Source organism: Paenibacillus sp. 2KB_22 (genome assembly GCF_052115745.1).
GTDB lineage: Bacteria > Bacillota > Bacilli > Paenibacillales > Paenibacillaceae > Paenibacillus.
Window position 1 is genome coordinate 1 of the sequence record NZ_JBFRHG010000005.1, and the last position, 57,671, is coordinate 57,671.

The 57,671-nt window shown below is 48.0% G+C and carries 54 protein-coding genes and 1 riboswitch (1 of these 55 running past the window's edge); of the genes, 11 read left to right on the forward strand and 43 right to left on the reverse strand.

Annotation, left to right across the window (positions count from 1 at the left end; genetic code table 11):
• Positions 1-582: 582 nt before the first annotated feature.
• The 6 genes from AB4111_RS24000 to AB4111_RS24025 all read right to left on the reverse strand — a co-directional run bounded on the left by AB4111_RS24000 (position 583) and on the right by AB4111_RS24025 (position 6,611).
• Positions 583-1,803, reverse strand: a complete 1,221-nt coding sequence (locus tag AB4111_RS24000; RefSeq protein WP_442033505.1) for a TraB/GumN family protein — start codon at positions 1,801-1,803, stop codon at positions 583-585.
• A 492-nt stretch (positions 1,804-2,295) separates the two neighbouring features.
• Positions 2,296-3,591, reverse strand: a complete 1,296-nt coding sequence (locus AB4111_RS24005) for an ABC transporter permease (RefSeq protein WP_442033506.1) — start codon at positions 3,589-3,591, stop codon at positions 2,296-2,298.
• A complete protein-coding gene (locus AB4111_RS24010) occupies positions 3,584-4,486 on the reverse strand; it encodes an ABC transporter ATP-binding protein (RefSeq protein ID WP_442033703.1) in 903 nt (300 codons plus the stop codon). Before AB4111_RS24010 ends, AB4111_RS24005 begins: the two co-directional genes overlap by 8 nt.
• Positions 4,487-4,506: 20 nt before the next feature.
• A complete protein-coding gene (locus AB4111_RS24015) occupies positions 4,507-5,403 on the reverse strand; it encodes an ATP-binding cassette domain-containing protein (RefSeq protein WP_442033507.1) in 897 nt (298 codons plus the stop codon).
• A 15-nt stretch (positions 5,404-5,418) separates the two neighbouring features.
• On the reverse strand, positions 5,419-5,808 hold the full coding sequence (locus tag AB4111_RS24020; RefSeq protein WP_442033704.1) for a GntR family transcriptional regulator: 390 nt from the start codon (positions 5,806-5,808) through the stop codon (positions 5,419-5,421).
• Positions 5,809-5,897: 89 nt separating this feature from the next.
• Positions 5,898-6,611 carry a hypothetical protein gene (locus AB4111_RS24025; protein ID WP_442033508.1) on the reverse strand — a complete coding sequence of 238 codons (714 nt, stop codon included), beginning with the start codon at positions 6,609-6,611 and terminating at the stop codon, positions 5,898-5,900.
• A gap of 201 nt (positions 6,612-6,812) precedes the next feature.
• On the opposite strand from AB4111_RS24025, the gene AB4111_RS24030 reads away from it, so the two are divergent.
• The gene (locus AB4111_RS24030) at positions 6,813-7,139 is read left to right on the forward strand and encodes a hypothetical protein (RefSeq protein ID WP_442033509.1); all 327 of its coding nucleotides are present in this window, start codon (positions 6,813-6,815) and stop codon (positions 7,137-7,139) included.
• A 116-nt stretch (positions 7,140-7,255) separates the two neighbouring features.
• Here the strand turns inward: AB4111_RS24030 and AB4111_RS24035 are convergent, their stop codons facing one another.
• From AB4111_RS24035 to AB4111_RS24075, 9 genes are all read right to left on the reverse strand, one after another.
• On the reverse strand, positions 7,256-7,627 hold the full coding sequence (locus tag AB4111_RS24035) for a hypothetical protein (RefSeq protein WP_253429731.1): 372 nt from the start codon (positions 7,625-7,627) through the stop codon (positions 7,256-7,258).
• A gap of 141 nt (positions 7,628-7,768) precedes the next feature.
• The gene (locus AB4111_RS24040; RefSeq protein ID WP_307540121.1) at positions 7,769-8,233 is read right to left on the reverse strand and encodes a DUF420 domain-containing protein; all 465 of its coding nucleotides are present in this window, start codon (positions 8,231-8,233) and stop codon (positions 7,769-7,771) included.
• Between the two features lie 35 nt (positions 8,234-8,268).
• A complete protein-coding gene (ctaG, locus tag AB4111_RS24045) occupies positions 8,269-9,192 on the reverse strand; it encodes a cytochrome c oxidase assembly factor CtaG (RefSeq protein ID WP_442033510.1) in 924 nt (307 codons plus the stop codon).
• Between the two features lie 108 nt (positions 9,193-9,300).
• Positions 9,301-9,621, reverse strand: a complete 321-nt coding sequence (locus AB4111_RS24050) for a cytochrome C oxidase subunit IV family protein (RefSeq protein WP_421893030.1) — start codon at positions 9,619-9,621, stop codon at positions 9,301-9,303.
• Positions 9,622-9,624: 3 nt separating this feature from the next.
• Positions 9,625-10,251 carry a cytochrome c oxidase subunit 3 gene (locus AB4111_RS24055; protein WP_047840264.1) on the reverse strand — a complete coding sequence of 209 codons (627 nt, stop codon included), beginning with the start codon at positions 10,249-10,251 and terminating at the stop codon, positions 9,625-9,627.
• A complete protein-coding gene (ctaD, locus tag AB4111_RS24060) occupies positions 10,248-12,098 on the reverse strand; it encodes a cytochrome c oxidase subunit I (protein WP_442033705.1) in 1,851 nt (616 codons plus the stop codon). Before ctaD ends, AB4111_RS24055 begins: the two co-directional genes overlap by 4 nt.
• 71 nt (positions 12,099-12,169) lie before the next feature.
• Entirely contained in the window at positions 12,170-13,222 is a 1,053-nt protein-coding gene (gene coxB, locus AB4111_RS24065) for a cytochrome c oxidase subunit II (protein WP_339304342.1), read from the reverse strand.
• A 567-nt stretch (positions 13,223-13,789) separates the two neighbouring features.
• Positions 13,790-14,551 carry a type I methionyl aminopeptidase gene (map, locus tag AB4111_RS24070; protein ID WP_442033511.1) on the reverse strand — a complete coding sequence of 254 codons (762 nt, stop codon included), beginning with the start codon at positions 14,549-14,551 and terminating at the stop codon, positions 13,790-13,792.
• A 133-nt stretch (positions 14,552-14,684) separates the two neighbouring features.
• Complete coding sequence (locus AB4111_RS24075) at positions 14,685-14,873, reverse strand: hypothetical protein (protein WP_017690840.1); 189 nt, start codon at positions 14,871-14,873, stop codon at positions 14,685-14,687.
• A 400-nt stretch (positions 14,874-15,273) separates the two neighbouring features.
• Here AB4111_RS24075 and AB4111_RS24080 point away from each other — a divergent pair, with 400 nt between their 5' ends.
• Complete coding sequence (locus tag AB4111_RS24080) at positions 15,274-15,552, forward strand: transposase (RefSeq protein WP_091018633.1); 279 nt, start codon at positions 15,274-15,276, stop codon at positions 15,550-15,552.
• Positions 15,553-15,646: 94 nt separating this feature from the next.
• Complete coding sequence (locus AB4111_RS24085; RefSeq protein ID WP_442033512.1) at positions 15,647-15,985, forward strand: DUF4870 domain-containing protein; 339 nt, start codon at positions 15,647-15,649, stop codon at positions 15,983-15,985.
• Between the two features lie 279 nt (positions 15,986-16,264).
• Here AB4111_RS24085 and AB4111_RS24090 read toward each other — a convergent pair whose 3' ends face one another.
• Positions 16,265-17,626, reverse strand: a complete 1,362-nt coding sequence (locus tag AB4111_RS24090; protein ID WP_253429709.1) for a nucleobase:cation symporter-2 family protein — start codon at positions 17,624-17,626, stop codon at positions 16,265-16,267.
• A 1-nt stretch (position 17,627) separates the two neighbouring features.
• Positions 17,628-18,215, reverse strand: coding sequence for a xanthine phosphoribosyltransferase (locus AB4111_RS24095; RefSeq protein ID WP_036613196.1), 588 nt, complete (start codon positions 18,213-18,215; stop codon positions 17,628-17,630).
• Positions 18,216-18,515: 300 nt separating this feature from the next.
• A riboswitch (purine riboswitch) is annotated at positions 18,516-18,615 on the reverse strand.
• Between the two features lie 271 nt (positions 18,616-18,886).
• On the opposite strand from AB4111_RS24095, the gene mscL reads away from it, so the two are divergent.
• Positions 18,887-19,381: a large conductance mechanosensitive channel protein MscL gene (gene mscL / locus AB4111_RS24100; protein ID WP_442033513.1), complete on the forward strand. Its 495-nt coding sequence runs from the start codon at positions 18,887-18,889 to the stop codon at positions 19,379-19,381.
• 236 nt (positions 19,382-19,617) lie between these two features.
• On the opposite strand, the gene AB4111_RS24105 is transcribed toward mscL, so the two are convergent.
• Complete coding sequence (locus AB4111_RS24105) at positions 19,618-19,920, reverse strand: hypothetical protein (RefSeq protein ID WP_017690846.1); 303 nt, start codon at positions 19,918-19,920, stop codon at positions 19,618-19,620.
• Positions 19,921-20,000: 80 nt separating this feature from the next.
• Between AB4111_RS24105 and AB4111_RS24110 the strand changes: the two genes are divergently transcribed.
• A complete protein-coding gene (locus tag AB4111_RS24110) occupies positions 20,001-20,654 on the forward strand; it encodes an NUDIX hydrolase (protein WP_442033514.1) in 654 nt (217 codons plus the stop codon).
• Positions 20,655-20,934: 280 nt separating this feature from the next.
• On the opposite strand, the gene AB4111_RS24115 is transcribed toward AB4111_RS24110, so the two are convergent.
• Positions 20,935-21,741 carry a TrmB family transcriptional regulator gene (locus AB4111_RS24115; protein ID WP_442033515.1) on the reverse strand — a complete coding sequence of 269 codons (807 nt, stop codon included), beginning with the start codon at positions 21,739-21,741 and terminating at the stop codon, positions 20,935-20,937.
• 68 nt (positions 21,742-21,809) lie between these two features.
• On the reverse strand, positions 21,810-22,625 hold the full coding sequence (locus AB4111_RS24120; RefSeq protein WP_442033516.1) for a zinc ribbon domain-containing protein: 816 nt from the start codon (positions 22,623-22,625) through the stop codon (positions 21,810-21,812).
• A gap of 568 nt (positions 22,626-23,193) precedes the next feature.
• Here AB4111_RS24120 and AB4111_RS24125 point away from each other — a divergent pair.
• Entirely contained in the window at positions 23,194-25,776 is a 2,583-nt protein-coding gene (locus AB4111_RS24125) for a UvrD-helicase domain-containing protein (protein WP_442033517.1), read from the forward strand.
• Positions 25,777-25,879: 103 nt separating this feature from the next.
• Positions 25,880-26,248 carry a hypothetical protein gene (locus AB4111_RS24130; protein WP_253429688.1) on the forward strand — a complete coding sequence of 123 codons (369 nt, stop codon included), beginning with the start codon at positions 25,880-25,882 and terminating at the stop codon, positions 26,246-26,248.
• 99 nt (positions 26,249-26,347) lie between these two features.
• Here the strand turns inward: AB4111_RS24130 and AB4111_RS24135 are convergent, their stop codons facing one another.
• Complete coding sequence (locus AB4111_RS24135; protein WP_076215533.1) at positions 26,348-27,418, reverse strand: Gfo/Idh/MocA family protein; 1,071 nt, start codon at positions 27,416-27,418, stop codon at positions 26,348-26,350.
• A 47-nt stretch (positions 27,419-27,465) separates the two neighbouring features.
• Complete coding sequence (locus AB4111_RS24140; protein WP_062837317.1) at positions 27,466-27,942, reverse strand: GNAT family N-acetyltransferase; 477 nt, start codon at positions 27,940-27,942, stop codon at positions 27,466-27,468.
• A gap of 249 nt (positions 27,943-28,191) precedes the next feature.
• Here AB4111_RS24140 and AB4111_RS24145 point away from each other — a divergent pair, with 249 nt between their 5' ends.
• Positions 28,192-29,262 (forward strand): copper amine oxidase N-terminal domain-containing protein, encoded by a 1,071-nt coding sequence (locus tag AB4111_RS24145; protein ID WP_442033518.1) that lies wholly within the window; start codon positions 28,192-28,194, stop codon positions 29,260-29,262.
• A gap of 612 nt (positions 29,263-29,874) precedes the next feature.
• Here AB4111_RS24145 and AB4111_RS24150 read toward each other — a convergent pair.
• The 17 genes from AB4111_RS24150 to AB4111_RS24230 form a co-directional block, all read right to left on the reverse strand.
• Positions 29,875-30,276: a RidA family protein gene (locus AB4111_RS24150; protein WP_442033519.1), complete on the reverse strand. Its 402-nt coding sequence runs from the start codon at positions 30,274-30,276 to the stop codon at positions 29,875-29,877.
• A gap of 272 nt (positions 30,277-30,548) precedes the next feature.
• A complete protein-coding gene (locus AB4111_RS24155; RefSeq protein WP_442033520.1) occupies positions 30,549-31,523 on the reverse strand; it encodes a M15 family metallopeptidase in 975 nt (324 codons plus the stop codon).
• Between the two features lie 276 nt (positions 31,524-31,799).
• Complete coding sequence (locus AB4111_RS24160; RefSeq protein ID WP_442033521.1) at positions 31,800-32,612, reverse strand: hypothetical protein; 813 nt, start codon at positions 32,610-32,612, stop codon at positions 31,800-31,802.
• 46 nt (positions 32,613-32,658) lie between these two features.
• Positions 32,659-35,862 carry a DEAD/DEAH box helicase gene (locus AB4111_RS24165; RefSeq protein WP_442033522.1) on the reverse strand — a complete coding sequence of 1,068 codons (3,204 nt, stop codon included), beginning with the start codon at positions 35,860-35,862 and terminating at the stop codon, positions 32,659-32,661.
• Between the two features lie 202 nt (positions 35,863-36,064).
• Positions 36,065-36,487, reverse strand: coding sequence for a chemotaxis protein CheW (locus AB4111_RS24170; RefSeq protein ID WP_253429671.1), 423 nt, complete (start codon positions 36,485-36,487; stop codon positions 36,065-36,067).
• 91 nt (positions 36,488-36,578) lie between these two features.
• On the reverse strand, positions 36,579-36,737 hold the full coding sequence (locus tag AB4111_RS24175) for a hypothetical protein (RefSeq protein WP_442033523.1): 159 nt from the start codon (positions 36,735-36,737) through the stop codon (positions 36,579-36,581).
• Between the two features lie 461 nt (positions 36,738-37,198).
• Complete coding sequence (locus AB4111_RS24180) at positions 37,199-38,146, reverse strand: aminopeptidase (RefSeq protein ID WP_442033524.1); 948 nt, start codon at positions 38,144-38,146, stop codon at positions 37,199-37,201.
• A 94-nt stretch (positions 38,147-38,240) separates the two neighbouring features.
• On the reverse strand, positions 38,241-40,232 hold the full coding sequence (locus AB4111_RS24185; protein WP_442033525.1) for an alpha/beta fold hydrolase: 1,992 nt from the start codon (positions 40,230-40,232) through the stop codon (positions 38,241-38,243).
• A gap of 60 nt (positions 40,233-40,292) precedes the next feature.
• Complete coding sequence (locus tag AB4111_RS24190) at positions 40,293-40,859, reverse strand: TetR/AcrR family transcriptional regulator (RefSeq protein ID WP_062837307.1); 567 nt, start codon at positions 40,857-40,859, stop codon at positions 40,293-40,295.
• A gap of 184 nt (positions 40,860-41,043) precedes the next feature.
• Complete coding sequence (locus AB4111_RS24195; protein ID WP_442033526.1) at positions 41,044-41,184, reverse strand: hypothetical protein; 141 nt, start codon at positions 41,182-41,184, stop codon at positions 41,044-41,046.
• A gap of 13 nt (positions 41,185-41,197) precedes the next feature.
• Positions 41,198-42,430: an MFS transporter gene (locus tag AB4111_RS24200; protein WP_442033527.1), complete on the reverse strand. Its 1,233-nt coding sequence runs from the start codon at positions 42,428-42,430 to the stop codon at positions 41,198-41,200.
• Positions 42,427-43,695, reverse strand: coding sequence for an ATP-grasp domain-containing protein (locus tag AB4111_RS24205; RefSeq protein WP_442033528.1), 1,269 nt, complete (start codon positions 43,693-43,695; stop codon positions 42,427-42,429). The genes AB4111_RS24200 and AB4111_RS24205 overlap by 4 nt, the downstream gene beginning before the upstream one ends.
• Positions 43,692-44,744, reverse strand: coding sequence for a YqcI/YcgG family protein (locus tag AB4111_RS24210; RefSeq protein ID WP_442033529.1), 1,053 nt, complete (start codon positions 44,742-44,744; stop codon positions 43,692-43,694). Before AB4111_RS24210 ends, AB4111_RS24205 begins: the two co-directional genes overlap by 4 nt.
• A 22-nt stretch (positions 44,745-44,766) precedes the next feature.
• Positions 44,767-45,990: an ATP-grasp domain-containing protein gene (locus AB4111_RS24215; RefSeq protein WP_442033530.1), complete on the reverse strand. Its 1,224-nt coding sequence runs from the start codon at positions 45,988-45,990 to the stop codon at positions 44,767-44,769.
• Positions 45,991-46,306: 316 nt separating this feature from the next.
• A complete protein-coding gene (locus tag AB4111_RS24220; protein WP_442033531.1) occupies positions 46,307-47,605 on the reverse strand; it encodes an ABC transporter substrate-binding protein in 1,299 nt (432 codons plus the stop codon).
• Between the two features lie 829 nt (positions 47,606-48,434).
• Positions 48,435-49,271: a carbohydrate ABC transporter permease gene (locus AB4111_RS24225; RefSeq protein ID WP_253429649.1), complete on the reverse strand. Its 837-nt coding sequence runs from the start codon at positions 49,269-49,271 to the stop codon at positions 48,435-48,437.
• Entirely contained in the window at positions 49,271-50,152 is an 882-nt protein-coding gene (locus tag AB4111_RS24230) for a carbohydrate ABC transporter permease (RefSeq protein WP_036607341.1), read from the reverse strand. The genes AB4111_RS24225 and AB4111_RS24230 overlap by 1 nt, the downstream gene beginning before the upstream one ends.
• 144 nt (positions 50,153-50,296) lie before the next feature.
• On the opposite strand from AB4111_RS24230, the gene AB4111_RS24235 reads away from it, so the two are divergent.
• Together AB4111_RS24235 and AB4111_RS24240 are read left to right on the forward strand one after the other, a co-directional pair.
• Positions 50,297-52,126: a cache domain-containing sensor histidine kinase gene (locus AB4111_RS24235; protein WP_442033532.1), complete on the forward strand. Its 1,830-nt coding sequence runs from the start codon at positions 50,297-50,299 to the stop codon at positions 52,124-52,126.
• Positions 52,127-52,131: 5 nt separating this feature from the next.
• Positions 52,132-53,760 carry a response regulator transcription factor gene (locus tag AB4111_RS24240; protein ID WP_442033533.1) on the forward strand — a complete coding sequence of 543 codons (1,629 nt, stop codon included), beginning with the start codon at positions 52,132-52,134 and terminating at the stop codon, positions 53,758-53,760.
• Positions 53,761-54,119: 359 nt separating this feature from the next.
• On the opposite strand, the gene AB4111_RS24245 is transcribed toward AB4111_RS24240, so the two are convergent.
• Positions 54,120-55,085, reverse strand: a complete 966-nt coding sequence (locus AB4111_RS24245; protein WP_442033534.1) for an arsenic resistance protein — start codon at positions 55,083-55,085, stop codon at positions 54,120-54,122.
• A gap of 225 nt (positions 55,086-55,310) precedes the next feature.
• Between AB4111_RS24245 and AB4111_RS24250 the strand changes: the two genes are divergently transcribed.
• Positions 55,311-56,069 (forward strand): tryptophan-rich sensory protein, encoded by a 759-nt coding sequence (locus tag AB4111_RS24250; RefSeq protein WP_442033535.1) that lies wholly within the window; start codon positions 55,311-55,313, stop codon positions 56,067-56,069.
• Positions 56,070-56,170: 101 nt separating this feature from the next.
• On the opposite strand, the gene AB4111_RS24255 is transcribed toward AB4111_RS24250, so the two are convergent.
• From AB4111_RS24255 to AB4111_RS24265, 3 genes are all read right to left on the reverse strand, one after another.
• The gene (locus AB4111_RS24255) at positions 56,171-56,545 is read right to left on the reverse strand and encodes a RidA family protein (protein WP_017690870.1); all 375 of its coding nucleotides are present in this window, start codon (positions 56,543-56,545) and stop codon (positions 56,171-56,173) included.
• 148 nt (positions 56,546-56,693) lie between these two features.
• Positions 56,694-57,350, reverse strand: coding sequence for an oxidoreductase (locus AB4111_RS24260; protein WP_442033706.1), 657 nt, complete (start codon positions 57,348-57,350; stop codon positions 56,694-56,696).
• Between the two features lie 83 nt (positions 57,351-57,433).
• Positions 57,434-57,671, reverse strand: partial view of an MFS transporter gene (locus tag AB4111_RS24265; protein ID WP_442033536.1) — the 3' portion only. 974 nt of this gene lie beyond the right edge of the window; the window shows 238 of its 1,212 coding nt (coding positions 975-1,212); the start codon falls outside the window, past its right edge; its stop codon occupies positions 57,434-57,436.

A 57,671-nucleotide genomic window follows, 5' to 3' on the forward strand; every position in this document is an offset into this window, starting at 1 on the left:
CATGCCGCCAGCGTTCGTCCTGAGCCAGGATCAAACTCTCCAATAAAGTATTGAAAAGAGCGATAAGCTCATTTTGAATCTGACGAGATTAAAAATCTCATTTGTGCTCCAGTCGATTCAAGCCAAGGCTTGTTTCAAACTTTCGCGTTTCATTCTGCAAGCAGAATGTTTGCTCACTCGTTGTTCAGTTTTCAAAGATCAAACTTATTTCGCTACTGAATGTCGTTCTCTTCAGCAACTCTTATATAATATCATGTCCGAACCAACTTTGCAAGCTCTTTTTTTTAAGTTTCTTTCGAAGCTTATTTCATTCGCTTGCCGCACCGTGTTTCTCGTGTTTTTTGGCCGGAAATAGAATATACCATGCAGTACACGTACTTGTAAAGAGTTAATTTCTAAAAATATTAATTCTACAATCTACCCCTTTTAAGGACCTTGAATCTCCAATGTAATCATAAGTTCAATTGTATTATCATGCACTTGATCTTCTCTATCTAATCTGTCTTTCTTCTATATATAAGAAGGTAACCCTATCAACTCTCTATTCGAGACGAAAGGGGCACCTTCTATAGTGATCTATATTTATTTACGTTCTACTTTATATCCTTTATCCTCAAGCAGTTTCACGATGCCGTGCTCGCCCAGATAGTGTGCCGCGCCAACAACAATGAAATACTCCTCGCCTTTGCCCTTTTTCAGATAACCATCGATTTTGTCCGCCATACCAATGTTACGATCAACCAGCATTGCTTTGTTGTATTCCTCATTACTAGAGAAGCTGTTTGTCAGTTCAAGTAATTGCTCGTCATTACCCGTTTTCCACATCTCAGCCATCTGATTCACACTGTTATCCAGCACGTCGAAGTTTTCGATTGTTGCTTTCAATGTTTCTTCTTGTGTTTCTTTGGAAAAGTCGTTAAACATGCCAAGTTGAGATTGATAACTCTCTAACTCAATAACTGGGAGTTTGCGCTCGATTGCTTTCTGGATGAAATACAGATCCACTCCTGCTGACGCTTCATATCCTGCCGTTGTGGACTTCAAACTTGCAAGTGTGCTTTCCACTACCCACGGCTTAAATGCATCCAAAGCATTAGGCTCTAGACCATTTTTCTTCAATACATCGCCCAGCTTAGTATACGTTTCACTGGAAATGTGGTCTTTCAGCGTTGTTCCATCCTGATATGAACCCAGGCTTAGAACCAGCTTTTGCTGCTCTTCGTCAGCGGCTTTGCTAATATCAATCTCTACCCCAAGATAGTCGGCTTCCGCAAATGCTTCCTCAAACTCCGGACGCAATGGATAGAAGCTCTCATCCGCAATATGCATGGAACCTACCAAATAGACCGTGTTGCCATTACTTTCCACTTCCCACATGAAGCCACGTCCACCTGTTTGGACATTTTCCGTTGCTCCACCTTTGGATACCAACAGCACGGTGCGCGTTGCAGCATCCCAGCGAACTTCATAACCCGCTGCATCACCGACAATGCGGATTGGAGCATACGTTACACCGTTGATCCGTGTAAGTTTACTTTTGAGTGTAATCGTTTTGCCATCGATCACAGCCGTGATCGTATCATCTGTCGCAGTTGTTAGCTTCACGTCCATAGCATCCAGCGTAGTCCGCAATGGAACCAAGGTTGTACCTTTATCCAGGATGGGTGCTCCTGTAGCATATTTCACTGCCTGGTCATTGACCTTAACGGAAGTTTCTTGTGGAGCAGCCATAGCCGGTACCGCAGATGCGAGCAAGCCTACCGAGATTGTAAGAGATAAGAGCGTGCGTTTCCAATTCTTCATATTATGTATTCTCCTTTAGTGAATATATTTGCCGACCCATTTTAATAGAATGGACATACCTAGATACTACGGATAAAGGTGGGAATTGGTGCCACTCCACAAATGGAGCAGCACTTCCTCCCTTCATTACTCTCACTAGATATGAAATAACATAAACGAATCCGTCATATAAGTTCGATGCTAGATATTCGCAAAGTCCAAGCTATTCCATGATAAATAGATACTGATCAGAGCCAGGAAAAAGAATGCTATAGAAACCTTCCGATTCCCCCGCAGCTTCACTCCATATGAGACGAAGAAAATAGCGATAGCTATTTTAGAGATGCTTTGGTAGTTGCCCTGCTCTGAAAAGGCTGAACTGCTAAATACAATTGAAAGTAGCAGTGTAGTCAGGATCAATGCTTTAAACCACAGAGGTTCCCTCCAAAACTGTATATAGAACCCTTTTAACTGTTGCATGATCATCAGCCGCCGCCCTCTCCTGAACTCAACTTAGATCTTATAAGCCTTCATGGCTTTAAACAATTCCTTAAAGGTCGGACGTTTACCGTACATCAGCACACCTGTGCGATAGATTTTGGCTGCAAGCCATCCGAAGATGATAATGGATGCGATGAGAATCGCTAGTGAAGTTAGAATCTCCCAAGTCGGTGCAACTCCCGCACCGATCCGTACCAGAATCGCGGTCGGCGACGTAAATGGAATGAAGCTTGCGATTTTCAATAACAGAATGTTTGGGGTAGAAATACTGAAGATCGCAATATAGAAGGATACAAGCGACAGCATTGTAATCGGCAGAACTGCCTGACCCAGTTCTTCAGTACGGCTTACCATTGAGCCAATGGCAGCGAACAACACGGCATACAGGAAGTAGCCCAGAATGTAGAATATGAGTCCGTACACAATAACCGCAATATTCACATCACTCAGATTCATATTGAAATCACCTAACACTGCACGGTTATGCGGTAGCAAGATATTTCCGGCAACCACTGCTCCGAAGATTCCAATTTGCAGCATACCTACCATGAAGATCCCGATGATTTTACCAAACATCTGACTGAGCGGTGATACACTCGTAATCAGAATCTCCATAATACGCGAGCTCTTCTCAGCTGTGATCTCAGAGGCAATCATGTTGCCTGTCATCATCGTCGAGGTGAACAGCAGGATGATCAGCAAGTACACCACAATATAGTTAATCGGGCTCATCGCACCTTCTGACTCAGCACCGGCCCCACTTCCATCTGTACTCAAGCTTTGCTCGGTGAGCTTCACAGGTGTTGTAATCAGTTCCTTCTGCTCCGCCGTAAGTACATCCTTCACAACTACATCCAACTTCACACTCTGCAATGCAGCTTCAATGGATGCAATGATCTGAGGTGATACGTCTTCTGCTGAATAGAGAATGGGCTGTGGGAACTCCTGTCCAGCAACCGCTTCAAACTTCAGATAGCCATCGGTAAGCCCTGCTTCCACATCGGCTGCAAGAGCCGCCTCATCTTTGTCTCCACTAGCAATGAGTCGATATGCCTGATCCCCTTGAGCTGCCGAGAAGCTCTCCAGTTTCTCGGAAACTTCAGGCTGCCCCGTACTTAAGAGACCAATATTTACAGGGTTACTGCTTGAAGCTCCGCCAATGGAACCCCCATTGAATAGGGTAATGAAATATGGAACATTGAGTCCGATAGAAATTAAAAGTGCAAGTACAATGGTTGTCACCATGAATGATTTCGTTTTAACTTTGTTTTTAAATGTAAAACCCGTAATCGTTCCCATTTTATTCATTCGACTCACCTACCTCACGAATAAAGATTTGGTTAAGCGTTGGTTCCTTCAGTTCAAAGTGTTCCACTGTCGTTTGAGTCATGGCTGTTCTCAGAATCTCCTGAGCGGCTTCCACCTGATTAATATGTATCAGGTACCCGCGCTCATTACGCTCCACTTTCTTCACACCAGACAATTGCTCGAGTCCTTCCACACTTCCAACCGTACCCAGGAAAACCTGTTCACGCGGATACCGACTCTTGATCTCCTTGATCTCCCCTTGTACCACCGTGTTGGAACGATGCAGAATAGTGATCTGACGACACAACTCTTCAACGTGCTCCATACGGTGTGTTGAGAACAGAATGGCCGTGCCTTCGTCACGTAACTCCTTGACGGTGGACTTGAGTAATTCCACATTCACAGGATCCAATCCGCTGAACGCTTCATCCAAAATGAGAATTTGTGGTCTATGCACTACGGCTGCAATAAAGCCCATTTTCTGCTGATTACCTTTGGATAACTCCTCAATCTTCTTATCGTAATACTCAGGTACCTCAAACCGATTCAGCCAGTACTTGAGGCTCTGGTCTGCATCCTTGCCATTCATGCCACGAAGCCGTGCCAGATAATTAATCTGGTCGCTGACTTTCACCTTCGGGTACAATCCACGCTCTTCCGGAAGATAACCCATAATCTGCTGCAACTCTGTGTTGTAAGGTTTGCCGTTGTAAAGGATATTCCCCCCGTCCGGGTGAATCAGTCCAAGCACCATGCGCATCGTTGTTGTTTTGCCTGCGCCATTGGCTCCGAGCAGTCCGTAAATCTCCCCTTCTTTTACATTGAGCGTAACTCCATTAACGGCTGTTTTGTCTGCATATTGCTTGACGACTTGCTTCAATTCCAATCGGTTCATCATTTATCGTCTCCCTTCGGTTATTTCCACTGTACAGGTGCATACCCGGCAATCCAGAACGCCAGCACTTCATCTAATTCCAGGTTACGGATTTTCAATACTCGGTTATTCGATAGCTCCAGCCTCTCCTGCGCTTCGCTGACCCGGGTTGTAATGACACGAACCATACCTCTTTCTTCCAAAGAAGATTCCACAACACCCGGGATACTCTCTGGCCTTAAGTCTCCTTCATACCAGACTTCTTTCCACTGATCGAGTACCATATCTTTCTCGGCCATCCCCAGCGACTGACCACGGTGCATCAATACGATGTAATCCGCAAGTCTTTTGACTTCGTCTGCAATATGCGTGGCAATCAGAATCGTGGTGTCCCCCTCAGCCATGAAGGTACGGAACTGCTCAACCATCACTTTCCAGGCAAAGGGGTCCAGTCCTGATGAGGGCTCATCCAGAAGCAAGAGTCTGGGGCGAGCTGCAATTGCAGCTGCAATCTCAAATTTTCGCCGTTCTCCCTTGGACATCTTGTTCAGCTTCACATCAACGGGTACTTCCATATCGCGAATCAGTTGATCGAACAACTTCATATCCCATCGCGGGTACCAGTAGGCCCGAAATTCAGCTGCTTCCTGTGCTGTTATCCGATTCTCTTCAAGCCCGGCATTGTCAGCCACAAAACCGATCTGTTGTCTCAGTTCAAGGGGAAGTGGTCCCTCATGTTCCTTCCCAAACCATATAATCTGCCCGGCATCTGGCAGCACCACTTGTTGCAGCATGTTAAGAAGTGTGCTTTTGCCTGAACCGTTATGACCGAGAATAGCAACTACATACCCTTCCGGGATGGTCAGATCGATCGGGCCAATTACTCTGCGTTTTCGCATTTTGGATACACCGTTCAACTGAACTGCTATGGGTTCCATGTATGAATCACTCCCTTACTTCGTGTAAATAGCCTTGAGAACTTCCCGGAACAGGCTCTCCATCTCTTCTTCCGTACAGCCTACCGATTTTCCAGACTGCACCGCAGCCTGCATCGCTTCCTGTGCGGCCTTCAATCTATAATTTTCTCTATCGCCGGCTTCTACCTGGGCCACAAATGTACCTGTCCCCTGCTTCGTACGAAGCAGACCTTCATTCTCCAGATCCTGATAGACCCGTCTAACCGTAATAACACTGCAATTCAGCGCTCCGGCGAACTCACGAATGGACGGCAAATGTGTCCCCTCCCCCAACTGACCCGTTATAATTAAAGATCTTAATTGATTTTCAATTTGGTGGTATAAAGGTTCAGCGCTATTTTCATTAATTTGAATGGGTATTTTCACATCTTGCACCTCGCCCTCCGGTACACTCCAGTCTGTTACCTGACCGTGCCGGTTTCATCCTGTATTCGTACATAAGCTTAATTCTCATTTTAATTCAAATCCCGATGAACCAACTTCTTCAGCGTAAAACGACTAGACAGCCATAATCCCGCTACGCCAGCCACCAGAGAAATCCACATGATCGGGGAAAGCAGCCCCCATGATTTACTTCCATCCATTACAATCCGCAATCCGTAACTGCCTGACATTCGAATGAGTATGGATATGCCAATGGCGATGGGTATAAAAAGCGTACTGAGAAGTAAGTATTTCTTGCCACTGTTCAGAAACTCTCCGTAAATATAGAATCCTGTTACCAAAAGGCCATAACCTGTACAGGTAAGGCTAAAGGCCAGATACTGATCCCATCGGAATCCTTCGGCATGAAGGTTAACCACGTATAACGATCCGTAGAAAAAGATTCCATTGTACGTAAACGCCATCAGAGACTGCTGTAGCCTGGACCACATCACCACTTGTTCAGGGATGGGAATTCTACGATAGTAGGCCAGCATCTGCGTATAAGAATCCTCCTGTATGTAACGGAAGGAGCGCCTGCAGAACATAAACCCTTGAAATGGCAACATGATTAAAAAGAAGGAATCCACTACTGGATTAATGAAATCTGTCTGTTGTTGTCCTACTAACATCACACCGCTCATGCCGCCAGTGTATATCATGAATATTGCAGACCATAGCCATTGGAGCTTATCCTTACTCGTTTGGTTGCGGGTCAACCACCACGCCTGCTTCCATTCGTTCATATGCATGCCTGCCTTTCACCTGTCATTCACTCATCTTGCTTACTGTGTTTACTGTATATATCAATATACACAGTATACAGACCGAATTCTGATCACGTCAACCCCTAATTTTCCTGAATCAGGAAGATGGGATAGGACACAGTTCGAATTTACGTTAAAATAAATTATAGGAATGAATCAAAGAAAGGAAGGTTACAACTAATGAATTGGCTGGTCGAGATCGGGTTTGTGCTCCTTTTCCTTATCGTCGTTATCTGGTTGGTCCTCCGGGATGAGCCTCATCGTCATTCTGCCAAAAAAGGCAGACACCGCATCCGCCGTAACAACGGTTATACCGACTCTGCTTCGGGATATCCGGTCATTACAGGAGATGACTCTTACGATCGACATTCCAGACACACACCGGATCACAAACATCATGAGTCGGATTCTTCATCAGGCATACATTCTCATCACAGCAGCGATAGTGGTAGCAGCGACTCTGGAGGAGATAGTGGCGGCGGAGACAGTGGGGGTGGCGGGGATTAAAGAATTACACGAAATCCCAATCACAAAAGAAGGGCTGTACCCGTTATTGTGTAAACACAATTCGGATACAGCCCTCTGCCGTTCTCTAGCATCTGTTAGAAGAAGAGGTCTTTCAATTAAACGAGGTTATAGCCACTAGGAAGACTGCGACTGCTGCGGATGGCGCGAATCTCGGCCAAAGTCAGCCGCTCATTCGTGGAGATCAGGGATTCCACGTCATTGCCACGGATCAGATCGTCCAAATCTCTCAAGTTGGTGTTGCCACGGAAGACACGAAATCCACCCTGAAAGTTAGGCCGCGTAAACACGACGAGTGTTGCATTGGAACTTGTTGAGAAAAAACGCAGGCTCTCTACCCCGTCCAAAATATTGTCCAGGTTACGAAGACCTGTGTTGCCACGATAGATACGGCTTCTCCCTCTGTAGTTCTCTTCTGAATACACGGTAAGACGTGGATACGTTTGACTGACACTAACTGTTTTTTTCATTTGCTTTCCTCCTCTCGAACTCATTCTATGAATGAATAAGAGAGGAAGCGTGGACCAATCATCTGCTAGATTCGTCCATTTTCATATATTCAGAAGATCATAGTGACGCACGCCCCAGTAGATTGAGCTAATATCCTTCTTTTACACACCGAGGATAGCTTCCCACACCGGACGTGTATGACCACCAGGATACAAGAGATACAGAAGAACATACACGACAACACCTGTTAACGCTGACCCGAACCAGATCATGGACGTGAACTTGCCCCAGCGGCGATGTGTTCCGAACTTCTTTTTGAACCCCAGCACCAGTGTGGAGATGCCGAATATTGCTGCCACGGTAGCCAGGATAATATGAAAGATCAGAAATATCCGATAAAAGATCTCCAGATCCGGGTCCCCACCCCAAGCCGTATTACCTACGAACACTGTGCGAGACATATAGATCACAAAGAAGATTAGAGCTGCAATCGCACCTGCTACCATGGCGGACTGATGAGCCTCACGCTTGCCCCGAATAATCAGTACCCATCCAATCCCCACCAGTACTGCACTAATCACAATGAAAGAAGTACTGATCGTTGGTAGCCAAAAATACATATCCATCGTGTGTTCCCCCTCTTGTCAGAACATTGACTTAATTATTTGGCAGCCGGATTGAGTGGCCCTCCTGTGCCCCCAGCAGGATACGAATCATCATCATCTTCCTGCTTCTCTTTCCGATACCATTGGAAAAAGACATAGGCCAGCATGGAGGCGAAGATCCCTTCCTGAATAAACTTCATTACAATGCCACCGACCTGCTGATCTTCCTTCGCGGAAGACAGGAAGTTGAAGAAGGCTGGTCCACCGAATGAACGAAGTAATGCGGTAGAATCTCCAGACACACAATACCGCATGGCTTCAGCCCATACTGCCGGATTGCTGTACGTCTGATACAACGGCTCGGACGCAAAAATAATCAATCCACACGCAGGCGTGAGCAATACCATATTCAGAAATATAAAACCGATCTTGGATAGCCCCGAAGCTTGTCTGCCCTCTGGCAACGGATTCAGCAATGTCCACCACATGAGCATCGAGGTGATAAACAGTGCAATATAATACAACCGGTGAACGGTAAAATTCAGCATAACGTAATCATGTACAATCGGGAGGTGATACAGCGAAAACAGCCCGTTAAAGAGCACTGCCGCAACGATCGGATGAGCCAGGAACGATAGCTGGCGTGTTGGCAACCAGCGTACGATTCTACGCCATACCCAGATCGGCAAGCCTTTCATCATCAGCGGCGGCGCTACCAGATAGGAGAACGCCATGCTCACCATGTGAAAGCTAAACATGACGTGACCAAGCAGATTAAATGGTCCAGCTTGAGCCAGATACAGGACAAACAGCCCTGTAATAAACATGATTTTCTGCCCGGCAGTCGCAGGCTCTGCATCCTTTATTTGCTCGCTTAACGGTCCCACAAGCACTAAATACGCCGCAGCAATGATCAGAAATAAAGCCAATATAAGCGGACTCCATAAGTCGTTGAAGCTAAAATATTGCAACCCGAGCATACGGGAAACCTCCCCGTGACCTGATTTGGTTGTTGCCTTTATTTCGTTGTGAAGATTCATTCGCCAAAAAGGGGAAAAGACGGCAGCATTGCGCCGCCGCCATCTCTTTTACCACCAGACCCAATAAAGCGCCATAATGATGCACGTAAAGGCTACGAAAAAGCCAAACGCCATGAACAGGATTGGCATCAAATGCCCTTTATCCTTCATGTGCATCCAGTAACCCAATTGAACGAATACTTGAAGAATAGCCATCACCAGCAAAATAACAATGGTAAAGGTTGTATTAACCCCTCCGGCAGAAGCAGCCGCAAACGCAATCAGCGTGAGAATGATTGAAAATATAAACACCACAACGTGTTTCTGTGGCCCTTCCGTCCGGTGACGGTGTTTCACAGGCTGTTGGTCTGTCTTATCCTGTGCTGACATGTGCTACCCCACCTTTCCGAGCAGGTACACGACCGTAAAGATGAACACCCAGACCACGTCAATAAAGTGCCAGTACATTGCGGAGACGTATACTTTAGGTGCAGTTACGACCGTCAATCCTTTTTTGAACAGCTGCCCAATAATGATTCCGATCCACACAATACCGAAAGCAACGTGGGCTCCGTGGAACCCGACCAGTGTATAGAATGCTGAACTGAAGGCACTGGTAGTCATGCCAAACTCTTTATGTTTCACATACTCATAGAACTCGTATATTTCCAGCGCGAGAAATCCCATACCCAGTACCACCGTGATACCAAGCCACAATGCCAGTGCATCTCGCTTGCCCTTATGCATGGCCTGAATCGCAAATACACTCGTCAAACTACTGACCAGGAGAATGAACGTTGCAGCGGCCACAAGTGGCAGGTGGAACAGTTCATTCGCTGTAGGTCCATCATTGGTTTGGCCACGAAGAGCCAGGAAGGTAGCAAAGAGTGTACCGAACAGTACCGTCTCGCCGCCAAGGAACAACCAGAAGGCGATAAGCTTGTTACGGCCTTCCAGCGTCGCTTTCTCCGGTTCATGCGGCAATTTGTCGTTCACCGGTTCGGCATGTGAGGTTGTCATGTTCTAGCCCCCTTCTCATCCTGATCCTCCGGTTCAATATGCCATCCATGATCATCGTAAAGTGAACGCAGTGCCATTGATCCAAATGTAATCAGAAGGCCAATGACAACCACAATATAATTGTTAAACAATACATTCATAAACGCATTACCGAATTCATCCTTGCTGAACATCAGGCCAAGTCCGGCAATAAAGATCCCTACGGACATCACAAACGGCAACGGCGTTGCTGACGGCATATGAATCGAACCTACCGGTTCTGCTGGTGTCATCTCCGTATGTCCTGCCATCTTTTCCTTCCAGTACGCATCAATTCCACGTACCAGCGGAGTCTGCTTGAAATTGTATTCCGGTGGCGGTGAAGGAATGGACCATTCCAAGGTACGACCGTCTTCCCACGGATCGTTTGGCGCACCAGCCGGTTTTCTCATTGTGATTACGATGTTCGCGAGGAATAAAATAACCCCCACACCCATCAGAAATGCCCCGACGGAGCTGACCAGATTGAGCAGATCAAAGTCCTGATTCGGTAAATATGTAACGATCCGGCGCTGCATCCCCATCAGACCGAGGAAATGCTGTACAAAGAACGTTAATTGGAAACCGATCATAAATGTCCAGAATGTCCATTTTCCAAGTGTTTCACTCAGAATACGTCCGAACATCTTCGGCCACCAGTAATGCAGTCCCGAGAACAAGCCGAGCACCAGTCCCCCTACAATAACGTAGTGAAAGTGAGCTACAACAAAGTACGTATCATGGAACTGAAAATCCGCTGGAGCAGAAGCCAGCATGACACCGGTAACACCGCCCATAACAAAGGTTGGAACGAAACCAACAGCAAACAGGTTCGCCGCTGTAAAGCGGATCTGTCCACCCCACATCGTAAAGAGCCAGTTAAAGATTTTGATCCCCGTAGGTACGGCAATCAACATTGTCGAGATGGAAAATAGCGCGTTGGCTACATTTCCCAAGCCTGTTGTAAACATGTGATGCGCCCATACCATGAAGCCCAGGAAGGCAATCAGGATGGTGGCAAATACCATGGAGCTGTATCCGAACAACCGTTTACGCGAGAAGGTCGGAATAACCTCCGAGATGATACCAAATGCCGGCAAAATCAAAATGTATACTTCCGGGTGCCCGAAGATCCAGAAGATGTGCTGCCAGAGTACGGGGTTACCGCCACCTGCGACATCGAAGAAATTCGCTCCCAGTATACGATCAAACGTCAAAAGTACAAGCCCTACCGTGATGGCAGGAAAAGCAAAAAGGATAATGGCAGATGTAATAAATGTCGTCCATGTAAACATCGGCATCCGCATGTAGGACATGCCTGGAGCACGCATTGTAATAATCGTTGCGAGAAAGTTAATACCCCCGATGAGTGTTCCCAGACCCGCGATCTGAAGACCGATGGTATAGAAATCCACACCATGCGTTCCACTGTACTCACTGCCCGAAAGCGGCGTATATGAGGTCCAGCCTGCATCCGGTGCTCCCCCCATAACCCAACTCAGGTTCAGCAGCAGTCCCCCAAAAAGGAACGTCCAGAAACCAAGTGCGTTAAGAAAAGGAAAGGCAACATCCCGTGCCCCGATCTGCAAAGGCACGACTGCATTCATAATGGCAAAAATAAGTGGCATGACACCAAGGAAAATCATCGTTGTTCCATGCATGGTAATCAATTCGTTGAAGACCTGTGCCGATACAAAATCATTCATAGGCTTCATCAGTTGAATCCGAATCAAAATGGCTTCAATGCCGCCGATTCCAAAGAAAAATCCACCCGCAACCAAATAGAGAATGGCGATTTTTTTGTGATCGACGGTGGTGATCCAATCCATCAAGCCCCTGTACCTCTTGACGCTATGCGCATGAGCCAAGGTTGTGTACCCCCTTCTTCGTCCTTGCTGTTCTATTCATAGTCCAATTTGTAGTTGGCCAGATATTCGGCAATTCCGTCGATTTCTTCATCCGTCAACCCAAGATCCTTGGGATTCGGCATGGTATTGCCCGGCTTCACGGATTGTGGATCATGGAGCCATTCTTTCATGTTATCCAGTACCGGACTACCTTCTTCCTGTCCCTCACGAGAATTCAGCAAAATGCCTGCGACAGATTCCTTGCCGCCGATTCCCGTCAAGTTAGGTGCTACTGGTCCACCTTGATCGCCAACAGCGTGGCAAGAAAGGCAGTTTGTTTTGAATTTCTCGGCTAATTGAGTATCTTCAGGAAGGACTGCAGGTGCTTTCATCTGGTTCACCCATCTGTCAAAGGATTCCTGACTCACTGCTTTTACCTTGAACTCCATGAAAGCATGCGATCTGCCACATAATTCGGCACATTTACCGCGGTAAACGCCTTCATTCGGTGCAGAGAAACTGAACTTGTTAAGTGTTCCATCCGGGTTTGTGTCCATTTTGCCCGCAAGTGACGGCACCCAGAAGGAGTGAAGCACGTCAGCGGTTTTAAGTTCAAATGCGATTTTTGTTCCGGTCGGGATGATGAGATCTTGAGCGGTGGTTACGTCATATTGAGGATAAGTGAATTCCCACCAGTACTGATGCGAGGTGACTTGGACCTTAAGTGCATTTTTGTCATTGGACAGATCTTCGCCTTGGGCAAAAATCGTTTGGACTGTCGGTACTGCCAGCACAATAACCAGCAATAACGGAATGGCTGTCCATATTACTTCCAGCTTGAAATTACCTTCAACCTGTTCAGGCATGTCGGTCTGCCCGGATCTTCTACGAAACCGGATCAGAACATAGGCCGCTATAGCAAATACAATGATGAGCACCACGATCATAATCGTGATGGATAACTTCATCAGATCATATTGGCCTTGCGCCACAGGACCCTGAGGTTTCATTACCGACAAGTCTTCCCGCCCGCATGCGGATAGCAGCAAAGAGAACACCGCCAGCAAGGGGAGAATTCGCTTTGCAACCTGCCACTGTTTCATCATTGATCTACCCCACTTTTTTACGTTTTCGTAGATTACCGTTGTCGTTCAATAGAAAGGCAACAAAAGGTACGTTTCAGCACGATACGCATAATCCTCTTCATCATACAGAACGCTTACAAAAATAACGCTTCCAGTACTCCCGTGATTTCCTGCTCAGGGCATGTCTGCGCATTCTTCCAATTCATTCTATATGCTTCAATCACTTATTAAATATAAGTTGAGGGTATGATTTTGTCAATCTTTGGACACATGTTCACAAATTGTTCACTTTATGTAAAAAACCGCTCTACAACTTGATTTGCAAACGATTTCAGTTAAAAGTATTACACTCTACATTTGAAAATTTTTGCCAAATTTCGGTGATAAAACTCGATTTATTGGTGATTTTTCTCACATTCAAAACATGCGATATTATGCAAAAGAAAGATCAGATTTTATGGAAACCCTCTTCCATATCCATTCAGAAAACATACCTATCGCTCCATACCGCTATATTCAAGCTCAAAACAGCATGGAGCATTCCTCAGAAAGGTTCAATTCAAGTCCTCATCTTCACCTGAATTCTTCTCATGTACCATTGGTCAGAATCAAGGGACCATCCCCAGTAATTGCAACCGTATGCTCATACTGTACTCCCCAGCTGCCATCTACCGTCCTTACTGTCCATCCATCTTCATCCCACACAACGGCCCCGGAACTGCCTTTCGTAAAGATTGGTTCAATGGTAATGACCATACCCTCGGTGAGCATCGTGCCCGTTCTGCGCTTGCCATACGGCAACACATTTGGCGGCTCATGAATATATTGACCGATTCCATGGCCGATGAGGGGCTTCACAATTCCGTACCGATACAGTCTGGCTGTTCGTTCAATGGCATTTCCAATATCTCCGAGCGTATTCCCTGGAACTGCCTGGGCAATCGCCCGCTCAAGGGCCTTCTCCGTGCGCCTCATCAGCTTGCGAATGGATCTGCTTGGTTCACCAATGCCATATGTCCAGGCCGAGTCAGCAAGCCAGCCGTCTTTGTTCACCACCATATCGATGGTCACTACATCCCCGCTCGCCAGCTCTTCTTCTCCCGGAAATCCGTGGCAGACCACTTCATTGACAGAGGCACACGTCGCGTACGGATATCCTTTATACCCTTTTTGCTCCGGTTTGGCCCCGTGTGCTGCCAGAAACTCTTCCACCCGCTCGTTGATCTCGGCTGTCGTGATACCAGGTATCATCCACTGCTCAATATGCTGGTGACAACTTCGCAAAATTCGTCCAGCTTCCCGCATGTAGCCAATCTCTTCTTTGGTTTTCAAAATAGGGTCCACATGCATTCATCCTTCCTGCTGTAGGTGTACTCCTATATATATGCAGCAGGAACGCAAAAAAAACCGCCTGCCGGAGCTTATCGCCCGGAAGACGGTTCTATTCATTATCGGAACAGTATAATCAGAGTTGTGTGTTGTTTCAGGACACGGAAGAATCCATCTTGACAAGCTCATGCTCAACCACAGAAGTCAATTCTTCCTCGTATCCACCCGTAATCCGGTATTTTCTCACGTACTCCTTCACGAATTTTTTTGGATCTTTAGGACGGAAAATCCGAGTCATTTCCCTCAAACTTTCTTTGACCTCATTGTGACCTTTCGTTGCCATTGTAATTCCCTCCCAAAACGTTGAAAGTGAATGCTCCGTTTAGAGAATGCCGAATAAGTCTTAAATGCCATCCATGAAGTTGTGTGCGCGGCTTAAAGCAAGCTTTAGGTCGGGAACCTCGCTAGAAAGCAAGTACCTGACACTATAAATACCCGATATGATTCGGAATGAATCATAATCTTATTGTAGCATATTCGGAAGTATCTTACGACTTGACGATTTCCTCTAATAAATATAACGGTTTTCATGCCCAAAAAGTTTAATTCCGAATCATATGTTATGAATACCACCATTCTATACGGAATTAATATATCCAGCATAACACTGAACTATTCGGGGGATATTATCACGGACAACCCATACAGTTAAATTAATGGTATCTAAAAGGAGGCGCCGTCTCATGGAACGCAAAGAACAGGATATGCTGCCCCTTTCACATGAAAAGGTGGAAGTCGACGGAGTATATATCAACGAAGCCGGACGTGAGGAACATCTGCATCGTGGGCAACACTTCCCGGCAGATCCCGTTCTCGGCAAGTCAGAATGGAAACTGACGGAGTATGCTTTTGATAATCACCACGAAGGACGTACCGATGAACGTTTGGTTCCCAAAGAAAACGATACTGATAAAATGGGCAAGATCACAAACCCTCGCAGACAGATCGAGGGCGGAAGATAATATTGTTTGATTTGTTAGTCAGATAAATTCACAGGTTCAGTTCTGTCCCTCTCCTTCATAGCCTAGTAAAAAAGGTTAAAGGAGGCTGGACCGGATGTCCCCCATGAAATCGTCTAGCGGTCTGGATGAAAATATTGCCGGTATGCTCTGTTATCTATTTACCTTTGTAGGCGGGATTGTATTTCTCGCTGTAGAGAAGCGGAGCCGGTTCGTTCTATTTCACGCTCTGCAATCCGTGACCGTCTTTGGCATCATTATGGTCGGACATGTACTATCGGCTTTTCTTCCGTTATTTGGGCCACTGGTAGCATCGCTGTTATCCCTGCTCGGTGTGGTGGTCTGGCTCATCATGGTGGTCACCAGCCTGCAGGGGAAATGCCTAAAACTGCCGTGGGTTGGCGATTTTGCAGAGAAACAGATGCGTCATCTGTAACTTTAGGAAGACATGATCCAAAAAAAGACGATCCATCCCCTTTAACGGGGTGCGGATCGTCTTTTGATTATATATCTGGCTTGTACATATATTCGTTGTTTCGCATGTAAAAGTGATTTGTTCATGTGGTTGAACATTCACAGTATAAATGATGTATGTCATAAACCATTCATGCTGTATATCACGATGTATCAACCTGCTTAAATATTCATCTTGTTAAGGTTAAATTCCAAACCGTTAACATAACAATCATGCTGGATTATAGGTCTAGTTCGGCTTTTAAGCCGACTTGCCTGTTTCTCCAAGGATGGCATCTGCCTGTTTCTCAGCCATCTTGGCGGCTGTTTCCTGGGTACCCAGACCGTTGAACAGCAGATTCATGAAGATCGCCGTGAAGCTGCCTGCAATGATACCGTTACCGAGCATAATCTGAGCCCAGTCCGGTGCACCAGCAAACAACTCAGGCACAACGGTAACTCCCAGCCCCATGCCTACAGAACAAGCAATGACAAACAAATTTTCATGACGATTCAGATCGACCTGACTACCAATAATTCGGATACCGGATGATACCACCATGCCGAACAAGGCCACCATGGCTCCGCCAAGAACCGCCCCAGGAACGAGCTGTGCAAGCGCAGCAATCTTCGGCACAAATCCGATGACCACCAGGATTCCACCAGCCACAACAATGACATCACGTGTCTTCACACGTGTCATCTGTACCAGTCCTACGTTTTGCGAATACGTTGTATACGGGAATGAGTTGAAAATACCACCTAACACAATGGCCAGGCCCTCTGCACGATAACCGCGCGCCAGATCCTTGGAAGACAGATCTTTGTCCAGGATTTTGCCCAAGGCCATAAATACACCTGTGGACTCGGCCACGCTGACAATCGCCACCAGAATCATCGTCAAGATAGGTACAATCTCAAAGGTCGGTCTACCGAAGTAAAACGGCTGAACAACATGGAACCAACTTGCATCGCGAATAGGGGCAAAATTAACCTCGCCCATAAATCCTGCCGCCACCGTACCAACGAGCAGACCAATCAGTACCGAGATGGAGCGAATAAATCCGGTTGTAAAACGAGTCATTAAAATAATAAAGACCAACACACCGAAACCGAGCAACAAGTTCACTCCGCTGCCAAAATCTTCTGACCCCTGACCGCCACCCAGATCATGGAAAGCAACCGGGATCAGAGTCAGACCAATAATGGTCACAACGGAACCTGTCACGACAGGAGGGAAAAGCCTAATCAGCTTCCCGAAGAGACCAGAGAAAATCAATACAAACAGCCCTGAAGCGATAATTGCCCCGTAAATAGCAGATACACCACTGTTCATTCCGATGAGAATCATCGGAGAAACGGCCTGGAATGCACAACCGAGCATGACAGGCAGCCCTACGCCGAAATATTTATTTCCCCATACCTGAAGTAGTGTAGCCACACCACAAGCGAGCAAGTCGATGGCAATAAGATAGGTTAATTGTTCCTGTGTAAAGCCCAATGCGTTACTAACGATCAGTGGAACGACAACGGCTCCTGCATACATGGCAAGCACATGTTGAAGTCCGAGTGAGAACGTTTTGATTGGATGCCGATGCCGCTGAAAAATACGTTCGCGTGCCATATTAGTTCGTGCCCTCCTCGTCCGCAAATGTAACCTGTCCATCTGACAAAGCCCCGATGCGAACCAATGATTCCACACGGTATCCTGCTTCTTTCAGCAAGCGACCTCCCGGCTGGAATGCTTTCTCAATAACGATACCGATGCCAACCACTTCTGCTCCAACCTGCTCCACAATGCGAGCCAAACCAAATGCCGCTTCACCGTTTGCCAGAAAATCATCAATGATCAACACCCGATCCCCAGGCTTCATGAATTTCTTGGCAACGGTAATTTCATTCGTTTCTTGCTTCGTGAAGGAGTAGACCTTCTCCACCAGAATGTCTTCCGTTAGTGTGAGCGACTTCTGCTTCCGTGCAAAAATAAGCGGTACGTTCAGCTCCAATGCAGTCATGATGCCTGGCGCAATCCCTGACGATTCAATCGTTAGCACACGTGTGATATTCTCGCCTTCAAAGCGGCGAATGAATTCCTTGCCCACTTCCTTCATCAGAACCGGGTCCATCTGGTGGTTCAGGAATGAATCCACTTTGAGTACTTGCTCGGACAGGACAATACCTTCCTGTCTTACCTTGTCTTTTAACAATTGCATTGCTATTCTTCCCCCTGAATGCCCTCCGCACAGAAACCCACATGCCACTTCAATCCCATGGTAAAAAAGCAAAAAGCCCGCCTTTTCACACGCTGCGGAATAACCGGAGACGGGGAAAGACGGACTTGTACGTATATGGACAAGCCGTATGGATGCTGCAAGTGTACTGGATGGATATTAGAGCAGGAGTTCATTCCTGACACGTCAAACTCCAAACAGTCTGTCCAGGATCAGATGTGAAGCTACCTGAACCTGCCTTTCAGTCAAACTGCTCGAGAATAATCTCATTCCAACCACAACACGTTGCAGCATCTTTCCCGTAGTCCGATCATTCCGGTGATCGGGTAGAGACATGCAGGCCTATTCCTGCACATATACGAGTAACGGCATATTTAATTTTTTGGCTCCATGATTCGTTACAATGTATGATCGCGAACCTGAATGTACATGGTTAAACATAACTGACAATGTTAGAAGTATACCGAATCGGCGGCGTGAAATAAAGAAGTATTTTCATGGAAGTTGCGGAAACTTGTCTTAATTTGCAAACAGGGGGTGATAGGAATCTATTTTTTATGTACAATATGAGAACGGAAGCGCGGAACTGAACGGAGAATGGATGGAACCGCGGCCTACATTTTCAATAGGATGATCAAAGGAGATATGCAGACATGAAAGGCGTACTTAAAGAATTCAAGGAATTTGCCGTCCGCGGCAACGTCATCGACCTGGCGGTCGGTGTCATTATTGGGGCTGCTTTTGGTAAAATCGTCACATCCCTTGTGAATGATATCATCATGCCTCCGGTTGGAAAACTGCTGGGTGGAATCGACTTCAGTCAGAAAATCATCAACTTGGATGGGGATATCAAAACAGCAAACGGACAGGAGATCACCACACTTGCTCAAGCCAACGAAGCTGGGGCTACCGTGATTGCTTATGGTCAGTTCATCAACGTCATGATTGATTTTCTTATCGTTGCGTTCTGTATCTTCATGCTTGTGAAGGGTATCAACTACCTCAAAAGCAAGGAACACAAAAAGCCCGAGCCGCAAAAAACGACCAAGGCTTGCAAGTATTGCCTATCTGAAATCCCAGCTGCGGCTACCCGCTGCTCACACTGTACTTCAGAGTTGGAAGCAGAAGGAAGCGGCGTAACAGCATAATTACAATTAGCGTTAAATCGTACACCGAATTGGCTTCCTGCTATACATCCTGATGCGAATGCCGAGAACAACTTCCCGACTTGCTAGGGTTTATGTATGAAAAGCTAAGCACAAAGACTTAATACGATATAGCGTAGCTTGAAGGTTCCACCGTAAAGGTGGGGCCTTCTTTTATGCCTTACATACATGTATTACATTTACTGCCCCGTAAATTTCATTTGCCCCATCTTTATGGATTAGAAACGGCGTGGCAGCAAATGCTCCAGAATCGACTTCAGATCCTTATCTTCCTTGTAAACTTCTTCCCCGGTATCCAGTTCTGTCACGCGAATATATTCAAAGTTTGCCGAAGCATCCACTGGCTTGAACAACAATTGGGCCTCATCTTCCAAACGTACATTGAATCCCATATCCTTAAACATGCTGCTTAACTGACTGTTAGCCGGTTCCTGACCTTGCCCTACAAATATAAGTCCTCGAAGGCTTTTACGCTCTTGAGGTTGCGGATAAATCACCTGAAAGTGTACAATGCATTCCATACGATCGTTCCCCTTTCGTTTAAAAACAAACTTTGTGAAATTTTGAACTTTAAAAACTGCTATATAAGGAGATACGTTTCATGAGCCCAGAACGTTTCGACATTTATGATGATCAGCAACATTGGATCGGTACAGCGCCGCGTAGCGAGGTCCATGCCAAAGGATATTGGCACCGTTCATTCCACTGCTGGATTGTGCGTGACGAAGGCGAACAACGACAGGTTCTTTTTCAGCGGCGGCGTGATGTTAAGGATACCTTCCCCGGATGTTACGACATTACAGCAGCAGGTCATCTCACCGCTGGTGAACAACTGCAAGACGCCAGTCGTGAGCTGGAGGAAGAATTGGGTGTACATGTATCTTTCGATGCACTAACCTATCTATTCACGGCTACACAGCAGCTCCAAGGAGAGGTCCGTGGTGTTCCATTCGTAGATCGGGAATTCAGTGCGGTCTATGGATTATGTCTGAACCAGCCACTTGAAGCCTACGTTCTGCAGCCCAGCGAGGTGGATAGCCTGTATGAGGTGCCGCTGGATGATCTAATGGCATTGTTCCGTAGTGAAATCGACGTCATTCAAGCTACCGGAGTTCAGACTCAGCCGTCAAGCGATCATGCAGCTTATAAACCAGAACGTATCGTTCGTGAGATTCGGGCAACGGAATTTGTGCCCCATGGCACTGCTTATTATACGGACGTGCTGGAAGCACTGTATCACTTGCCCAAAGATTGATCATGTACAATCCTGTTCAACCCGATCCAGTTCAATCGAATGTTCATAGCTTCATTTTCTCAAAAATAGCATAACTTCATACCTTTACTATTGACCTGACTGGAAACAGATGCTGTGACGAACATCACTGTCATACCTCAAATCAGCATAAACAGGCGCCTGCCTCTCGGGCAGCGCCTGCTTTATGTACACAACACAAGTATTCGTTTCATCGAGATCAAGAAAGGTACCTTTGTGCTCGATGTTCACTCCATCGGAAGTGAATTAGTCAATGATCTGCCTAGCTCTGGCCGCCCTCTTCTGAAGGCGAAGACCAGTACCGTGCAGAGAGTTCTTCGTACCGGTGTCCATAGCGGGACTCCAGTTCCTCACCCATATCCTGTTCCAGTTCGTACAATACCAGTTCTTGAGCAAAATGATTCAGCAGCAACCCGGTCATTACCGGATGCTCCGTCACCACTGCCTGCGTAGCGCATGATTCCCCGCGCATGCCCAGCATGCACCAGCGGCGGTCTATCACCAGAGAGAATTTCCGACCGTTACCTGTTCCATACAAAGGCAAACCCGGCCAAGGGACAGGCTGATCCAGCATGCCTTCACCACCGTCACACGACCATAACAGCCGCACACCGCGAGCTTCAGCCTGCTGTAAATCATTACGCAGCAGCTCTGCCTCTTCACGCCAGACGTCTACAACAATCTCATGCTGAGCCTCAGCCAATTCACGGCTCAGATTCTCAAACACATTTTTGTCACCCTCAATGTTATAGAAGACAGGCTTCTCCGGTTCGCTCTTGGGCATGCTGCTCTGGACATAATCCAGAGAGGTACGCATCTGATCCGAGATCATACGCGTCATCTCCTCAGGCTTCAACACACTATACTTCGCAGGCTCCCCCGGGCTACACCGCAGGAAACCACGTTGTTCCAGCCGTTGCAGGGTCGCATATACATTGGAACGGGACACGCCCAGCCGCTTCGCAACCTCATATCCTGAGGCTGATCCCTGGCGAGCGAGTTCCACCATAATTTTAGATTCCATCTCTGTAAACCCAAGATGACGCAAATGATGCAGCAGTTGGTCCATATTCCCGTCCCCCCATGCTGTCAGCAACCCGCACTGCCTCACACTGATGCGGCAGAGCTTCTACTGCATCAGATCTGTTCGGCTCCACAACGCGGGCACCATTTCGAACCTTTGGGCAGCTCGGCTGCACAAATCTGACAATTCACCATTTCGCGTGACACTTCGGTCTGTACATCCACCGTGTTCACGATCGGGTTATTTTCTTTCCAGTAGCGAATGCGTTCATCCAGTTCTTGCTGACGCTCGCGTTCCCGTTGCATCTCTTCATCTCTGCGACGTTCCCACTCTGCATCGAACGCTTCCTTTTCTTCCTGTGTAAATTCCGTACTGTTATATTCTGATTCCGTCTCCAGATCGGCTATGGACGGAATGACCGTGTGATACGGCTCGTCTTCCTCCAGTTCCAATTCAGCTGGCGCATCGTAGAAGTCCGGCTCCGGATTTTGGGTCTGAGTTACAGCTGCCTCCTGTCTCGCGGCTGTGGTGGCTCCTGCGACTCCTGCAGTTCCTGCTTTAGGCGCTGCTGTCTTGAGTTCACCCAACTTGCGTCCACATTTAGGGCAGAAGTTGGCATCCAGGGAAGCGACATGTCCACACTCGCACAACCGTTCATTCTTCAGCTGTGCAATCTTGTTGCGCAGGCCATCAATCTCATCCTGCAATTCGTCGCAGAGTCGCGACAGTTCCACCATCTCTTTTTCTGCACGCGTCATATCCTGTGCCCGATAACCCTCATAGAAGATGCGACCCATATCTGTAAAATGGACTTCCTGTTCCTGTTGCAAGCCCACAATCTGGTTGTTCAGTTTCCCAATCTCAACGGCGTGCTGGGCACGCTCTGTTGCTTTGTTCGCTCCGTCTTTGATGCGTTGAAGCAGTTTCATGACCATTCCTCCTCTGTCCCGTCAAAACCAATATTATCATTTAAATTTTTAGAGGTTATTCAAAAAGTCCGCTTTTGATTACGAAGGATGCCAGCGGCATCATCAGCATCGAATATGGCATTCAGCCGAATAAGAATATGCTTACGAAGTATGTTTCCTTCGGAAACATTGTAGTTGCTCACGTAGTTTTCCCTACGCTCCGCTACTCCATTTCTAGCTTCATTCCATCTTCTCGGTACTGAAAACCAGACTTTTTGAACACATACTTGTGGTAAATTAGCATATTACATCCTTCATGCAAAATGCTCAGGCATATAACTTATACGATATCATGCCAAAAAGTTGCGTAATCTCGTGCAGGTGCCCGTTTAATACCGATACTGGATGAAATCGGGGGCTTTCGTCAAGACCATACGTTCGGGTATAATGAAGCTTTGGCCCTACTTAACCGCCTGATTAGGCAACTAACTCTATCATACCAATTTACAATGCGATTGTGAAAAGGGCAAATGGTTTACTTTTAGCTGGGATAGTCCTATCCCTGAATGCATACAGAGGTGGATGAAACATGTTAAGTCCGAACTCAACGTTCTACCCCCGTCCGCTTGGGGTTACCCCGGCGGCATCCCTGCCCCAGTCCCCGTCTGCTCCGCTGGAGACCAGTCGGCAACTCGTGGGCAATGATCAACAAGATGCCTTTTACTTTCGTTCTTTGGAAGAGGCTGGCATTAAGCTAAATGCACCACAAATCTCGGCAGTCCGTCACGGCAGAGGACCTATTCTGACGCTCGCAGGAGCCGGTTGTGGCAAAACCACTGTACTGGCTGCAAGAGCCGGCTACCTTATAGAGGTCAGCGGTGTACATGCGGGCAGTATCCTGCTGGTGACGTTCACCAACAAAGCCGCCACCGAGATGAAAGACCGAATCGCCGCATTGCCAGGTATTCGTCCGGCAGCCGCGAGAGCCGTGCAGGCTCGCACCTTCCACTCTTTTGCGCTGACATTGCTGCGTCATTATGGCGTACAGGAAGAGATTTTTGGCGAGTCACGGGCTCAGCATACGGTGCTCAAGATGCTTTTGCGTCAAAATGGCATGAGTGAAGCCTTCCAGCCTGAAAGTTTGCTGGCGATGCTGTCCGCTTGGAAGATGCAAGGATCGGAAACAACTGACCTGCCTGAAAAATCGCAGGAGGAACGCGATGCCAAGCGTGTTCTGCTTGGTTACGAAGCCTGGAAGCAGGAGCGGGGCAAAATGGACTTTGACGATATTTTACTGCGCGCTGCCGCTCTGCTTCGTGACCCGGCTGTCCTAGGGCCGCTTCAGAAACGTTTTCAGTACATTATGGTGGATGAGTTCCAGGATACCAACCATCTGCAATATGAGATTGTGCAAAAACTGGCTTCCGCCCACCGCAACCTGATGGTTGTAGGAGATGATGACCAGACGATCTATACCTTTAATGGCGCACGCCAGGAATCGATTTTGGAATTCGATAAAGTATACCCCGGTGCACGCATTGTGACGCTGGATATCAATTATCGCAGTGATGCACGCATTCTTGGACTCGGAAGCGAATTGGTCGCCCGTAATAAACGTAGACGTGACAAACGGCTGCGTGCCGCCGGAAACCGCGGAGATGCGCCGCGTTTTGCCACACCATCCAATGCGGAGGAAGAAGCGGCATGGGTCGTGAATCAGCTCTGCCAACAGGTTGAAGAAGGGCAGCACACCTATCGGGATATTGCGATTCTTCACCGGACAGCAAGCAGCAGCCGGGCTGTATTCGAGCAGCTTGTGTTGAAAGACGTGCCTTTTGTACAGCATGGTGCTTCCCCGGTGTTCTATGACCAGTCTCTCATCAGACCCCTGATGGATCATCTGCGTCTGTCTCTTGATCCACGAGCCATGGATGCTCTTCCCAGTGCGCTGGGACCGCTCTACGTTTCACGGGATGCTGGCCTGGAATGGATACAGCGCTGCGAACAACAACAGGCGAAGAAATATCCACTCATCCATCTGGTGAAATGGGACAAGCTGAAACCATTCCAGCAGGAACAGGTCAAAGAGCGCATCAAGCTGATCAAATCACTGCACAAACTAAAGCCAATCATCGCCATTCAGGAAATGCGCAGGCAGTTCTACGACAAGTATATGGAAAGTGGTGATCCCAGCATCTTCACCCATTATAAGGAAACGATGCTGGAAACCCTGGATGAATTCGAAGCTGCCGTCAAAAAATTCGAAACGGTGGAAGAGTTCATCCAGTTCGCGGACGAATTATCCCGCAGACACCGGGAGATGGAATCTCTACGCCGCGCACAGGACAGTGACGCAGTGCAGCTGATGACCATTCACCGGGCCAAAGGACTGGAGTTCCCTTGTGTGTATTGGATCGGAGCCAGTGAGGGAATTGTACCTCACAGTACAGCACTGCGACAGGATATCCCCGAAGATCAGAAAGCTGCGCTTGCTGTACAGCAGACAGACGCAGAGCTGGACATGGCGCTGGAGGAAGAACGTAGGCTCGCCTATGTTGCCATCACAAGGGCCAAGCAGTACTTGTATGTCACCTCACCCGCATCTCATCACGGAAAGCCAGCGGATGTGTCCCGATTCCTGCTGGAAGCCTTCGGCATGGAAGTCCCGGATAAACGCAAACCTCGTGAGGAGAGTCGGACCAGTAGCCAGACTTCATATGGCAAAGGCAATGGATCATATGCCCGCTCGGGGTCAGGTGCCCGTTCCGAAGGTCTGGATGTGGCACAACGCCGTGCCATCAGCCACAGTGACCGTCGTGACTTCGAGGTCCACAACGAACGGGATGAGGATCGCCTTGGTGAACGGCGTGGTAGTGGGGAAATTCGTAATCATAAGGCGTTCAGTACCACAGGTATAAGCCCAACCGCTGCGAGTTCCTCCCGTTTACAGTCCCACAGTTCAGGTTCAGGCTCAGGTAATCCTGAGCGCACAGAGACCGTTGCGGTCTGGAAATGCAGTTCATCCACCTGTAAAGCGTGGCTAAGACAGAAACCGGCTGTGCCTTCTGCAAAAACAAACAAGAAGGCATCATCCGGCCCTCCCGCCTGTCCTCTCTGTTCAGGATCGATGGAGGCCGGTACCCGCCAGGTTCCCGTAACGGGGAGATTCTAGAAATAAACTATACGGGATACAGTTACAGCTCGTTTCAGGGCGCTTTTTGCTGTTTATTAACAGTAGAAGCGTCTTTTTTCCATTTCAGAATGGGGGTTGGATTATGCAGGACGGCAAACAACATCTTTATGTATCGGTAACTCATAACTTGATTGAACGAACAAAGAACGAATCTACACCCTTTGAGGTGTTGGTGGATGACGAACAGTTGGGCCGATTAAAAGACCTGATGAAGGTGCTGGAGGATGACGATGCCTATACATTGCAACGGGCTCCCGTACCCTACAAATCGGCAGACCACGATGAGGCAACAGAGCAATTTTCGGATGGTATGACTCTGCTGTACACCTTTCTGTATGACCATGGCACGCCGGATACCCGGCAGGCGATTGAGAGCATGAACGTGCTTCCAAGGCTGCAGGATACGGATTATGATGACCCTGGATACGAGAATTCACCACTGAATAAATGACCTGATGCCAAAAAGCTTGCGTAACCGCAGATCACGCGGAAGACGCATGCTTTTTTTAATATGATGAAGGACAACAGCCAACTGCCATGTAAAATGAACTCAATCCAGACGAATCTCCTGCCCTTTCTCAGCGGATTCGTAGATTCCGCAGAGCATACGTGTGGAAGCCACCCCATCCGCAATTGGACTGATCGGTTCTGTACCGTTCAGGCAACAATCCACAAAGTGGTCGATCTGGTTCTGGAATGCGCTATGAATATGGAGACCCGTATTGTCCGTCTGAGGTTCAATATTCAGGATGGTATTATTTTTCTCCGTGACGATCAGTGTCTCCGGCTCCAATTCGAACCCACCACGCTCACCGTATAATTTCACAGATGATTCATCTCCGCGTGCATGCAAGGTAAAGCTCACATCCACCGCCAGCGAAGCCCCGTTTTCAAACCGAATGAGTGCATTCGCCATATCTTCCACGTCATTCACAGCTGCGCTGTAGTCGGCTGCTTTGTAAAAAGAAAGATGTTCGATATGGGCACGATTGCCCAGCTTCCGATACGTATTACCACTGACGGAAACAGGCTTGGGCTTGCCCATCAAATACCAACACTGGTCAATGATATGTACGCCCAGATCAATCAGGGGACCTCCGCCGGAACGGCTTTTGTCAGCGAACCAACCGCCTGGATTACCGTGACGACGCAGAATGGAAGCTTTGGCATAATACAGTTCACCAAATTCCCCGGCATCAATGAATCTGCGCATCATCTGCATATTGTTGTCATACCGACGCACAAATCCAACGATAAAGGTACGTCCGCTCTTCTTCACCGCTTCTTCAATCCGCAGCGCATCTTCCACATTGGTTGCCACCGGTTTCTCCAGCAACACATGCTTGCCTGCCTCCAGTGCAGCAATGGCGAATTCCGCGTGTGTATTGTTCCAGGTACAGATGCTGACAGCATCCACATGCGGGTCCTCCAGCATCTCCCGATAATCGGTGTACACGGATTGGGCATCATACTTCTGTGCCGCAGCCTTAGCCCGCTCTTCGTTCAGATCACAGATGGCATAGATGACAGCATCCTCATTTTTGGCGTAACACCTCATATGAAGATCCGAGATGGATCCTGTACCGATCATACCAATGTGCAGCATTTGTTTCGTGCTCATCATCGTCCTCCCTTCCTTTTACACAACTTCCACAACATCACTATCGTCTAGTCTGCCCGCAGCATGCCTTCGTAAATACCCGGCGTTGAATTTTCAATCTTCACAGCACCCAGCGTTCGGGCATAGAAATCCACAGGTCCCGCTGACCCGATAATCGCATACCCGTAACCGTCCGCCTTCATCGCATGCATACAGGCCAGTAACAGGGCTGTGCCTACACCTTTGCCGCGTGCATCCTGGCTCACACCTGTCGGTCCAAAGAAGTTCCTGCATGTCGCTTCGTAACAGGCAAATCCGATCATTTTTCCATGCTCAACGGCAATATAACAGGACACGGGCTGACGTGCAAAAGCGACCTCACATTCATCCACCCAAGCCTGGCTAAAATGTGACCTCACCCAATCCAGTACAAGCTGTTTTTCTGGTGCAATGGCTCTTCGAATCACAATGGAGGATTCCTCCAGCGTTCTCAGTCCACTCTCTTGCTCCGGTAAACGATAGAGCGCTACTAACATATCACTCATCTAATCGGTTCCTCCTCGTACTTGAATGTGAAATAGGACAACGGTTTGGCCACCTACCTGAAATTAACCTGATCCTGCTGCGGATAACCTGCAATACAAGCGATATTTCAAATCTTAACTACCATACCGCTTAGATTCATTGCATGCCAACTGCAACACTGAGACGATATGTCCCGTCTATTAACTTGAAGCGTGGCCCTAAGGAAGATTTTACCGCGACATTACAAAGATTAGAAGGGATGAATATTGATGAATAACAACATGAAAAAAGTAAGTGCGCTGATGGCCCTATCCATGGCATTGGGTGGTGGAGCCGCTTATGCAGCAACACTGGACAACACACAACCAGTCCATCAAACATCCGTTTCAGCAGATAGTAACGCAGCTGGTGCAGTAAACGTATCCGTGAATGGTGCATCCATCTCCGATGGTTATTGGAACAAGGATGGCAAAGTAGCCATGATTCCACTGCGTGATCTTACCGAAGCACTGGGTATTGAACTGAAATGGCATAAAGAAAATAAAACCGCAGAACTGACGCGAGGTGTTCTCTGGACACAGGTAATCACAGGCAAAGATCAATATTCCGTAAATAAAATGCTGCTCACACTGGGTACAGCACCCGAAATCACAGGCGGCACGTTGTATGTACCGGCTTCTTTTGCCGAAAAGGTACTGCATGGACAAGTGAACACCACAGGAAATCAGGTGACGATCTCTAGTGAAGAGGACGTGAAGACGATTACTGAGCGTGGTGTGATTACCAGAATCTCGAACCAGGATAAATATAAGTCCATCCAGATTGGTGGTGCAGGGTTGGATGGCATCGTGCTCAATCTGAGCGATGAGACGAAATTCATCTCCGTTGAGGGAAAAGAGATTGCACTGACTGATCTGGCCATCGGCATGAACGTGGAAGCTGAGCATTCCCTGATCACTACCCGCAGTCTGCCACCACAAACGCCGACCTATAAAGTCACTGTACTGGATGCGGCTACAGCATCTGAGGCACAACCAAAAGAGGTACTGGGTACAGCCGGTACGATAGAAAATGTAACAGCAGCTGAAGGCGGCATCTCACAGATTGAGATCACAGGTACACGTTTAACTGAGACGGCTCCTGACCATGTCGTGCTGAATATCGCTAAAGATACGCTGCTCGTGAATCACGAAGGCGAAACGGTAAAGGCCGAAGAACTGACTAAAGGAACTAAAGTGATCGGTTTCTACAGCCCTATGCTAACACGCAGCCTGCCTCCAATCGGAACGGCATGGAAAGTGGTTGTTGAAACACCAGCAGCACAACTGGAAGCGAAATAAATCGACTAGAAATGCGACTGGTTGAGCTGAGGCATATGTTCTATGTTGCTAACCGCATGCATATCTTGGCTTGGTGTCAGGAGAGCGTCGCATCATAATGTCCTGCCGCGGCGAAGTCAATAAAAAATAACCTTATCTGCTTGTCTTCCGACAGGCATGGGTAAGGTTATTTTTTTGTTTTAGGGGTTTAGGTATTGTGGATATTTGGGTTTTTGGAGCGTGTTTTCAAAACTTGCTTCCAAGCGAAGCGCACCTGAACTTGTCCGGGGCAGGCACGTACAACGTGTCCTGCATACGACGTGCGCTACATACTAACATGCGTTGCATACGACGTGCACTGCATACGTCATACGTTGGATATAGAATGTAAGAGCAGGCGGGGGTAGCGCTAACGAATCTGAGCGTCTTATTCTAGGATTTCAATCGCCCGCAGAGATCTAAGGAATCCCAGACACGCTATGTGTGAATAAACAGCTGTTTACAGCGTTTTTGTCAGGCTAATTCGGAAAACAACGTGCCTGATGTTCCTTACATTTTAAGAAGAAGACCTGAGGGCCAAATAAGACGTCCTGAGTTCCTTAGAAAATCTTCACGATAAGCGAGATCGACAGATCAATCGGCTTGGACTTCTTCTTCAACAATCGCTTCCGCTTCAATCTCAACCATCAACAAGGGATCAATGAGTGCGCTAACTTCAACCATGGTGGCTACAGGCTGAATCTGTCCAAAATATTCACCGTGGGCCTTGCCAACTTCCTCCCACCTGGAGATATCGGTCACAAACATTCGGGTTCTAACGACATGCGACATGTCAGCCCCCAATTCTTTCAGTGCATTCTCGATCGTCTGCAAAATGAATCTTGTCTGTGCATACGGATCACCTGCCCCAACAACTACACCATCTTGCATCGCGGTTGTACCCGCCACTTCAATTCGGTTCCCTACCCGGATAGCACGGCAATATCCCACCAACGGTTCCCATGGGGAGCCGGTAAAAACCTGCTGTCTGCTCATTCTCTCGTCCCTCGCTTTGGTTGTATTTGTCTCTTCAGATTAAACATGAATTATATCAGTCCCCCAGCATCTCAGACAATAGAATAAAGTTTAATTCTATTTTAGTGCAGCTTCAGCACGCGGTGCCCTGATTCATGACAAGGTGGCAGTCAACATCATTTTTTACACGAAAAAAAATCCCCTAAATGACTGCTCATTGTTTAGATCAAGAGCGGTTCATTCGGAGATTTTAGGAAAATTAGAGTTTTATATTTAAGAATGAAGCATCCGGATTACAACTTGATATTAGCCTCATCGAAGTATTCTTCCAGAGTTAACCCACTCTTCGCCACATCCGGTGCCAAATCTGTACCGATGTACCGGATATGCCAAGGCTCATAGACGTAACCTGTGGTATCTTCTTCACCTTTCAGATAACGGATGACGTATCCATATTCTGCAGCGTGTTCAGCCAACCACTGGCCTTCCTTCGATGTGCCGAATACCTCTTCCAGCACATTGCCCACACTCGGACTGGATACATCAATAGCAAGACCGGTCTGATGTTCACTTCTGCCTGGAACAGAGCTTACACGGTCCGTGTATTCCTGACCTTTGGTTTTGACATTGTTGTTATAGATGGACACCTGACGCTGATATGAACGATAACCAGACACCGCACGAAGCTCAATGCCGTCCGCTTTTGCACCTGCAAACAACTTCTCCAGTGCCTCCGCCGCTTCCTTGCGCATATGCCGCTTCTCGTGAGGTTCATCAAAGGAGAACGGTACATTGGGTTCAACCAGATCGTCCGGCTCATACCCTTCAGGCAGACTGCGTTGCTTGTTCACAATGACCGTCATAGATGTGGCATTGGTCACCACAGCTTCTGCGTCGATCGTTGTTTGCAGTGCGCTGATGCTGCGTTTCTCCATCAATGGATCTTCCGCTGTCGCCCCGTTACCATCGTCTGAAGAACCCTGCTCTTCGCCAGCCGATGCATTCCCAGACTCACTATCCGTGCCTTCACCGCTGTTGCCAGAAGATGATGTATCATCCCCGCCAGCATTGTCACCGTCCGATCCCTTGTCCTCGGTAAAATGTACCGTTGTGCCGTCCGACTCCTGTTGTGCGTTACCTGTTCCATTCGGATTCTGGCTCTCCTCTGTGCCTGAACCGTTCTGGCACGCGGCAAGCAATGCTCCGCATATCATCAATGAGGACAGCATAACCACCATGCGGCGCTGTCTTCCTGTACGTGATTTCATGTAAAAACTCCTATCGCAATAATATAAATGTTGTCTAGTTGTCTGCGTGCAATGTTCCCTGCGAAAGTATACCTTAATTGGCTGCGAAGCTCCACCGGTAAAGACCTCCTTTAGAAGAGATCTTCATGAACATATACGGGTTGTACAGCCTGTATGATCGTTTTTTGGACTTTTAGAGCAGCATTCCCGCGGAAATAAAATGAATTGAATCATGCAACATGCTGCAATACAAACAAGCAGAGGTGATCTGAGATCTCCCCCGCTCTGATGGGTGTATCATTTGGTTGCCGGGCTGTCCGTCTTCTTCTGGACAGCCTGCCACATCCGCGCGGCTACACGCTCGCGGATCAAATCCAGCCCTGCGGTGGCCGGCACGCCCGGCAGCAGCGCCGTCAGCTCCGGCAAGGCCGGCGGCTTGCCCGGCTGCGTGAGGCGCACCTCAACGGCGCCAAAGCCTGGCCCTGGCTGGTGCATGGCGCCGTCCGCGGCGGCCTCGGCGATCCACTCGCCGACGGCCGCGCCGCCTTCGCCGCCCCGCACTTGCGGGCGGCCAGCCGTTTCCGCTGCGCGGCCGGGGCCGCCGGGATCATGGGCGAGTTCCTCCGCCCATGCCCCCAGCACGCCGGCGAGCAGCGCTTCGCGCGGCAGGCCGGCGTGCGCCAGCTGCAGCAGCGGCTCGGCCGCGAGGCGCGCGGCTACGGCGTGCTCAGCGGCCGCGGCATGCGCGCAGCTCGGGCGGCCGCAGGTGCATGCCACAGCCGCACTGGCCGTTGCTGCGCCTGGCGAGCCCTCGGGCGCTTGCACAGCCGGCAGCAGCCCGGCAAGCTCCTCGGGCGCCGGGCCACCGCGCAGCAGGGCGTACAGCGTCAGCGGGCGCTTGCGCAGCTGAGCCAGCACAGCCTCGCGCTCGGCTTCGCTCAGTCGCGCCGGCGTTCCCGTGACCGTGAACACGCCTGCAACGGCTGTTCCGGTCTTACCTGCCTCAGCGGATGCGTACGCCTCCTGCCCCGCCGCATCCGCTACTGTATTTACTTCTGCTGTCCATCCACCGGGGGACATATGCAGCTCGATCTTCCATTTTTCGCTCACAACAATCCCCCTTTCTCAACATCTATATTCCCCTGAATGTTCAAGGTCACAGCCACGTCTCACCCTGAAGAGAAATCAGGCCACGCAACTCATCATCCGACATCTCAGTCAGCCAATTCTCACCTGAACCAACAACCTGCTCGGAGAGTGCCTTCTTGCTCTCAATCAGCTCATCAATCCGTTCCTCCAGTGTTCCCTGACAGATCAACTTATGCACCTGCACGTTGCGATTCTGCCCAATTCGGAATACACGGTCCGTCGCCTGATTTTCAACCGCAGGATTCCACCACCGGTCATAGTGAACGACATGACTCGCCCGTGTCAGATTCAGACCTACACCTCCGGCACGAAGAGACAGAACAAACATGGACGGACCCTCTCCTTTTTGGAAAGTCTCCACCATCTCATCCCTTTGCGCCTTCGACACACCACCATGCAGGAAATAAGGTTCTTCCTCATATCGCTGTTTCAATCTCGATACCAACAGATCTCCCATAGCAACATACTGAGTGAAAATCAGGGCCGATTCCCCGTTATCACGGATGGCGTCCAGCAGTTCAAGCAATCGTTCCATCTTACCGGATGCCTCTGCCTTGCCATGGTCTTTCCGATTGCTGTCCGCCAGCACCGGATGATCACAGATCTGCTTGAGCTTGGTCAGAGAGGACAGAACAATCCCCTTCCGGGCAATGCCATTTCTGCCGTCCAGCCCCCCCATCAGATCATCCACCACACGCTGGTACAACACCGTCTGCTCAGGCGTCAGAGAACAGTAAGATTTCAGTTCAAGCTTCTCTGGCAGATCCTTGCGAATATCCGGATCACTTTTCAGCCTGCGCAGCATGAATGGAGATACCAGTCGATGAAGCTCACGCAAGGAGGCTGCATTTTCTTCGGATGGCCCCAGTCCCGTATACCGCTGGCGGAACGATGAAGCTGTGCCCAGATACCCCGGATTGAGAAACTGGAAAATCGACCAAAGTTCGCTCAATCGGTTCTCTACTGGCGTTCCCGTCATCGCAATACGATGAAGTGTAGACAGGCGCATCACGCTTTGCGCTTGCTTGGTACGGTAGTTCTTAATATATTGTGCCTCATCCAGCACAATGGTGGACCAGTGCAATGAAGCCAGATCCGGGCCATCTCTGCCTGCCAGATGATAGGTCGTCAGTACAATGTCATGCGTCTGTGCTTCTGCCTGAAAATCCTTCCCGTGCAACCGTTGTCCGCCATGATGAATGTACAGCGACAGATCCGGGGCAAACCGCTTCAGTTCACGCTGCCAGTTTCCAAGCAGCGAGGTAGGACACACAATAAGTGCAGGCAGATGAACAGGTTGCTCATTCGTGTGCTGATCCGCCGGGAAAGAATCATCTGATCCATCCAGCATTTCATTCTCACGTGCTTCCTCTGCAGCCGCCTGGCGTTCTTCGTGTTTGCGATCCAGCAGACAGGTAATGACCTGAATAGTCTTCCCAAGTCCCATATCATCCGCAAGACATACGCCAAAGCCCAGATCACGCATCGCGGATAACCATTGGAAACCTCGTTCCTGATAAGGTCTTAGTTCACCATGCAATTCTGCCGGAACCTGACGAGGCTCAATGCTGCGAAGCACCTGTCCATCAAGCAGGAAAGCAAGCATCCCATCGGATTCGGCACCGAAAACGGAAAGGCCCTTCCATGCGGAATCCTCCCCTTCATCCGCAGCCAGATGCAGCCATTCGGAGAGAGGCATATATTGTTCTTCTTCTTTTTTCATATACCGCAGGACTTGGCGAATCTCTTTTGTATCCACTTCAATCCATTCACCGCGGAACATGACATAGGGAACTGTGGATTCAGCCAATGCTGCCAGTTCCTCTGCCGTGACCGGTTTACCGTCCAGCATGGGCTCTGCTTTGAAAGCAACCAATTGTTCCATGCCAAGTGCTGATGGGGCTCCAGGCAACCGATCTGTTCCCCGATTCAACATCTGCAGACGGAGTCCCGCACGACGTTTCCCGGCACGACTCCACTTTGAAGGCATGAGAACGGTTATGCCAGCCTTCTGCAAACGCGGAACCGCATGCGTTAGAAATTCAAAGAAACCCTGCTGCTCCAGCTTGATTCCCTCCGGGCGAGCGGTAAGCAGCGCCGTCTCCAGTTCAGGTGCCAATTCTGCTGCTTGCCCGAGCGCCATCAGTAACTGCTCTGCCGCCGAGGTATATAACACTTTCCCTCGGTCCAGATCTCGCTCCGGATGTGCCCAGATGGTCCGCGCAGGCAGCCTCAGGCTTGGTTCCTGCTCACTATCTACCCAGAAGCTGATTCCCCAGATCGTTTCATGTTCGCCCAGTGGAGGCTCCAGGCGGAGCGCCAGCTTCAATTGGCCTTCAGCAGGCGCCATCTCTTCTGCGCCCACGATCGGCATCGATGTTCCACCAACTTCTTGCAGCGTATGAATAAACGCTGTCATATCGTCCGTTGGCCCTTGCACCGTCACTGGACGGAACATCGAGATCAGACTGTTCCACCAAAGTTCGGCTACTGGCGAAGAGCCGCGTCGATATGGCGTGCGGTAACGGGACAGTTCACTGTCCATGCCCTCCAGTTCACTTGTCACTACAGCATGAATCATGCCACTCATGAATGAAAATAATACCGCAGCCCCTGCTTCTTCACGCGTTTCCGGTTCCAATGAAGCATAAGCTCCAGGAGCAGAAAGTCCAATTGGCGGCATCGCTTCAGCAAGATCGCGGAAGCGTTCAATATCCTCCTCAGACTGCAAGCGTGGCCGCCATACGCCTGTCAATGTCTCTTGCCCGGTCCGTCGCCGTGCACCGGTCTTTGCTGCGAATTCAGCTGATGGAGCAATTGCTCCCCGCAACAGCAGCTCCTGTGTGAACTGCGCCGCTTTGATCCAGTAACGCATCTCTTCTCCAACCTGAATTCCGGCTGCATTGAACAAACGGTCATCCCATTGCAGCAGCAATCTGAAGGCATCCTTAGGCGAGACCGCCAATCCTTCCAATGTGCGCCCCAACAGTTGACGCCGCTTCGTGTTCTTGGCTTCAGCCGTGTTCCTCAGCGGATTCGGCCAGCGCAGCTCCGCAAGACGCAGAGCGGCAGGCTGAAACAGACGACCCCCGTCGCCAAAATTCAACCGTCTTACCACGTGGCTCCATGCATCCACACGCGGTTCCGATGTTTCACCGGAAAAACAAAAAAATACGTCACCAAGCCATACTCCATACAGCGATTGCATCATTAAAGTCTCCCGTCATCCCTTCGCATTGTTACTCTCCATCATATACGAAAATGATCGGATTTAAAAACCTTTGCCCACAAAAAGTGGTTATTTCGTTGTTTAACAAGACAAAAAAATGTCCCTTCTCCCGAAAAGCGGATGAGGAACATTTGGGTCAACCGAAGGATAATACTGAGTATTGAAAGAATTACGAATCGTTACCTTACGATGATCTGATCAAGCTGCCCAGCAATACATCCAGGTTCAAAATGCCTGCACGATGATCTTCACAGAACCCGATCTTGTCAAAAACGCCAAGCATGAAACGGCGGTGTTCCTCAGCAGGTTCTTCGAAACGATCGTAACTTACGACAGAATCAACCATATCGACGATCAGAGGTACAAATCCTCCTTTGTAAGGCACCACAATAATACGTGTAGAAGAGGTATCCTCCTGGTCCGGCATGCCTAGCAATACACGAAGACTCACTACCGAAACTACCTTACCGTACAGCGAAGCAAACCCTCTGATCTCCGGACTTCCAAACGGGACCGTTGTCACCTGCACCATTCTGATGATCTCATGAACTTCATCAATTCGTAGTGCAAAGATCTGGTCTCCTACCGAAAAATTAATATATTGCATTCCCTCATCCATAGTTATCCCCATACCCTCTCATTCCGTATAATCAAATCATTGTAAAATATTAAAGCAAAACCATGTTTATGGTTCGCATTCACCAATTCACCACAGGTACTTTCGTCCCATTAGATGTTACTTTGGTGTATCGGTTATTTTTGATCAAATGTTTAGGCTCCAGATCAATTTGGCCAACTTCAACCAACGTTGTAATACGGTTGCTGTCTCTGCTCATTTGCCCTGTTGGGTTCAACAAGGTTCCTTTCCCTTGAACCGGTTGTGGAAGTCATTCATTTTAATTATGAGCGTAAGTAACCTGACATTCGATTTATTCAAAAAAGACCAAAGAGTCGGCATACAGCTGATCTTCGGTCTTTTTTATCCCCATATATTATGGATCTGTTTCTATGTTTTCAAATACTTGGAACAAAAATAAGATATTCCTGTGGATAACTTATTTTATTACTCCAAAATGACTGTTTTATCGAATAAAAACAGGAGTTATACCTGATTTGTGGATAAGTTGTGCACATATTGCACACATGCTGTGGATATGTTTAGCGTTTCATGTGGATATTCATTATTTTAATGTGGACATGTTGTGTATTTGTTTGTAAATCTGACGTAAAATCTGAATTCCCACTCCAGTTTATCCATCACTGTGGACACGTTGTGGACATGCCCAATTCCCTTCATTACAGATACGCAGTTATTCAGTTATTCCACCAATTCACCCCGACGCATGATCAGCTTGTCATCGATGTACACGTCCGGCTTTTGCACAACTGCATCAATATGCACACCCGCGGCAATCGTTCCACCGAATGTGTTATTACTGCCAAAGGCCACATGGATTGTGCCATACACCTTCTCATCTTCCAGTACTACACCTGTGATTCGCGCTTTGTTATTGGTACCAATGCCGAATTCGCCGAGAAAGCGACCATCGCCAGCGCCAAGCGTGTCCAGTAATTGAGCCCCGTCTGGTCCTTCAGCTGACACCAACCGTCCTTCCTTGACGGTTAATAACATCGGTTCACGAAGTGCCCCGATTCCAGCAACGGAACCATCTACAACAATACCGCCCTCGCCCTTGCCCTCAACGGGAGCAATATAAGCCTCTCCTGACGGCAAGTTACCCGATTCACCGGGGTTCAAATACATGCCTGTACTTGGTACACCGTTACGATTCTCTATAGAAAAGGAAAGACTATGGCCCTGCTTCTCTATTCGCACATGGCGACCTGCGGTTAATAGAGCCGTTACCTTCTCGGTCAACGCCTTCACTTGCGAATATTCAGCTGTAATGGCTCCATTCATGAACATATCCTCTGTCATGCCGGGCATTGTTGCCACTCGGGTCCCTGATGCAGCGGCTTGTTTGCGTGCCTGGGTATGAGTTAATGAATATTTCGTTACACACACGGCTACATCTGCCCGAATCATGGCCTCTGCAATTGGCGCCGGTGGCTCTTCTCCGGATCTGCTGCGTTCCTCCATAATTAACAGGACCGACTCTGCACCAAGTGCTTTTCCCGCCTCATAGATGGATTGGGCCAAGTCCCGTTTCATATCATCTGCGATAACCACCAGATTTTCTCCACTGCGTAGTCCCAGACACTCCGTTAGTACCTTTTTACTGATTTCTACACGTTGCTCGCTCATACATTCATCTCTCCTGTCTAGGTTTCAGCTCTCCACAACTCGACTTGACCCTTTCGACAATTGGTACGGGATTCCTGCATGTCCAGATCTGAACTCACTTCAAGGTAGCGGCCCATTCGGCGAGGATTGCAGCTGTTTCCTTATATTGAAACGTCGGAAAGTAATGTCCATAGGGTACATCTATACGTTTGATCTGTGAGTTCATATCCCGGGGATAGTGATATTCCCGATCTTTATTGGCCCATATAACTAATGCATTTTTGGCGCGATCATCAGCCAACGCTTTCATCCAGAGCAAGGCGTTGACATTTCCCTGCTTGCCGGAGTGGATCCACCGTAGCAAATCTGCATTCGCTCCCGAAATTCGAGGGGATTGGAGACTGGAGCGTATCCTTTTGGCCATCGTATGGTCCATGCCTCTTCTGTCTTCTCCACTGATATATGCACTGAACATTCGCTTCCAACTCTTCTCCGATCGGAGACGAAGCAAAGAACGCATCACACCTCTTGGCAAACGGGAAACCCATCTGAGCACATTCGGATTCGAATTGTTGGCAACAGGCTGAAGCAATCCCAGTCGAATGTCTGTCCGCCCGCTACGCACCTGTGCCGCAGCCACAATAGCTGCCCCTATCGAATGACCTACCAGCTTCACGGGACCCTCAAACTCACCAAGTGCCTTAAGTAGTGCATCCACCTGACCTTCAAACGCTCCATCTCCCTGATGTACAGGGGACCGTCCGAATCCCGCGAGATCCATTAACCAAACTGGGTTACCTGTCTCTTTCCAAAGCTGTTCTCCCAAAGGTAACATCTCATCTGCTGATTGAAGAAGACCATGCACAATAATCCAGGGCTCTCCTTCACCCTCCCAACCGATCATAGCCATATTCCCGCTCCGTGACCGGATATAATCTGCCGGAACATCCTCAGGTAACGGTGTATACCGAAGACGGTAGTCCAGATCTGCTGTAACCAACGGAAGCTGTTCCCTGATGTCTGGCCACGATTGCCCCATACGTGTAAACAGAGCCTCCGTCTCCTCGACCGGGAATGACCTGTTTGTAATAAAAGCAACCGACTCCGCTGGTACACCAGTGAGGCGTGTGCCCCCTGATTTCATTGCCCATTGAATCCAAGGTAGCGGTACAGATCCTTTGGGTTTGGGTACATCCAATTCATGTGCCAGAAGATGCAACAGTTCCTTCATATTGGGGCTGTCTTCCTTCCGCGCCAACAATGGATAGGTTCCTCCGGCTGGATCTGCTTCCCTGGATAGAAAAACAAGTGTTTGTGCAACAACATCATTCTCCACAAGGGGTAACCAATAGGATGAACCTCCCGGCACTACGGGCATAAGTCGCTTTTGAATCGCCTGAATGAGCAGCCCGATCCCCCCCGTTTGCTCCGTTTCCCCAGTCGGACGCGGTCCAACCACTGTACTCGGATTCACTACGGATAAAGGATAGTTATGTTGTTCTGCATGTTCACGAATATGCAGATCAGCATGAAATTTCATCTCTTCATATGCACTTTCCTGATCGCCCACATGGTCGACCTGAAGATAACCTCCCTGTTCGTTCCGCTGTCCATAGGGACTCATGAAACCAACCACGTGGATAAAGTGTCTCAGTCCGCGGGTATAGTGAATTTCTTGCGCAAGCTGGGCCACTTCTCTCGCCCCGTTCATGAATATCTGCTCGGCTACCGTTCGTTCCAAGGTGACGTCCATCGTCCCCCCCGCATGGATGATCACATTTGCTTCAGCAACACGCTCCCGGTCTACTGCGGTAATTCCAAGACCCGAAATGGATAAATCACCTGTAATAAAGGTAATTCTGGCGAAATCCTTCACTCCATAAGCCTTCAGCACCGTTCTGGCACGCTGTTCTGATCGAACCAGCAAGAGCAATTGAGCGTCTCCTTGCGCGAGTTGTTTGACCGTTTCTTTGCCGATAAAACCGGTGCTGCCTGTCATGAAAATGATTGTTGGCTCCATATCAGACGTGCTCATTACCTGATTAATTTTTGTTGAATTTGACGCTGTATTTTCTTCATTGGATAATTGGATCGTATGTACGTTCATTCCGTTATCGCTCCTTTTAGTACTATATAGTACTAGTTGTATTCAAAAAAAGAGCTTCGTTTACCGAAGCATCTGACAAAAAGTACGTGCCGACTGTTCAATAATGCCTACATCACGCGCAGTTCCCGCAAGAATCAGTGAACCTTCCAATGCTGCAATAAACAACAACGCAGCCGGTCCCGGTTCGATTTCTTTGCGAAATTCACCACGATCCAAACCTTGCTGAAACAGCTTCTCCACCATTGGTCTAAGCTCACGAAAGAATCTGGATATGCTCTCCTTCACTTGGGGTGCACTGTCAGGCGTCTGCATATATAACGTGACAAAAGGGCAGCTCCCTTCGTAATTTCGGCCCTCAATACCTGCCGACAGCATTGCCATAAATGAGTAGATGCGCTCCTCCACTCCTCGCTCACGCTGACTGAGCAGCAGATACAGCTCCGACTCATACTGGGCAATCCAGTATTGTACCACGGCCTGAAGCAGTTCCTCCTTGTTTTTAAAGTGGTAATAGATATTGGACTTGGATACCCCACTCACACGCACGACCTCATCCATGCTGACATAGCTGTACCCCTGACGCAGAAATAATTGTGCAGCCACTTCAACTGCCTTGGTCCGGTTCACCGGATTGGAACTCTTGGATTTCGCAGGTCCCGTGTTCATTTTTTGATTTGTCATATTTAGAACTATACAGTACTAGTTGGTTGAAAACAAGTATTTCTGTTAACAAAAGATCTTCTTCCGCTCAAACTAATCCATACTTGTCCACATTTAGAGTGTTATACACACAGGATATCCACATATGGTATTAACTCTGTGTTAAATACGTCATGAGATCGTTAACTGCTTTTGGGTTATCCACATCTCTTCCGGTTGAACCACCAAAAAAAAGGCCAACCAGAACGTATCTGGCTGACCCTCCATACACTTTATACCCAATCTTGAACAACTGTTTACCTCCTTCAAATCGAAGGTTTACTGTCCCCGGCAATAATCGACTCGGTGCCTTGAAGTGGCAATCTGTTCTCCAGTCGGATGGCGACACACAGGATTATCGTCACCGTAACACCGATTGCTCCTAACAGCACGCCTGTGTTCTCCTGCCCCATAAGGGACAGCGGTAGTGCCAGTACCAGCGGGACAACAGATCTTGTGAATTGAGTGGCGAACGTTGATCTTCCCGACCACTTCATGGTCTCTTCACGGCTGCGCAAGTTATCAAACATGACAGATCTTTGCATAATACGAGTCCGGTTAAACACAAACCCAAGCATGAATCCACAGATTAACGACACCGCAAACACCTGTACCGTGCCAATGATGATATCGATAACGCCGATCAGTATAAATAGATACATTGGAATTCGGTGTTCCCACTTACGAATCAACGTTGCAAGAAAGGCACCAAGCCCCATCGCTGCTCCGATAGCCCCGTAACGGGATGAATCCCAATTATAGATATCATGGAACAAAATCGGTACGATAAAATTGATTGCTCCCAATTGCACGGTTAATACAACTACCGCCAATATGGTCATGTTCAGTACTTTTTTTCGCACAGCGTCGGAGTACGTAATCTGCGGAGCCTCTGTTTTTTCTTTCTGTACGTTCTGCTCAGCCTGACCGGATCGGGACAGAATCGGAATGAGCCATGGAGCCATCATACCCACAGCCAGCGTCACCATCAGTACCGTTGAGATCATTGGCAACCCGCCTATACTGAGTAAAACTCCAGTTACCGCACTTCCTCCAAATGCACCAATCTGAATCGCAGTCTGCAAGTCATGTGAGGCCTTGTGTGATTTGATTTTCCCATCCAGCACCATCTGGGACATGTAGATTTCCAGGCTCTGATTGGTCAAAAACAGAATCACGGAGAATACGCCACCAATCAGATATAAGCCATACACATTGGTATTACCGGCAAATTGAATTAAAAACACAAGCAGAAACACAATACCCAGGATGCGTGCTAAGCTGAAAATCAGCAAGGGTCGTTCTTTAAGTGCAGTTTTGAGAAAAAAGCTATACTTTTGCAATAAAATAGGTACCAAACTCATGATCGTAATAATAATACTTAGATGAGTAATCGACCCGCCCTGCTCCAGTACAGACCAGATCAGAGTAATATTTAGAATTGTATCTCCACATAAGGTAATGGACAGGAAGAGAATGAACAAAATAGTCTGTATCATTGAAGCTGTCTCACCTCAGCAACTTGCAAATCCAGCTTTTGTTCCAGCAATCTTGCGGCTTGTTTTACCGATTCGATGTCCTCAGGACCCTCATATTGGGTACGCACAGACAGCAGACCTGTAATATCGAATCCTTTCGGAGCAGAATGGACCACTCTACCTTTGGCAGTCACCGGATAATAAGCCCGGTACCTCACATCATCTGCTGCCTCACCGCTGGCATTATTCAACACCTTGCCGTCACGGTATACAAATTTGATACAGGTAGCGCACTTTGGAGCTGTTCTTTTCGCAAAATGGGCAGCTAACGTCTCCTCCCCCTGAAGACCATAGGCATGGGCGGTCACCAGATCAGTGCCGTACACATCGCGAATATTGCGATAGACATGCCCACCACTGATACGACAGCTGAACTCCACCACTTTATACTCATCGTTGGCGTTCTGCCTGGCTTCAACGTTAAACAGACCATTTACAAGTTTCAGACCTGTGCATATTTGCTGAGCCATCTCGCAAAGTTCTTGTTCCACATTGGATTCTCCCTGAAAAGGTAGCGTATATTCATCCTCTTCAAAGTAAGGACCTGGCATTCTGAGCTTGTTATGTACTCCTCCCAGATAAAACCGTCCATTAACAACTACTCCATCCAGCGTAATCTCTTCCCCTGGCAGGAACTCTTCAATCAGCGCTATTGCAGGACATTCCTCGTCAAAATATAGCCCGGATTGCGAAATGGCAAGTTGCGATATGCTATCGAAGGCCTCCTTCAATTCGGCAAGCGAATGGACGAGTGCAACATGGCTGCTGGATGCGGCCAGTGTGGGTTTAATAATAACCGGATAGCCTACGCTTGCTGCCGCTGAAACAGCCTCATCCAACGTATTGACAGCATAAAATTCAGGACAGGCTGCGCCCTCCTGCTTTAGGAACTGACGCTGTCTCGACTTATCTCTGGCAATTTCAGCCGCTTGGACAGGAATATCCTGTCTTCCCAATCCTTCATTCAATCTCGCATTCAGTACAATATCCGTCTCCTGCCAGGTAACGAAAAACGGTACTCCTTTTTGTCTCGCCTGCGTAATCATTTCTTCCACATTCTCATACTTGGGAATGTGCTGAACAGACCGAAAGCGCGGATCTTGTTCATATCCAGAAACAGAGGTCCATAAATGGACCTCTTCGAAAATTCTTCCCAGAGCTTCAATATGATCCCCGTGCAGGGAAAAACCTTTTCTCATAAGCAGACCAACGGAGGAACGAGTCATGCCAGAACCTCTTCTTTCGGTTGCTCCACAAACTCCAAAGCAATAATATATAACGTTCCATTCTCCCCAGCCTTGGATGAATGCACCGTATTAGCAGGAAGCAGAATGCGGTCACCTGGCGTACAATACAGTTCTCCTTCTTCTGTGAAGAAAGTAATATCTCCATTTATAATCAAAAGTGTTTCGTCTGTAGGATGGGTATGGGATTTGTGCTCCCGGAATGGTGTATCTCTTTGAACTTCCACCGAACCGGTTACAGGCAGCAATTGCATTACAGCTTCTTCAAGTGTTACGTCAGACCCTTGGATATATTGAACTGAACTCATATTATTCCTCCTCATATGATGAAATGGGCATTGCGCTGTAGCGGAAACTTCGTTGGTATCTGGAATAAAATATTGCAGCCACTCTCGATTATTCGGATTCCCATAGATCCCTAGATGCGGGAATGGTTCAATTGCATCGTATTGCCGAAGCAAGCTTCGCACCAAATCCTTGGATTTATCTCCTTTTGGTGTTCCTAAGCCAATCGAATCAAAGACCCATCGGGGTTGAAAGGTAATCATGTATGTATTGGCACGTCTGCTCCTTCTGACCTCATGTGCTGGTGTGTTACAAACGACAAAAATGGGTTCCTCATGAAAGCAAAATTCCCACAAGGGATCATTCTCTTCATTCGGTATGAACTCAGGCCATTCTTTCAAGTCAATGGTGTGTAGCCGGGTCAGGATGGACCAAAACGTATGCTGATATTCATCGATGGATAGATCCTTATCAATATTAAAGAACGTGACCATGGAGGTGTAGTTTCCAAAGCTCCTTGCCTGCTCCACGTATTCTCTCAATGCCCTTCCCAGCTCTTCTATGGAATGGTCATTCACATCATTAAAAAAGGAGAAACGTAGCTCATTACGGTTAAGTCCCATGGAACCGAATATACAGGGAAACCGTGGATTCTCACCGGTCATGTCCTTCTCAAAATGCTCAAATTCTTGCTTTCTCCAATCATGACTATCCAGTCTCTTCACATCAGCTTTATCTAGCAACAACCCAAAGCCCTCCTAGAATGGTTTATTGGTGAACCAGGACAAACTTTTCATGTAGTTCTAGAAGTTGTTTTCTAACGAATTCGATATCTGGACCTTCCACAATGGCAAATCCGGATCGGGACATCGTATCTCGACCACCTGAAATGGACTGACCCGATGTAAAGTTAATTCGGATATCAATGAGTCCTTCCATCGATTTGAAATCTTCTGCTGATGAGATACTTTCGATCTTGCCTACAGCAGATGGGAAATTAACCGCACCGGTATACTTGCCTGTATTAACCAAGGTTGGAGCTTCATATATCCCAAGTTCCGTTTGAATGGCCGCATCAAACAAGTTCACCTGATGGGAATTCAACACCATAGGTGGAATGATGACAATGCCTCCAATTCGTGCTCCAATCTCTCCAAAACAGATCTCCCCATTCGGCAGAAGGAATACTTCTGCATGGAACACACTGTTACGTATTCCCAGTGTCCGTATGATCTCTTCATTGAACGACTGCATCCGTTCCACATATTCATAATGTGTGTTAGCGGGATAACAGATCGTGCCGGAAGGGCGATCATTTTGGACAATCTCAAGACAATTAAACAAATATTCAGAGACGGAGGAAAATACAAGCTCACCTTCTGAAACGATCGAGTCAATATGAAACTCCCTACCCGTAATAAATTCCTCAATGAGCACCGATTCCCGATTCCAGGAATGGCTGATATACTGCTCAAGCTCCTCTTGATTATTGAGCCTATACGTCATGATCGTCGCCCAGCCGCTAATCGGTTTGATAATGATGGGAAAACCAATGCCTGCGACAATCTTTCTGATCTGTACTGCATTGGACGCAATACGCGTCTGTGACGTGTGAATTCCCGCCTGCCGCAATGTTTCCTTCATGATCCATTTGTTCCGAACCGTCTCGGCCTGATTCTTTTGAATACCAGGTATGCCAAAACGCGATCGGAGATACCCACCTGTTTCCACCACATTTTCGGTCGGGGCAATGACGCGCTCCACATCATATTCATCCAAAATGCGCTCAAAAACCTCTTCCACCTGATCAATCCGAGTAATATCTTCCACTTCGAACACAGCACTGAACAACCCTTCCGGTAAGGAATAAAATTGTTCATATCCCTGTTCTACCAACAAAATGTTGGTTGTTTCCGATATGTTGGACAAAGCTTCGAGAAACCCCGTTTTGGTGTTCATTCGCTTGTCACACAGAAAGACGATATCCCTCATAAAGAATTTCACCTCCAATTCAAATTTCTTTACTTTCTGCTATATTTTTCTATAATATGGATATTGGTGGGGACTGTCAATCTAAAACTTACAAATAATTAAATTTTGGCTATTTATTGCCATATTGTATACTAACAACAGGTTGTAGACATTATACAAACACCTCCACCTTCTGTATTAGTCGATCTGTTACTTCATATTTGCACTTTTTAACTGGGAATTTTCACATCAAAAAAGGTGACTCCAATTCATCCGGAGTCACCTTTTTTATGTTTTTTCTTATTCACACATTTATTAAACGAGTGGATGGGGCCTGTTATTTTTTCAAACTATCCCAGTTCTGTTGTAACGCATCGAGCAATCCGGCTTTATCCGATTTACCTGCAACGTATGCCTGAATCGTGCTGCCATACTCTTGTGGAACCCCTTCAGGGAAACGGTTGAAGTTCCAGCTCAGTGTTTTATTTGCCTGGCTATACTTCATGATCTCTGTGGCGAGGTCACCCAGATCCTCCTCGGATGCCGTGATGGAACTGAACGCCGGAATGAATTTGAATTCTTTCGTCATATATTGTTTCCCGATATCCGAAGTCACGAGCCACTCCAGGAACTCTTTCGCTTCCGTTTTCACTTGAGAGTTCTTGTTCACAACCCAATAGTTCGGCACGCCCACAAACAATTTGTCATTTGGTTCATTGTTAATTGGCATCGGCAGGATACCCAGATTCAGATTCGGATCAATTCCATCGATCTGTACTTGAGTCCAGTTCCCTTGCTGCATCATCGCCGCTTCTCCACTCGCAAACAACGTAACTTGCGTATTGTAGTCGGTTGTCAGCGGGTTTTTATTGCTATATTTCAGCGTTAAGTCGAGCAAGTTAATCCAGTCGTTGAACACCTGATTGCCAGGAATTTTCTCCGTGCTTTCGTTCAATCCTTGGATGAATTTCACCGGATCTGCCTGATTTGCAAATGCCACGTTTACGTTATGATTGCCCAGCACCCACCACTCCTGATATCCGTTCGAAAACGGGGTAATGCCTGCGGCTTGAAGTTTCTGTGCAGCTTGATCCAACTGTTCCAGTGTCGTTGGAATTTCGGTAATACCTGCTTTTTGGAAGAGGTCTTTGTTATAAATGAATCCATAACCTTCCAGCGCCAGCGGCTGTCCATAGAGCTTGCCGTCTTTGGTCATTGGCTCTTTGGCTACTTCGAGCGCATCTTTGGCCCATGATTCACCAGACAGATCTTCCAGATATTCAAGCCATGTATCCAGCTCACGATATCCACCTACGTTGAAAATGTCCGGTTGTTCGCCTGCGGCAAACTTGGCTTTCAATGCAGCACCGTAGTCACTGCCGCCACCTACAGTTTGAATGTCCAGTTTGACGCCTGGATGGGAGGATTCGTACTCCGCTTTGAGACGGTTAAGCGCTTCCGCAATTTCAACTTTGAATTGGAAGATTTTAATCGTTTTGTCCCCGGCAGCAGCTTCGCTACCACCTTGAGTATCTGTGTTGACCGGACTGCCACTCTTGTCCCCATTGCCACATCCCGCGAGCATTACCGAAAAAGCAATCAGCATAAGCAACGTCAACTTCGTCATTCTTTTCATACATACACTCTCCCTATAGTAGTTTCAGTATAACAAACCGTTTGTGTGTGGCGAGAAACTTGCCTTTGAAGCGTGATTTCATGCTAACGAACTGAGGGCACGTTATTCGTACCTATTGGCGTAATTCTCCAGTCTAACGAATCACAGCGACGTTATTTCGACGATTTGATCGTTTTTCAAGGCTCTAGCGCCTCTTTGTACCCGAATAACGTTGCTGAGGTTCCTTAAAATTTGTATTCCTTGATTATCTGCCTATTAAGATGCGGTAGATTCGTTAGCGCATAGAACAGGAGCATAACATCACCCTCTAAAAAAAGTTCCTAGCTATGCTAGTGCCTTCTCTTCAGGAGTCATGCCCAAGCTATGCGGGCATGACTCCCCTTTGCACACCTCCGTGCGAGGTGGAAGCAAAGGGATCAAGAATGCGTTGCAGGAGCGGAGCGTTCGCCTTTGATACTCGGTGGCTTCCTTGCCTTAATACATTCAGGCCACCGAGGAGCAACAGCGACCGAAAGCGCAACTTGAGACCGCCAGCGACCCTGCACTCACCCCTTCTCTGCCTTACCAATCTGGTCTTTAAATCTACTCTTTCTTGGTCATTTCTCTTTATTGCTCTTTTCCCTAGGAGTCATGCCCAAGCTATGCGGGCATGACTCCCCTTTGCACACCCCCGTGCGAGGTGGGAGCAAAGGGATCAAGAATGCGTTGCAGGAGCGGAGCGTTCGCCTTTGATACTCGGTGGCTTCCTTGCCTTAATACATTCAGGCCACCGAGGAGCAACAGCGACCGAAAGCGCAACTTGAGACCGCCAGCGACCCTGCACTCGCACTCACCCTTTAACTGATCCAGCCGTAATCCCCTGAATGATATACTTCTGCATCAGCAGGAAGAAGATAATGATTGGCATGATGCCAAGCACAAGCGCCGGCAAGGCCAGATCCCATTGCTTCGTATATTGACCGAAGAGGGCAAAGGTCGCAATTGGAATCGTACGCAGGTTGGAGCTTTGTAGGATCAGGGACGGGAGCAGATAATCATTCCAGATCCAGAGTGTGTTCAAAATAATGACGGTTACATACATCGGTTTCATAAGTGGAAATACGATCCGGAAGAACACCCCGTAGGCAGAACTTCCATCCACCCGAGCCGCTTCCTCAATCTCCAGCGGGACCGACTTCACGAACCCGTGGAATAGGAAGACAGACATCGGCGCCCCGAAACCAAGATAACAGATAATGAGGCCGCCAAGGCTGTCGATCAATCCCAAGTTACTGGTTACAGTAACGAGTGGAATCATGATAGACTGGAACGGAATCACCATGGCGGCAATAAACATGCCGAACAAAATCCGGTTGAACCGTGTGTCGCTGCGAACCATTCGGTACGCGGCCATGGAACTGATCAGCACAAGCAACAGATTGCTGACGACCGTAACGATAAGCGAGTTCATCAGCGCGGACGGGAAGTTAATTTTCTCCCAGGCGTTCGCATAGTTGCCCCATTGGAATACCTCTGGCCATGCAGCCGAATTGGTGAGCAGGTCACCGAAGGTTTTAACTGAATTCACAAACAGGAAGTAAAACGGAACCAGGAATAAAAGTCCAATGAGCACCATGATAATCTCGGTTAGAATGGTACTGAAGCGGTAATTTTTCGTCGTCTCCATTAGGCTTCTACCTCCTTGCTCTTCGTCAGGCGTACCTGAATCATGGTGATGATGGCAACGATTACGAAGAACACGAGTGCTTTGGCGGTTCCGATGCCATATCTGTTATTCACAAAGGCTTCATTGTAAATATTGAGCGCAACCGACTCTGTTGATCCGAATGGTCCACCTTTGGTCAATGACAGATTGAGATCGAACATTTTGAACGACCAGGAGATCGCCAGGAACAGACAGATCGTTACACCCGGCATAATGAGCGGAAGAATGATGCTCCGCAGTACCTGCCAGCGACTTGCGCCATCAATCTCGGCAGCTTCCAACAGATCAGGGGATACATTCGTCAGAGATGAGATGTAGATGACCATCAGATATCCTGCGGTCTGCCATACAAACACAATCACGATTCCCCAGAAGGCGGTTGGTTCGTCTCCCAGCCAAGGAAGGTTGAAGAAGGACCAACCTGTTACATCGCCTACTGCTGAAAACCCTTTCACAAATATGAACTGCCAGATAAAGCCGAGCAACAACCCACCGATCACGTTAGGCATAAAAAAGATCGTACGCAGAATGTTTCTCGTCTTGAGCGGTTTGGTCAGGAAATAGGCCAGGAAAAAGCCAATCACATTGGTCAGTACCACACCAACCACGGTGAATCGCACCGTAAACCAAAACGCCGTTTGGAACTTGGGATCATTCGCAAAAACATGCACGAAGTTATCGAACCCTACCCAATTAATGTTCTCGGATACCCCGTTCCAATCCGTGAAGGAATACACCATGCCAAGCAGGAAAGGGACCACGATGATGAGAATAAAAAACACGATGGAGGGACCCACGAACACAAGCTGCTGTAACAGCTGTGAAGATTTGCGATGCTTCATATCGTTCTCCCCTTTTATTGATGGATGAAATTGGTCTCTTTCTCTATTAAACTCCAATATCGCTGAGGGAAACACCGACCCTCGTGAACAGTTGGGGGTAAAATATTGTCCTATCTTTAACCTGCAACCAGAAGGGGTGTCCCGATGTCCAAATACTACAGTATACGCACCAAATTGATTGCCTTTATGCTCATCGCTACCACACTTCCGCTGCTTGCGTCGATCAGTATGACGTTTATCCAGACCAAGACGGCCCTGCGGGAACAGGCTGTTGAAGAGAATAAACGCCTGATCTACCAAGCGTCCACGAATCTCAATAACTATGTGGATAACGTGGCCAGAGCGTCGCTTGCTGTGTATAACGACCCGAACTTCCTGCGTAACCTGGCGAAGATTCCTGATGATTATCGTGCAGTGGCCGAGGTGTATACTACTTTGCAGACCATCCGCGCTGCTGTGCCGGATGTATTCCAGCTGTATTTGCACTCTTTTGCCGCCAATCAATCCACCTTAATTGCGAATCCCTTTCCGAAGCGGGAAGAACGCAAACAGGCCTATTCCGGCTCTCTTCATGGAAAAACAGGCGGTAACAGCCCGGATATCTGGGTAGAATCGGCCCATATGAGTCACACTTACGGATTCAAGGCTGCCTCCCCCGATGATCCTGCAAGAACGGTCATTACCCTGCATCGGGTGATCAAGGATATTCCGTCCACCGAGCGTCTGGGTGTACTCGCCATTGATCTGAATATGAATACCATTGCAGCAATCTGTGGCAGGCTGTATGATCCGGCTAAGGAACAGATCTATGTTGTGGATGGTCAGAATCAGATCATTTACCAGGGACGTTCCGAGGTTAATCATACGGATGCACTGCGAAAGGAAACAGCCAGTGAGCTGAATATCGCACGAACTAGCGCTGATACAGGCCAGAATGTCGCAGGACATTTTGAACAGGATCGTTCCATGTATGTATACCAGCAACTTGGCAGCACATACGCCGACTGGACCATTGTCAAACAGATTCCGAATGAGACGTTATATGCCAGAGCAACTTCACTCACATGGAATAACGCGATGATTGCCATCGCCGCACTTGTAATGGTCATTGTCGCTACCTTGTTCATCTCCATCCGCATCACTGGTCCGCTCAAGCAACTTATGCGGTATATGAACCAGATCCAAGCCGGACGTCTGCATGTGGATATCCATCTATCCAGCCGAGATGAATTCGGGGTGCTTGCTCGTCATTTCCGGGATATGATGGATACAGTAAATAATCTTATTTTGCGGGAATATCGACTCGAAATCGCCAATAAGACGAATCAACTCAAAGCGTTGCAAGCGCAGATTCATCCGCATTTTCTATATAATACATTGCAATCCATCGGTACACTTGCCCTTCAACAGCAAGGACAGCGGGCATATACCCTACTCTCTTCCCTATCCAAAATGCTGCGCTACAGCATGCGGGATCAGACCGGCGTGACGTTACGCGAAGAGGCAGAGCATGCTCGGTTGTATCTGGAACTTCAACAGGAGCGGTTCGGTGACCGTCTTGAGGTGGATTTGGATTTTGCCGAAGATACCTTGTCTGTCGAGATGCCAAGAATGACGTTACAACCTTTAATTGAGAACTATTTCAAACATGGGGCAGATATTCAGCCAGGCAAAGGTCACATCTCCCTATCCAGCCGTCGGATCAATGATCATTGGATTGAAATCGAACTGAATAATAACGGACCCTCCATACCTGATGATAAATTATTGGAGATTCGGGGATGGCTCCATCCAAATCACACATCAACCGGGTTAGCCACGCAAGAATCCGATGAGTCCGAGTCCATCGGGCTACGAAATGTGATGCGCAGACTTCAATTGAACTCACATCCCGGTCACTCAGCCAGACTTGAGATCAGCAATCGGGAACCCAATGGTGTGAAGATCAGGGTTAAACTATACGCGGGAGAGTGAACAACATGAAGGCACTGCTTGTAGATGATGAAAAACATGTCCGCGATGCCATAAGGTTGCTTGGTCATTGGGAAGACTTTGGTATTGATACATTACTTGAAGCAGCAGACGGGGACGAAGCGATCGCCTCCATCACGACACATCAGCCTCAAATCATTCTTAGTGACATGCGTATGCCGGGCAAGGACGGTATGGCATTGCTTGAATGGATATCGGCTAATACCCCACACAGCAAGGTGCTCGTTATCAGCGGATATGATGATTTTGAACTTGTGAGGCATGCCATCAGGCATGGTGGCATGGACTACCTCCTGAAACCTGTGGAAGCAGATGAGCTGAATGCATCTCTATTAAAGGCAGTTACAGCTTGGGTGGAGGAGGACGCCATTCGAATACAATCTACCAGGCAATCCATTGTCGTTAATCGTATGCGCCCCCACTACCAGGATCGTCTGCTCACCGAACTTGCCGTCGGAAGAGGCAGCAGTCCATCACAGATGCAGCGATTGCAGGATGAGTTGAATCTCCCCGCTGTTATCCCTGTCTGTAGTGTCGCTGTCACCAGCCTGTCCCATCTGGATGCAGGTTGTCTGGCAAAATATCGCAGTCAACCCGACCTGCTTGTGTTCTCGGTACTCAATATCTGTGCCGAAATGTTATCCACACCTGACGAAGGCGTAATGTTTCGTCAGTTGGACCAACCGGACGAGATTGTTTTGCTGCATTGGGGCCCATCCAGCTCATTGGAACATATTCTGGACAAGGTTAATCATGGATTGGAGCAGACGATTCAGCGCCGGCTTCATTTCGGCATCTCCACCTGCGAGTCCTACCCTGGCGGCATCTCAGCAGCCTATCTGGAAGCAAGTTCAAGGCTGTGGAGACGTAATGCTGTGCAAATCAAACAGCGAATCCATGCTTCCGTGGAATCATCAAATGGGAATAAAATCAGGCGCTTAACCGCCCATGAAGAACCCCTGCGTATGGCAGCCATGAGCTGCCGAGCTTCCAGTGTATCTGCTGCGGTCGCCGAGTGGCTTGACCCAATTACTGATCTTGAGGTTGTCAGTGCCGAGCAGATCCAGCAATGGATCGATGAGCTGGAATGGATGCTGAGCCGCTGGCTCGATGATACGGCAGGTTCGTCATTCATAGAGGAAGAAGTGACGGAGGAACAGTCTATTCCCTTTGCCGAGTTACCTTTTGACGCTGAAGGACTGTTATCCTTTCCCCTGCTTCGTTCATTGTTGGAACAACGACTGCTTGCCGCAGGAAAGGCGCTCACCGCTCATCACCACGCCAATCCTGATCCCATGAGTGAGATAGCACGTTATATGGACGCCCATTATCAGGAGGATCTGTCCTTGCAGCAGATTGCCGCGCGTTTCTACCTGAGCCGGGAGTATATTTCTCGTAAATTCAAACAGCAATTTGGCCTGAACTGGTCGGAATATCTGGGTAAACTGCGGATTAATAATGCCAAGCTGCTACTGCAAAACCCTTCCCTACGAGTCGCCAAAATCTCGGAGATGGTTGGATTCCAGGATGAAAAGTATTTCAGCAAAGTGTTCAAAAAAATGGAGGGCCTCTCGCCAGCGGAATATCGTAAAACATTATTGGAGGCTGGTACTTAACGAGTATTTGATCCGAATTAAAAAGAGTACTCCCGGCATGGATCAACGGGAGTACTCTTTTGTATTTTACTTTTACAGAAAATAGCCTATATCATGACGATTTGTTGACTCTTTCTTTTCTAAGATAGCATACGATCCGAGAGATTGTACCTATTAAAATTACAGCCATAAATCCATAAGCCATATTATTTCCTGTCTTCTGAGCTACTACGGGGAAATAGATGAGGCTGAACAGTAATAGGACAATATCCAGATAGAACATAATCTTCCGATAAATAGGGATTCTCACCCCCCTTTTATTTACCAAAAATGGTTTTATTAATCGTAATATATCATAACATAGACACACCCTAGTACGCTCACCGATCTCGCAAAATCACCGCAGGTACAAGTCGAATGTAGATTAGCTCCCCTGCAAGCTCCACCATCGTCTGTGTAACAATAACAGCCGCAGCTATGGTAGCCCATTCTGGAGGGAGTGCCAGCGCAAGTGGCAGAACAACCAGCGAATTCCGTGTGGCTGAACTGAATATCAATGCCCGCCCGGCGCCTGGATTCAATCCAAACCAAGCAGCAATGAGCAGAGATATCCAAGGCATGATGATTAGAAAAGCAACATAGATCGGGATCACGTTCACGATGATCGCCATATCATTGTAGACTTTGTTAATCTGGGAAGCGACAACCACGATCAGCGCGAGTGCCATCATCGGAACAGGCAGCCATGCCGTTGCATTCATGACCCGCTCACCACTCGCTTTACCTTTAGAGAGAACTTGTGTAACGACAGCGAGCAACAGTGGAATAACGATTAGGAACAGAAAAGCCTCCACGAACGGCCCTATCTGCATGACCTGCGCCACCTCAGCACCCATTAGAAGCCATAAGTAAAACGGCAACAGGATCATTTGTATAACAAATAAAAGGGGTGTTGCGGCTAGCATCAGTTTCTCATTGCCCCTGCCGAGTTGTGTGAACACAATGACGTAATCAATACAGGGCGTTAACAGTACCAGATAGACTCCAATCAGAACGCCTGGTGTTTGTGGAAAGACCAGTGTAAGCAACCATACGACTACAGGTACAACGATAAAATTAGCCACCAGTAACGCGCCCATAAATCGAAGATTCGACCAAGACTCTTTTAACTGTAAAAAGGGAATCTGTACAAACATGCTATATAACAGAACGGCAAGTACCGGGGACACGGTGTAGTGTAAACCATTGCCCCATGTTGGATTACTTAGCCCTATCGCTGCTCCTAATAACAGTGCAACGACATAGAACCAGGTTTGCTGTTTCTCCATCGTTTCTCTTGTGAGCATTCTCTTCCTCCTCTTCTAATGGGACATCGTGGGCATGGACATATTTCTGCTTCGTAACGCGTACATTGGGACAGAGTACCGTTCCAACATAGCGGCAGAGCACAAGGATCTGAAAGATCAACTTGTGAATTTTTTGCGGCTGTTATTAGAATGTGCAAGAACTGGGTATATTCATTGTAGACTGACCCGTGGTTCATTCATTCGTTAAACCAAGGAGGAAACACAATGTCACGTAACAATCCGTACAAGTGGTTAAACGCCATTGGTTTTATCGCTGTAATTATCGTGAACTACCTTTCCAACGCTCTGCCGATCGGGGGCAGAACCAACAAGGAAGTATCGGATATGTATCCTGTGCTACTCACACCTTCTGGCTATGCCTTTTCTATATGGGGTTTGATCTACTTGCTGCTTGCAGGTTTTGTGATCTATCAGTTCGTGCCTGCTTCGTGGAAAAGGGACTCCATCACCCGTCTCGGGTATTGGTTCCTGGCAAGCTGTGCCTTTAACGTCGCCTGGATTTTCGCTTTTCAAAACTTGCAGACCGGTCTCGCTTTACTGATTATTGTACTGCTTCTGTTGTCTCTGATCGTGCTGTATGTAAAAACACGTACCATTATTGTTCCAACCACTGCTGAGATCTGGCTTGTGAAGCTGCCATTCAGCATCTATCTGGGATGGGTTAGCGTGGCAACTATTATCAATGCAGCTGTTCTGTTATATAAAATCGGTTGGGATGGTTTTGGTCTCAGCGAACCGACCTGGACGATCATTATGTTGATTGTGGGTATGGTGCTGGCTGTGCTCGTTAGCTTCCGTTATCGGGACAGTGTATATCCACTGGTCTTCACATGGGCGTACATCGCCATCGCACTTAAACAAAAAGATGTCACTTCCATATATTATACGGCAATCATCATTGCGATCGTACTGGCAATCTACGCAGTATGGCTGTTCTTCGCCCGTAATCAGGATCGCGATTGAGCGACCTCCATCCTAACGTAAAAACATAAAGCAAAAAGCCGATTCTGGTCATTCGACCTGGAATCGGCTTTTTATGTATACCGCAGTGAATGAAGATTGTCCTATTTCAGGGCAATAACTTCAATCTCCACCAGTGCGTCTTTTGGCAAACGAGCAACTTCCACTGCACTGCGTGCAGGATATGGCTGTTCAAAGAACGTGCTGTACACTTCATTCACAGGAACAAAGTCATTCATGTCCTTCAGGAACACCGTTGTTTTCACGATTTTATCCATACTTGTGCCTGCTGCTTCAAGAATAGCCTTCACATTGCTCAAGGATAGACGTGTCTGCTCCTGTACATCTGCACCGAATTCTCCCGTTTGGGGATTCAGACCAAGCTGTCCGGACGTGTAGATGAAATCGCCTGCATCAACGGCTTGACTGTATGGACCAATGGCGCCTGGCGCCTGATCGGTAGAGATTGGTTTTTTCATGGACGAGTTCTCCTTCATGTTCGTTATCCTGCTGCCGCAAGGAGTCAGGGTTCGAACTCATTTTTGTTGCCTATTATACCACGATCCACCTCAAGCGAGAAACGCTCCTCACCAGCCCTATAAAGTGAACAGCTTGTTCAAAGGTTTCTTAGCCCCCGTCTACGCCAAGGACATGAATGACTTCATTCGAATACACATGGTTTCCCTTGGCTTGCACCAGTGCAATATTCGTCATGGCCTGTGCAATGGTTGCTGCGTGGACTGCCCGGTACTTGTCCGCTCTGCCTTTCATCCAGCGATCCAGCAACTTCATGGCATGGGCAGCCATCTGTTCACCGAACCGCTTCTCGTTTCGATCTCCCAGAATTAAGGAAGGGCGGAAGATATGCAAAGATTGAAAACCGATATCGGACAAAGCATCCTCCATCTCCCCTTTGGTCCGACTGTAAAAGACTCGAGAACCTGCACTCGCTCCCATGGAGGAGATCACCATCATCTGTGGTACCCCATGCTGCTTCGCAAGCGTAGCCGCACGAACAGGGTAATGATAATCCACCTGACGGAAATTTTCCTGACTGCCTGCTTTTTTGATCGTTGTACCCAAACAGCAGTACAGGTCATCGATCCCGTCGAATAATTCGCCTTGGTTCTCGAGCTGCTCCCAGTCCACGATATGCTGTTCCAATTTGGGATTCTGCAGCTCAAGTGCACGTCTAACCAGTATGCGAACGAGACTATATGCCGGGTGTGCCAGCAGATGACGAACCAATAATTCGCCTACAAGTCCCGTGGCTCCAATCACCATGGCTTTCCGTTCGAGACGATTCAAATACATCCCTCCACTTCGCCATCTTTTTTTGAATTCATACCAGTGTATATAGTTCATTACTATTTTAACAGTACACGACGTCCAAGGGTAAACGTAAGAATCAACATCACGACACCAACCCCCACCTGAAATCCATAGGCTGAGATCCAGGCCAGCGCATCGGACCAAGTCTCCATCTTTTCATACAACCAGCCACCCAACAGCGGCCCAACAAAAGAGGTGACCCCCGTCAGAGCCGAATACACGGCGACAAACATCGGTCTTTCACTTTTGGGTGTGTCTCCGATCGTAAAGTTA

Coding starts and splice junctions, on each gene's coding strand:
- AB4111_RS24240 (WP_442033533.1), top strand. CDS start 52,132: ATGAAGGCACTGCTTGTAGATGATGAAAAACATGTCCGCGATGCCATA.
- coxB (WP_339304342.1), bottom strand. CDS start 13,222: ATGATGAAACAGTGGCAGGTTGCAAAGCGAATTCTCCCCTTGCTGGCG.
- AB4111_RS24185 (WP_442033525.1), bottom strand. CDS start 40,232: ATGAACGTACATACGATCCAATTATCCAATGAAGAAAATACAGCGTCA.
- AB4111_RS24130 (WP_253429688.1), top strand. CDS start 25,880: ATGCAGGACGGCAAACAACATCTTTATGTATCGGTAACTCATAACTTG.
- AB4111_RS24125 (WP_442033517.1), top strand. CDS start 23,194: ATGTTAAGTCCGAACTCAACGTTCTACCCCCGTCCGCTTGGGGTTACC.
- AB4111_RS24170 (WP_253429671.1), bottom strand. CDS start 36,487: ATGCAATATATTAATTTTTCGGTAGGAGACCAGATCTTTGCACTACGA.
- AB4111_RS24005 (WP_442033506.1), bottom strand. CDS start 3,591: ATGAATAAAATGGGAACGATTACGGGTTTTACATTTAAAAACAAAGTT.
- AB4111_RS24135 (WP_076215533.1), bottom strand. CDS start 27,418: ATGAGCACGAAACAAATGCTGCACATTGGTATGATCGGTACAGGATCC.
- AB4111_RS24215 (WP_442033530.1), bottom strand. CDS start 45,990: ATGAGGGATATCGTCTTTCTGTGTGACAAGCGAATGAACACCAAAACG.
- ctaG (WP_442033510.1), bottom strand. CDS start 9,192: ATGCTCGGGTTGCAATATTTTAGCTTCAACGACTTATGGAGTCCGCTT.
- AB4111_RS24255 (WP_017690870.1), bottom strand. CDS start 56,545: ATGAAAAAACCAATCTCTACCGATCAGGCGCCAGGCGCCATTGGTCCA.
- AB4111_RS24095 (WP_036613196.1), bottom strand. CDS start 18,215: ATGCAATTGTTAAAAGACAAGGTAAGACAGGAAGGTATTGTCCTGTCC.
- AB4111_RS24090 (WP_253429709.1), bottom strand. CDS start 17,626: ATGGCACGCGAACGTATTTTTCAGCGGCATCGGCATCCAATCAAAACG.
- mscL (WP_442033513.1), top strand. CDS start 18,887: ATGAAAGGCGTACTTAAAGAATTCAAGGAATTTGCCGTCCGCGGCAAC.
- AB4111_RS24115 (WP_442033515.1), bottom strand. CDS start 21,741: ATGGACCAACTGCTGCATCATTTGCGTCATCTTGGGTTTACAGAGATG.
- AB4111_RS24080 (WP_091018633.1), top strand. CDS start 15,274: ATGGAACGCAAAGAACAGGATATGCTGCCCCTTTCACATGAAAAGGTG.
- AB4111_RS24165 (WP_442033522.1), bottom strand. CDS start 35,862: ATGATGCAATCGCTGTATGGAGTATGGCTTGGTGACGTATTTTTTTGT.
- AB4111_RS24025 (WP_442033508.1), bottom strand. CDS start 6,611: ATGAACGAATGGAAGCAGGCGTGGTGGTTGACCCGCAACCAAACGAGT.
- AB4111_RS24145 (WP_442033518.1), top strand. CDS start 28,192: ATGAATAACAACATGAAAAAAGTAAGTGCGCTGATGGCCCTATCCATG.
- AB4111_RS24085 (WP_442033512.1), top strand. CDS start 15,647: ATGTCCCCCATGAAATCGTCTAGCGGTCTGGATGAAAATATTGCCGGT.
- AB4111_RS24105 (WP_017690846.1), bottom strand. CDS start 19,920: ATGGAATGCATTGTACACTTTCAGGTGATTTATCCGCAACCTCAAGAG.
- AB4111_RS24000 (WP_442033505.1), bottom strand. CDS start 1,803: ATGAAGAATTGGAAACGCACGCTCTTATCTCTTACAATCTCGGTAGGC.
- AB4111_RS24015 (WP_442033507.1), bottom strand. CDS start 5,403: ATGGAACCCATAGCAGTTCAGTTGAACGGTGTATCCAAAATGCGAAAA.
- AB4111_RS24120 (WP_442033516.1), bottom strand. CDS start 22,625: ATGAAACTGCTTCAACGCATCAAAGACGGAGCGAACAAAGCAACAGAG.
- AB4111_RS24035 (WP_253429731.1), bottom strand. CDS start 7,627: ATGAAAAAAACAGTTAGTGTCAGTCAAACGTATCCACGTCTTACCGTG.
- AB4111_RS24180 (WP_442033524.1), bottom strand. CDS start 38,146: ATGAGCGAGCAACGTGTAGAAATCAGTAAAAAGGTACTAACGGAGTGT.
- AB4111_RS24140 (WP_062837317.1), bottom strand. CDS start 27,942: ATGAGTGATATGTTAGTAGCGCTCTATCGTTTACCGGAGCAAGAGAGT.
- map (WP_442033511.1), bottom strand. CDS start 14,551: ATGCATGTGGACCCTATTTTGAAAACCAAAGAAGAGATTGGCTACATG.
- AB4111_RS24150 (WP_442033519.1), bottom strand. CDS start 30,276: ATGAGCAGACAGCAGGTTTTTACCGGCTCCCCATGGGAACCGTTGGTG.
- AB4111_RS24200 (WP_442033527.1), bottom strand. CDS start 42,430: ATGATACAGACTATTTTGTTCATTCTCTTCCTGTCCATTACCTTATGT.
- AB4111_RS24220 (WP_442033531.1), bottom strand. CDS start 47,605: ATGAAAAGAATGACGAAGTTGACGTTGCTTATGCTGATTGCTTTTTCG.
- AB4111_RS24225 (WP_253429649.1), bottom strand. CDS start 49,271: ATGGAGACGACGAAAAATTACCGCTTCAGTACCATTCTAACCGAGATT.
- AB4111_RS24155 (WP_442033520.1), bottom strand. CDS start 31,523: ATGAAATCACGTACAGGAAGACAGCGCCGCATGGTGGTTATGCTGTCC.
- AB4111_RS24075 (WP_017690840.1), bottom strand. CDS start 14,873: ATGGCAACGAAAGGTCACAATGAGGTCAAAGAAAGTTTGAGGGAAATG.
- AB4111_RS24010 (WP_442033703.1), bottom strand. CDS start 4,486: ATGAACCGATTGGAATTGAAGCAAGTCGTCAAGCAATATGCAGACAAA.
- AB4111_RS24040 (WP_307540121.1), bottom strand. CDS start 8,233: ATGGATATGTATTTTTGGCTACCAACGATCAGTACTTCTTTCATTGTG.
- AB4111_RS24235 (WP_442033532.1), top strand. CDS start 50,297: ATGTCCAAATACTACAGTATACGCACCAAATTGATTGCCTTTATGCTC.
- AB4111_RS24050 (WP_421893030.1), bottom strand. CDS start 9,621: ATGTCAGCACAGGATAAGACAGACCAACAGCCTGTGAAACACCGTCAC.
- ctaD (WP_442033705.1), bottom strand. CDS start 12,098: ATGGATTGGATCACCACCGTCGATCACAAAAAAATCGCCATTCTCTAT.
- AB4111_RS24205 (WP_442033528.1), bottom strand. CDS start 43,695: ATGACTCGTTCCTCCGTTGGTCTGCTTATGAGAAAAGGTTTTTCCCTG.
- AB4111_RS24055 (WP_047840264.1), bottom strand. CDS start 10,251: ATGACAACCTCACATGCCGAACCGGTGAACGACAAATTGCCGCATGAA.
- AB4111_RS24030 (WP_442033509.1), top strand. CDS start 6,813: ATGAATTGGCTGGTCGAGATCGGGTTTGTGCTCCTTTTCCTTATCGTC.
- AB4111_RS24250 (WP_442033535.1), top strand. CDS start 55,311: ATGTCACGTAACAATCCGTACAAGTGGTTAAACGCCATTGGTTTTATC.
- AB4111_RS24260 (WP_442033706.1), bottom strand. CDS start 57,350: ATGGTGATTGGAGCCACGGGACTTGTAGGCGAATTATTGGTTCGTCAT.
- AB4111_RS24245 (WP_442033534.1), bottom strand. CDS start 55,085: ATGCTCACAAGAGAAACGATGGAGAAACAGCAAACCTGGTTCTATGTC.
- AB4111_RS24230 (WP_036607341.1), bottom strand. CDS start 50,152: ATGAAGCATCGCAAATCTTCACAGCTGTTACAGCAGCTTGTGTTCGTG.
- AB4111_RS24110 (WP_442033514.1), top strand. CDS start 20,001: ATGAGCCCAGAACGTTTCGACATTTATGATGATCAGCAACATTGGATC.